We start from the raw sequence: 57,671 nt of genomic DNA on the forward strand, positions 1-57,671 counted from the left end.
TGGAAACCTTGAGAGAAGCAAGTTCGAGTGGTGTCGAGTTGTGTTTGCTGCAGGAAATATTTGAAGCCGTGGGTGTATTGCATCGCACCAAGCCTCGTGTGTTTGAAGGCTTGCGGTCGATACATTTACACAATTTATTGCGCTTGTGCGGGAAGCATGCCGCACCGAAGACTGATGCCGATTTGATCGAAGCTGTTTCTGTCATAGGCCCTGATGCTATTTTGGAGGCGATCGAAAATATTCTAACGTCACAGCGTAGTATATTCTCCATGCAAAAGCGCAAGCAGTTTTCGATTGCAGATAGCGCCCTGCGACGCGGTAGCGGCGATGGTGATGATGCAATTGATATCGATTGGTTTGAGTGGCGCTCTGAGCGGGGGGTAGTGCTAAGCTTGGAGCGTGAGTTTTTGGAGAAAATTTGGCAGAGCCTCGGTCATGCAAATTATTTGATTATTGGCGATGCTAGTAATCAGCAGTGTGTGATTGACTGCGCGTTGGTTCGTAGTTCGATGACCTCGGGCGAAGAAATTTTTGCGCGCTTGGTGGACGATTCTCTATCACATATTCATCCACCCTACTTTAAAAGCGCAGTTGTAGAAGCCTTGCTGGCATTTACTTTGTTTTGCGATGCCTACCCGAAGGTTATGTTTACGGCGGCGCTAAACTTAGGCGATATTGTAGAGCGAGCAGCCAAAGAGTTTTGCGCAAAGGAAAAGAACGAGACACCAGGGCTGCGTAATATTGATCAGTTTCTGGAGGAGGCTCCCGACGTGTTGGCGCAATTTTATGCCGAAGTTTACCGAGAGCTCGCCGAGGCTGAATTGCCAGCTGCATAGGTGTGCAAGCTGAAGCGCCAAAGCCGAGTCATTCTCCGTAGGAGAGCGTTATTGCCGCGATACTTGGTATGCGGCTAATAACTTTTTCCTGTTAGCGTTGGTTGATCTAGCGCGAACATTTGTTCGCGCAGTTCTTGAATGTGTTCAGACCAATAGCGTTCGCTGTTAAACCAAGGAAAGGCTAGAGGGAAGGCTGGGTCGTGCCAGCGTCGCGCCAGCCATGCGGCATAGTGCATCAAGCGTAGCGTGCGCAAGGTTTCTATTAATACCAATTCGCTGTAATTAAATTCGCAAAACTCTTCATAACCCTCAAGAATCGTCTCTAGCTGAATATTACGTTGGTTAGCTTCGCCGGAAATCAGCATCCAAATATCCTGTACAGCCGGACCATTGCGAGCATCATCTAGGTCAACGATATAAAGCGAGTCTGGTCGCTCCAAAATATTGCCTGGGTGACAGTCGCCATGCAAACGAATGCTTTCGTAGCTGGCGTTCGTCAGAATTTCTTGCATTTTTTCGATCAGATGTTCAGTTAGCGAGCTATAGGCCTCGATAAGATTTTTCGGAATGAATTCTTGCTTTAATAAATAGGTACGACTGTCGATTCCATAGCTTTGTAAATCTACCGCTGGGCGGTGTACAAAGGGGGTTATTTTTCCGACGTTATGAATTCGGCCAATACACTGGCCTAAGCGATATAGGGTGTCTAGGTCGCTTAGCTCTGGCGCTTGGCCGCCGCGTCTTGGGTAGAGCGAAAATCGGTGCTCGCCGTAGGTGAACAAGGTTTCGCCCTCGGCATTGCTGTTCGGAGGAATGACCGGAATCTCCAGTTCTGCCAAGGCTAACGAAAATGCGTGTTCTTCACGTATTTGCGCTTCGCTCCAACGGTTTGGGCGGTAAAACTTAGCGATTAGTGGGTCGCCGCCTTCTATGCCAAATTGATAGACGCGGTTCTCATAGCTATTGAGTGGGAAAACTCTTAAATCCGACAGGTAGCCGTGGCTCTCAATCGCATCGATCACAAAATCGGGCGTTAGATTTTCAAAGGGCGTGTCGGTCATTGAGTCATACTCGCGTTGGGCGTTGCAGTCTATCTGTCTTTAGGAGTGCGAGCTAGTGCGAACACCGTAACGCTTGCCGCACCAGCAGCGATAAGTTGTGAGCTAATCGCTTCTACAGTTGCTCCAGTGGTAATAACGTCGTCGACCAAGCCGACATGCACGCCGCTAAGTGTCTCCGTAGTGGTGAATACGCCGCGAATATCGCGTAAGCGTTGCGCTCGTGAAAGCTGTTGCTGATGGGCGCGTGGCCGCGGTTTACTAAGCGCATGAATAACCGGAATCTGCAATTTTTGCGACAGTTGTGCCGTTATAACCGCGGCCTGATTGTAGCCGCGGCGGCGCTGGTCACGCCAGTAGAGCGGCACGGGAACGAGTAGGTCGAGCGCGCCAATTTGGGCTATTTCTAGGCGGATTTTCTCGGCGAGGAAGTCTGCCAAAAAGTGGCCTACAGAGGGGGTGTTGCGGTGTTTAAGTCTATTTATTAGGTGGCTAATCGTGGCATTGTATTCGAAGGCGCAAATAGCGCGCTCAAAACTCGGTGACCGAGTTAAGCATTCTCCACATAGAACTCCATTCACCAGAGGTAGGTCGCAACGCTGACAGCTGTTAGTGTTTAGCGGGAGTTCTTCGATACAGGGGCTACACAAAAGCGCACTGGCCGAAGCGCCGCAGAGCAGGCAGTGGTTGTGTAGCAGCAGGTTGGCTAAGCTGGTTTTGAGTTGGCCTAGTTTGCGCGAGTGTCGCTCATGCGATGTCGCGCGGCTAAGTGCGTAGCTAAGTTCTCGATGCCAATCCATAGGCTTTGTGTCTCTTTTAGTCCTTAACATCCATTGTTAATCTTCCTTTGCCGCTAGTTTGTAGCTGAAATCGGCGAGGAAAATAAGTGTACCAGCGGTGCTTTCTAAGGGCGACTCATTCGAGACTTGGTAGCGTCATTGAGGAGGGAAGGCGCTCAGTTCGAAAATTGCGGCTTGTTGTCTAGAGTAGTAAACCTTAAAATCTCAACTTGGTTGACAACTTTACCCGATGCAGAGGATTTTCAATGATAGGTGCTCCAGCCACAACAGCTAACGCCGCTACTTCTACAGGCTCAATGTCAGGCGCAATCCGCAACGACTGGACTCGCGCAGAGGTAGAAGCGCTGTTTTCACAACCGTTCAACGATTTACTCTTTCAGGCGCAAACTCTGCATCGTCAGTACTTTAATCCCAATGAGGTACAAGTCAGTACCCTGTGCTCGATTAAAACCGGTGCCTGCCCAGAAGACTGCGCCTATTGCCCGCAGAGCGCTCGCTACGATACCGGTTTAGAGCGCGAAAAACTGATGGCTGTCGATAAGGTGATTGAAGAGGCTAAGGCGGCCAAAGCCAGCGGCGCTACCCGTTTTTGTATGGGAGCGGCTTGGCGTTCGCCAAAAGGCAAAGATATGCCTTATGTCACCCATATGGTGAAGGGCGTTAAAGCGCTTGGTATGGAGACCTGCATGACCTTGGGGATGCTCGATGTTGAGCAGGCTCAGGATCTAAAAGCGGCTGGGTTGGACTATTACAATCACAACCTCGACACCTCGCCAGAGTTCTATGGCGACATCATTACGACTCGCACCTACCAAGACCGACTCACGACCCTTGCTAATGTTCGCGCGGCGGGCATGAAGGTCTGTTGCGGCGGTATTGTTGGTATGGGGGAAGAAGAGAGTGATCGCGCTGGACTTTTATTGCAGCTGGCCAATATGGCTGAGCATCCTGAGTCAGTGCCCATCAATATGCTGGTACGTGTTGAAGGCACGCCGCTGGCCGATCAAGCGGAGCTGGATCCATTCGACTTTATTCGCACCGTTGCCGTCGCGCGTATTCTTATGCCGGCTTCCCACGTTCGGTTATCCGCAGGCCGTGAAGAGATGAATGATCAGATGCAAGCGCTGGCATTTTTGGCTGGCGCTAATTCGATTTTTTATGGCGAAAAGTTGTTGACCACACCCAACCCAGAAGCTAACAAAGATATGCAGCTTTTTCAGCGTTTAGGTATCAAGCCCGAGTCTCACGAAGTGCACGAAACTGAGCAGGAGCAAACCGAAGCGCTATTGGAAAAGGTGACTGAAGCGCAACTAGACTCGGTGTTCTATAACGCCGCTAGTTAAGCTTTCTTGCGACCGATTAGCTAACGTACTAAATTTGTTTGGATGCTATCGTCTATACCGCTTGAGTGTTGTTATTTTGCGTGGCAGGAATCGCGTTAAATACTGGCTCGACTCGTCGAGCCTGAAATCCCAGATAATAGCGAATCGTTTTTGGGGACGGTTAGCTTCTCAGGCAATGAATTGTTATTCGCGTAGCAAATACGCGATTGATTACACCCACCTTGGTGTTACTCCGCAAGAAGCCCGACTTTGAATTTAGATCAGATACTACAGGCGCGATTACAACAGCGACGGGAACTAAACCTATATCGCTCGCGTAAAACGGTGCAATCTCCGCAGGCAACCCACATTAAGGTTGATGGCAAAGCGCTACTCAATTTTTGCAGCAATGATTATTTAGGCTTGGCAAATCATCCTGATGTTACGGCGCGCTTAAAACAGGCGGCAGATAATTTTGGTGTTGGCAGTGGCGCGTCCCATCTGGTGAATGGTCATACAGCAGAGCATCATGCGCTTGAGCAGGAGCTTGCCGCATTTACTGGACGGGAACGAGCGTTGTTGTTTTCCACGGGCTATATGGCAAACATGGGGGTGATCAATGCGTTGGTTGGCAAAGGCGATTTCATTTTGCAGGATAAGCTCAATCACGCATCCCTTATTGATGGTGGTTTGTTATCGTCTGCCGCATCGGCACGCTTTAATCACGGCGATATGCAGCATCTGCAGCAGCGTCTCGCTAGTTCGCAAAGTGGTCAGCGTTTAATCGCCACCGACGGTGTATTTAGTATGGACGGCGATCTAGCCAAATTACCTGAGTTAGCGAGCATGTCTGAACGACACGATGCATGGCTGTTAGTCGACGACGCCCATGGGTTTGGCTGTATTGGCGAGCAGGGGCGTGGAAGTGTCAGTCATTTTGGTTTGGATCAAAATGCAGTGCCGGTATTGATTGGTACACTGGGGAAAGCATTTGGCACCTTCGGCGCTTTCGTTGCCGGCAGCGAGGCATTAATTGAAAGTTTAATCCAGTTTTCCCGAACCTATATCTATACCACTGCAATGCCCGCAGCGATTGCCGCGGCTACTCGCTGTAGTTTGGAATTATTAATAGCCGGCGATCAACGCCGCCAGCATTTAAATGACCTTATATCTCAGTTTCGACAAGGTTGTAGTCGGTTGGGTTTGACCTTAATGGATTCTGCCTCGCCTATTCAGCCCGTGTTGGTCGGTGATGCCCAGCAGGCGATTAATATGTCGCAGTTTCTTATGGATAAATCCTGTTGGGTAAGCGCGATTCGTCCACCTACGGTACCGAAAAACACGGCGCGCTTACGCGTTACCCTGACGGCATCTCACACGAGCGAACAGGTGGACCAGCTTTTGTCTGCATTTGCCTATGCGCTAGAGCGAATGTCGTCGACCCAAATAGTGGGTGCGGATAAACCGCAAAATTCCGACTAGCAACCTCAAGAAAACCGTTACCGGAACGAGAGCTGCATTATGAGTACAATTGTTTTACTACATGGCTGGGGAAGCGATAGCCGCTGCTGGGATTTGCTGTTGGGTTTGCTTCCTGCAGAGCACCAATACTTGCCAATTGACCTGCCTGGTTTCGGTAGTAACAGCCAAGTACAGTGCGCCGATATTGAAACTTTGCTGGCTTGGTTAATACACCAAATTCCACCCGACAGTACTTTGATTGGTTGGTCGCTTGGCGGCACCTTAGCTACCGCACTGGCAAGTCGTCATCCGGAAAAAGTTGGACGATTGATAACACTAGCGACTAACCCTAACTTCGTCGCCTTACCTGCTTCACTCGAAAATTCTGAAACCGATGCAGGAATCAATTCGGTGATTGATGAAAAATCTATTTCGTTGTCGGAATTGGATTCTAAGGTCTGGCCGCATGGAATGGCCGCGAACGTTTATCAACAGTTTTGTAGCGATTTTTTTCGACACGCCAGTGCAACTTTAAAAAAGTTTGTGGTATTGCAGGCGATGAACGATGCCGAATCGAAATGGGTTGCGCGGGAATTGCAGGCGGCATCAGTCGCCCCTGAGGGGTCGCAAAAGCAGCAGTGGGAATTTTCGTTATCGCTATTGAGTGATATCGACAATCGCCACAACCTCAGCTTAATGGCGCAACCAGCGCTGCATATATTGGGAGCCGGCGACACCTTGGTGCCGGCGTCCGTAGCCGAACACATTGCCCAACTGAATCCACAACACGAAGTTGTTATATTGGAAAACACCGCTCACGCAGCACATATTTCTCAGCCGCAGCAAGTGGCGAAATTAATCGAAAAATTCTTAACAACAGCTGAGCCCGTTTGCAGTAAGCGTAAACGCCGAATTGCCAACTCGTTTAGTGGTGCCGCGCGCAATTACGATCGGCTCGCACGCCTGCAAAAACGCGTGGCCGATTCATTGTTGAGCTTTACCCTTGGCGATCGCCTTGTTGAAAGTGGCAGCCTATTAGATATTGGTTGCGGCACCGGTTACTGCACCCAAAAATTACTTGAGTTGGAGCAGCTGAGCAGTGCGGAATTACACGGATTAGATTTAGCCGAAGGCATGTTAATTGAGGCGCAATCGAAGTTTTCGGAATTGGGGCTAGACGGACGTGTAGCTTGGCATTTGGGTGATATGGAAGCCTTACCCTTTGCAGCGGAAACTTTCAGCGGTATTGTGTCTAGCCTTTCAGTGCAGTGGGCTGAATCTCCAGAGCGATTGTTTTGCGAAGCCGCGCGGGTACTTAAATCTGGCGGTTGGTTTAGTTTCTCGACGCTTGGTCCAGAGACATTGTTTGAATTAAAGAGCGCTTGGCAAGCCGTTGATAGCCGCGCCCATGTAAATCAATTTTTACCTCTAGATCGCCTCAAAGACGAAGCAAAAGCCGCCGGTTTCGATATTGTTGCCCACAAGGTAGAACTACCGCTACTTTACTACCACAACCTCACCGAACTACTGCGTGAGCTAAAAGGCATTGGTGCACATACGATTAACTCCGGCCGCATGCCGGGTTTAATGGGGCGTAAGGCCTTTCTTGCGTTGCAGGCACAGTATCATTCAACCTGGATGAATCCAGATAAAGGATTGCCCGCACGCTACGAAGTGTATTATTTATTTTGTCGTAAACGCTAGCCGTTGAGCGGTGAGTGATTGCCGAATATTTAATTGTATTGGTTAGTTTAATTAATTGATTTTCCTTAGGTCGAAATATGACGAGTCGTTTTTTTGTAACCGGCACTGATACTGATGTTGGCAAAACTTTTATTTCTTGTGCGCTGTTAAAAAAAGCGAAACTTATGGGCCTGAACACGCTCGCATTAAAGCCGGTAGCGGCGGGTTGTGAGCTTACCGAGCATGGTTTACGCAACGACGACGCCGTGCGCTTACAAGCAGCTGCAACGATCAAGATTGGCTACGAACAGGTTAATCCTGTAGCGCTTAAAGCGGCTGTTGCTCCACACCTTGCTGCGCAGGCCGAGCAACGATCGTTGCAGTTGCAGCGGTTGGTTGGTTTTTGTCGAGGAGCTATGAGCCCGGCGCCTAAACAGCCGCGCTGCGATTTGTGCTTAATTGAAGGTGCTGGCGGGTGGAGGGTGCCATTGAATGCAACTCACACTATGGCGCATTTGGCTGTCGCTTTGCAGCTGCCGGTGATTGTTGTTGTCGCGGTGAAGTTGGGTTGTTTGAATCATGCCTTGCTCACTGTAGAAGCGATTCGCCGCGATGGGTTGCAGGTGGCGGGATGGGTAGCGAACCTAATTGATTCGGAAATGCCTGAACTAGAAGGGAATTTAACAACCCTTGAGCAGCAGTTAGGGGCTCCCTGTTTAGGGCGAGTGTTTGAGCTAACCGGCAGCGACGATGCTAATCTTGCGCAAGCGGCGAGCTGTTTAGATTTGACGTTATTAGGTTTGGCCGCAGCCGACAAGGCTAGCTAGTGCCAATGTTCACCTGTTGACGACTTGCCTGAGCTAGACTCAGATCCTAGCTCCCCACACAAATCAGGTCTGTCGTTTGACCTGCTCGGTAAGTTGGAGTGCTTAGAGGGTAAATATTGGGGTGAATATAAACAAAATCCTTAAATTACCTTTAGCTTACGACTAAATGGTCTTAGATTTGAGCCTTATTACCGTGAAATTGGGTGTTTTTTGGTCAGAATCCGCCTAGAATGTCAGTCATAAGTATGGGTTTTAGTGAGGAGTTGCCATGTTGAATTCGGTTATGAATGAAGGCGTGCGAGGCATGCAAAATGCTCAGCGCGAAATGCATCGTTCCGCGAGTGAAATAGCGCAGGCGAATACGTCCGAGAATCGCGTTGGCCAACAGCCTGTGTCTGAGACCGTCGACCGAGTAGCTGCCACAGACAGTCAGCCGCTGAAAGCTGTAGAGGCCTCGGTTCAATCCGATTCCGGTGGCAGTATCGTCGAACCATTAATTGAGTTGCGACGGCAGGAGCAGGTATTTGATGCTTCAGCTCAGTTAGTTTCAATCGCCGACAAAACGCTAGGGAGCCTAATTGATGTTAAATCCTGAACTGGTAAGACAATTTTTTCGTTGGCTATTCTCAATACCTGAAGAGCCACAATTGCGCTATATCCCCGTCGACAAGGATCCAAGTCCTAGCCGACAACGCAGGCGATAAGCGCCAATTATAACGCTCGTGCTTGCCGTTATTTAGTCGAGAGCGCGGGGGTTCCTACGGGTTAGTAATGTGATTGGTCAGACCATGAACGCTAATATAGCGGCTTACCAAAGCCTCGGCGGCCCAAGTGTTGGGCTTTCGCTAGCGGCTGTGGGTCGTTCCGCTCCCCTCTCTCATAAGCCGGTTGAGCCTCTTGGTTCCAACATTAGCGGCGAATCCACTTTTCAACGCTCCCAACATAACGCCTCGCCGGCCTATTCTCTGTCTAGTATTCGCCAGACCAACGCGGTTGGTGCAAGCTCATCGTACTCAGTCTCCGACGCAGAAGAGGGCGTTAGTTCATCTAACCCTAATCGCTCGACCGGTAGCGTTAACGAAACAACGAACAATGCGGCTGCAGCTAGCGAACAGTCTGCGCCTAAAGACGCCGATTCAAAACGACAGCAGCAGGAGCAGCAACTTGAAGTGGCGCAGCTAGCCGCTCGTGATCGCGAGGTCCGTGCGCATGAACAGGCTCACGCCGCTGTTGGTGGGCAGCATGCTGGAGCACCGAGTTATGATTATGAGCGTGGGCCCGATGGCGTGCGCTATGCTGTTGGCGGTGAAGTCTCCATTGATGTGAGTAAGGCGGCGACGCCAGAAGAAACCATACGTAAAGCCCAAGTGGTGAGACGCGCAGCTTTGGCACCGGCAGAGCCATCCCCGCAAGATCGCCGTGTGGCAGCACAAAGTGTGCAGATAGAAGCAGAAGCTCAGCGTGAGATACGAGTCGAGAGAAGTGACGCTCAAGAACAGTCAAACGCTACCCGTGAGGATTCCGCTACGTCTTCAGAAGAGGTGGCTTCGGCACCGACGGGTTTACCGGAACCTGAAGATTCAGCGCAAGCGAAGCAGCCGTTTGGCCTAGCGCAGAACAATGTCATATCAAGCTTTGGATCAACCCAAACGGAGCAGTTGGGTAGTAATCGGCTCGCTGATAGCGGTCATATAAACTCCTATCTAGACTATTCTGCTAGTGCTCCACGATCCAGTGTGGGCCAGTTGTTTCATCACACCGCCTAAACCTCTATTTCTAGTCTTACCTTATTTTTGCTGCGTATTTACTTTACCGTTGTTTGCGTCGCTTATATCTCGTCATTCCTAATAAAATCCAAACAACTAACGTTAAAATTGGACGTGGTGTATAGCCATTTTGAGTCAGGATTGACTATGGTTATTAAATACTAATAAATCGAACAAGGTGATAGACCATGGCTGACTACAAAGCTCCCCTAAACAATATGCAGTTTTTACTGGCGGATGTTTTTAAATTGCCAAATCTATGGAGCTCTATGTCGAGCCTGGCAGATGTCGATGTCGATACGGCTAAAGCGATTCTCGAGGAGGTTGCTCGACTTGCACAGGAGGAGCTTGCCCCCCTCAACCGCGAGGCCGATGAGGAGGGTAGCCATTGGCGCGACGGAGATGTTGTTGCCCCGCGAGGTTTTAAGGACGCCTACAAATTATTTTGTGACGGTGGCTGGGGTAGCTTGAGTGGCAATCCCGAATTTGATGGTATGGGCATGCCGAAAACTCTCGTAGCTATGGCGGATGAATGTGTTCAGGGCGCTTGTATGTCGTTTGGGCTAGCGCCAATGCTAACCGCCGGCGCCGCTCTGGCACTCGATACACACGCTTCAACAGAGCTGAAGTCGTCCTTTCTGCCAAAAATGTATAGCGGTCAATGGTCTGGCGCTATGGATTTAACTGAGCCTCATTGTGGTACGGACCTCGGTTTAATTCGCACGCGAGCTGAGCCTCTCGCAGGCGGCGCCTATACCATTACGGGTACGAAGATTTTTATTACCTGGGGCGAGCATGATATGGCGGAGAATATTGTCCACCTCGTATTGGCCAAATTACCCGATGCGCCGTCAGGATCGCGCGGTATTTCATTGTTTGTTGTGCCTAAATTCCTACCGGACGAGCAGGGCGAATGTGGCGAGCGCAATGCCGTTAGCTGTGGTTCTATCGAGAAAAAAATGGGAATTAAAGGCTCCGCGACCTGCGTTATGAATTTTGATGGCGCCAAAGGTTGGTTAGTTGGCGAGCCGCACCAAGGGTTGGCCTGTATGTTTACTATGATGAACTATGAGCGACTCGGCGTTGGTGTGCAGGCAATAGGTGCGGCGGAAATGTCCTACCAGAATGCAATTCTCTACGCACGCGAGCGTATCCAGGGGCGCAGCGCCGATGGTGCAAAGCAACCGCAAGAGGCGGCCGATCCGCTGTTGGTTCATGCGGACGTACGACGGATGCTGTTATCGATGCGGGCGACGACAGAAGCCGGGCGCGCTTTTTATCTGTATGTCGCGCAGTGGTTGGATATTGCGAAATTCAGCGACGACCTGCAGCGCCGTTCGCACGCCGAGAAGATGGTGAGTTTACTAACGCCGGTGGCGAAAGCTTTTTTGACTGACCGAGCGCTGATCGCGGCAATCGACGGCCAGCAGATATTCGGCGGGCATGGCTATATTCGTGAGTGGGGGCAGGAGCAGCTGGTACGCGACATTCGAATCACGCAGATCTATGAGGGCACCAATGGCATACAGGCGCTGGATCTAATAGGACGTAAAACGCTGGCGAATAACGGTGAGCTTCTCGGGATATTTATCGCCGATATAACGGCATTTACCGCATCGCTTGAGCCGAGTGTTTTAGCGGAAATGGTGAGTCAATTAAATACTGGTATCGCCAAACTCGAACACAGCACGCAGAAGTTTCTACAACAGGCCGCCACTGATAAGAATGCAGTAGGTGCTGCCGCCGTCGATTATTTAGCGATGTTGGGGTTGGTGGGCTATGGCTATATGTGGCTGCGCATGGCGGTTGCCGCTACTCAAACTAGCGACTACGGAGACGCGTTTGTCGCCGCTAAGCTTGCGACGGCTAAATTCTTTTTTGCGCGCATTTTCCCTGAGCTTGATCTGTTGGCAGCGCGGGTGGAATCTGGATCGACAACATTAATGGCGATGGATGACGATTGGTTTTAAACTGGCAGCCGCTGGGATATGCTAATCATTGAGTATCAACCCAATTCAAAAAACTGCCATCTAGTAGAAAAAAGAGATAAACCGCTATGCCGGAACTTTTTCCAGACGACCAGAAGAAGGTCGATGATTACCTGAAAAGCAATGTTAATTCCTACGAGCGTCCAGCGTTTCGGCCTTGGTTATTATTGGCGGTGATAGGCGGCGTGTTGTTAACGATTTCGGTTATTAGCTACGTGGTGGCTTTGAGCGTCGGCATGGTGTAGTAGCGTGGTGGCTTGGTCGATATTGCAGCGTTAAGACTCGGTCAAGCGGCGAATCAGCGAGTATTCGTTCTCGCTAACCGGTTGGATCGACAGTCGTCCCTGCTTTAATAACACCATCCCTTCCAAACGCTCATCACGTTTAACTGTTTCCAGCGCAAGTGGGCGAGCAAATATCTTGATAAGTTGTATATCGACGCAAAACCACCGGGGTTTATCGGGGGTTGACTTGATATCAAAGTATTTCGATTCTGGATCAAATTGAGCTGGATCATTATAGGGGGCAGCTACCACTCTGGCAGCGCCAACAATTGCGTTCGGCTTACTTTGACTGTGGTAAATCAGCACTTCATCACCTAGATGAATCTGATCGCGGATGAAGTTTCGTGCTTGATAGTTGCGGATACCGTCCCAGCGAGTCGTTTTGTTTTTAGCTGAGGCTAAGTCTTGAATGGAGAATTCTTGAGGCTCAGTTTTAAATAGCCAGTAATGCATAACATGTTAACCTTGCTGTGGGTTTAGAGCTCAGTACTACAGCGTGTCTTTACTACTCGTCCTTCCAAACCCAGCGCAGCGGCTCGCCAAAATCGTCGGTAATTAACTTCTTAGTCGGTTGGCGGTGACGTTTAGGTGGGTGTAACTTGCTGTTACGTTTTCGTTCATCCAGTTGCTGAATAACATCGTTTAACGGCGTGCGCTCGTGCTTTGGCTCAAAGCTGGTAGAGGCGCTGAAAAGATTACTGTTATTAATGTTGCCGCTCAAGCCTCGGGGGACATCCCTAACATCGCCACCATCTGCGATGTAGCTGGCAACCTGTTGAGCGATTTCGTCTCGAATTTGGGCTTTAGTTTTAAGTGGTTTCATTAGTCAGTTTAGATGGAGGTGCCACCCTCCGCATTAATAAATAAGGCCTATTCTAGTACAGATCCTTCCCTAACTGTGTGTTTCCTCGGTGACCAATTGCCGAAGAGTTGAGAAAAGGAGGTACGTTTGGCTCAAACAAAACCCCTCTTAGTTGTTTCAGTCAATGAAATGGCTTTGTTCTTAAGGCGACAAGGCGTCGATAATCCCGTCATTTTTCCTTTGTGAGCAAAAAAATGACAAAAAAGTGACGCGTATTACCTAAAAACGAGTTTGAACTACTCCACAAAAAATTAGTTGAGGTGTTACAATTTGCGCCACTCTCAGGACTAACTTCACACTGATGTGAGGGAGCTTAAACGGATTCATGCTCCTACCTTCTCCGATCGCAACTATAAAGATTATAAAGATGAGTGAGATACAACCAGAGCTTGAAGGAAGTTTGTCTCGTGTAGAGCAGGCTTACCGAAAACTTAGAGCTAGCATCCTTTCCAATGAATTCCCGCCAGGTTTTCAAGCATTGGAGCCCGAGATTGCGAAAAAGCTCGGTGTTAGTCGAACCCCTGTTCGTGAAGCCTTGATTCGACTTGAGGCTGAGCAACTCATCGAACTTATTCCTCGCCGAGGTATGCGCGTCTTACCTTTGGTGCCGGGAGATATGCTTGAAATCAATCAAGTGTTAACCGGTTTGGAATGTATGGCGGTTGAGCTGCTGTGCAATCAAAAGCCCAGTTCCGATATGTTGATCCCAATGGCAGATGCTGTGAAAGAAATGGCAGCTGCGCTGGAATGTGACAATTTAGATACTTGGGCTGTCGCCGAAGACAAATTTCACGGACTATTGTTGTCATTAGCGGGCAACAGACGCTTGGAATTGATGGTTCGCACTGTTCGAGCTCAGTGTGCGCGAGCGAGAATGATTACGCTTAAGTTGCGCCCGAAGCCAACAGATACCTGCGCTGCATACCGTGAGGTATTTGAGCATATTTCGGTGTGGGATTGGCAGCAGGCTAAAGAGCGCTACTACCAGCATTGTATCGATACGAGTCGAGTGTTGTCAGAAGTGCTGCAGCGTTATCAGTTACCGCACCTGTAAACGACGTGTCGGGAATAGCTAATATGGGGTATCAGCACGAGCTACAGCTCAAGGTTCGCGATTACGAGTGCGACATTCAGGGTGTGGTCAATAATAGTGTTTATCAGAACTATATTGAGCATGCGCGCCACGAATTTCTGCACCAAGTAGGTGTTGATTTTGCAGCTCTAGCATTACGCAAGATTAATCTCGTTGTTGTACGCGCAGAGTTGGACTATAAACGGCCGTTACAAAGTGGCGACGAATTTACTGTTGGTACTATTTTGCGTCAGTCTTCGCGGGTACGCTTTGAGTTTATGCAGGATATCCATCGAATAGCGGACGGCGCGCTGATGTTTCAGGCTAGAATTATCGGTACTTCTTTAAATGAACGCGGTAGGCCCTTCTTGCCGCCTGAGTTAGCCGAGCACTTCCACACAATCCCTTCTTCGCCACAAGTCTAAACTCCCTCTGATTCTAGCGATCACTATTGAGTTCGATAAGGGTCGTGGTATTTGCGTAGATGTCAGCTGTAGTCGCTTTTCGGTCTGTCTGGGTACATATCTAGAAACCAGTTGATCACGGCTTTAACGCGGTTTGGTTGCTGGACATTCTTGTGGGTCACAATGTAAATAGAGTTGAGCAAAGGCTCTAACCCCTCGCGTTGATACTCAAACAACTCCCCTGCATCGATGTATTTCTGTACTGTATGGCGTGGAAATACGGACATTCCAAGCTTTCCTCGAACCATTAATATTGCCCCATCTATGGTATTTACTTCACCGCCATGAGTTAAGGATCGCTCCGAGAGGTGCGGCTTTTCAGGGAAGCAATGTTGGAGCCACAGATTCATATAGCATTCCATTCCAGGGTAGGCGATATATTTCTGATGAAGTAACTTCTCCCCATCTAGATTCGCCATATGTTCCGAGTGTGCGGATACTAAAATGTATTCTTCTTGGCAGAAATGTCGATATCGCAACATTGGTGACTCCACCATTTCGGTGATAAAGCCGTAGTCGCAGTTGGCATTTAGCACGGCGCAGTAAACGTCGCGATTAGGCGCCAGTTCAACTTTTAGCTCTAGCAGGGGGTGTTCTAGACTTCGCTCCATCAAGATTGGGAAGTGAGATGAGAGAATACAACTGGGAGGCATACTGAATCGCACCAGCCCCTCTAAGGTGTCGTGATCGCTATTTATTGTCTCGAAAAGAGCGCTAACGTTCTCGGTAAGTGTATTGGCAAATTTGAATACGTGTTGGCCCGCATCGGTTAGAACTGCTTCTTTTCCCGTTCTCAAAAACAGTTGTTGGCCGATCTGATCCTCGAGTTTGGCGATATGCTGCGACACTACGCTTTGCGTCATAGCGGCTTTTTCAGCTGCAATCGTGAAATTTTTGAATTCTGCTACGGCCAAAAAAGCTTTGAAATACTTGATGTCAAGCCTTGAGAGCTTAGCTTGAGCGAAATTCATTGAGTGCTTCTCCAAAATTTTTCTTATCGGGCGATTATAGCTAGTCTGTCGTCAAAAGTCTCTTTGTAGCAGATGAAAGCCCATAACGCTCGGCAAATTCTAACAGACGTATTCAGTATTGCTGATACCTTTCTGGTACTGGGTTAGTAGTAAGAGAGCGGCGGTTGTTTGGATAAGCTACCACTAGTTAGGTGGGGCGTATAGTGCGCTGCTAGAGCTTAGTTAGAGTAGTTTGCCGCAGTTCAACTATTACTAATGATAATAGCTGATTTGTTGGGTAAAGGTTTTACTGTATGAGTGCGGCCAAAATGGGGGAGGGAAGCCACATCCTTGTGGCAAGCTATCCATGCTTTGGAATAACATCAACCCAGACTCCAGTCCCGGATTCGTTGTTGGTTTGCTTCGAAGACGCTGAGCCTTAATAGGTGAGGCATCCTAGCCTGATATCCCTATACTATGCAGAAAGTTGGATTCCCTAAGGTTCGTCCTGATGATGATCGATACTACAGTGCCCTGTTGTATGTCCCTGTGCACATCCTTGATCGTACTTTCTGATGACCTACACCCTGTGAAGTGTGGTCAGTGTCCATGTGTCCTATTGCGGCATTCCCTTTTATTGAAGCTATCCTTGTCTCTATAACTAATCAGCGTTTTGGAAGCCTGAGTATTGTAGGTGTCCGGGTTCTAGCTGTGCAATTGCGATTTCAGATACCCCTAATCGGATTTCGCTAACGGCTCGCTATGAGCCGAGGTATTTACGGCGCAGAACCCGCGCCAATGGCCGTTCTATAAGGTAGGTACTGGTGATTGCAATAATCACAATTCCGATACAGGAAACTATAAATAACTGACTGGCGAAGCTGGCGTGGGCTTGGGTTGCTATCCAGCAGAAGGTCATTACCAAGTTTTGCCAGATAAAAATGGCAAATGCCGTATTACCCAAATAGCCGGTGCCAGGCAGAGCGAACAGTCGAGCAGCGAGACCTTTACCGCGGGCTAGATCGAGGATCACGAGCATAAATAGCGGCAGCATTAAGCCATGTCTTAAAAAGTATTTAAACGGCTCTTGAATATCGGGATAGAGTGCTAGGGCGATGGCACCCAGTAAGGCGATGTCGCCAATTGCAAACCACGAGGGTTGTGCGGGTTTCCAGTTGGTGTTGTAACGAACAATGCCAAACACGCGTGAGAGCAGCATGCCAGCGACAAATTGCGGTACCCAAAATAATGGGTTTGAACCTAAGAAAATTTGCCAGTGTTGCACGGGTTCTGAGCCGCTCGGGAAAAACTGGGCATAGATAATGGTTGGGATTAATGAAATAAGGGGAAGCGAAAACAGCAGTATTTTTTGTTGTTTAAGGCTTAGTTTACTAAGGGAGCGCATTAACCAAGGCATGACGAGGTAGAGAAAGATTAATGCAGAAATTGTCCAGGTCGGCCAACTCCACATGGGCACCCAGCTAGGAACCCAGGCCTGTAGCAGTGCAACGGTGCCAAGTAGACTTGGCACCAGTGTCGATATTTTTGTGCCCATCTGTAGGTGGTAACCCATTAAGGGCACTACCGTTAATGCGAGTGTAATAAAGTGGATAGGATATAGCCGCGACAGGCGTAAAAACCAAAACCGTTTGCTGCTGCCGACAAGTTTTCCATCTTCACCCCAGTAGAGGTAGCTGAGGATAAAGCCGGACAAGATAAAAAAGAAGCTGGTCGACATCCAGCCGTTGGAAAAAAAAGCGATTAGGCTCGGTGGTAAGTCACCTATTTCCATCAACATATTGGTGAAGTCGCCCTCTTTCTCCATATTAAAAAGGGTCCATAGATGAAACAAAAAAATATGGAAGACGGCAAAGAAACGGATCCCCGTGAGGGCGGGAAGAAGATCGGATTGTGGTCGAGTGACAGCGTTGGGTTGCTGGTTAGCCATTACATTTATTCCCTTTTATGTAGTGTTTTCTTCTCAGGCTTGTTGGGTGTGTTATTTCGTGAATGAACTCTAGTTGAACATGAGTGAAGACTGTGTGACCAGCACGGGTTTTAAGTCCTGAGTGCAGTCATGTGTAATGTCGGGGCGTGCAAGCAGGAGCTGAGTTAGATAAAGCTGGGTTTTTTGGTGTTTGGATAGCCGTAAATAGCAGGTACTCCGAGTGTAAATTATTCCGATTGCAAATTACTCTGAGTACCTTTGATTACGCTAAGCTTCCCCACCTAGTGCGAGTAGCAGGTCAAGACTAAATTGTTTGAGCTCAGTCGCCATAATAGCGAAGTCGGCATCGAAGGTTTCTGCTACCGAGTCGGGCTGTCGTTCGCCGGCAATTTCCAGAAGCTTGTCGTCAAACTTCAGTCGCTTTACGGCGAGTTGATCGTCCAACACAAAATGAATCGCCTCTTTCCAGCTAAGTGCCAGCTTGTTTACAACCATGCCGGAATGCACATGGCTAAGCAGTTCATCGGCGGACAGATCCTGATTCTTGCAGCGAATTACCCGCCCATCTTTTGGGGCTTGTAGCTCGCATTCTTCCTGCAGTGTAAAGGGCGCGGGGGGTTGCGACTCTCTCACCCAGTGAGTCATGGCTGAAACCGGTGGGTTGACACCGACTAGCGGGCTGAGCGGAAGGCTACCAAGCGCTTCTCGCAGGCCGCTTAATAGCTCTTCTGCACGTTTCGCGGAAGACGCATTCACGTAGACAAGATTTTCCTTCGGGGCAATATAAGCAAAACAAACGGTCGATTTAGTGAGTGCGCGAGGTAGCAGTGAAAAAATGACTTCGTCTTTCAGGCCGTCGCGCTCGCTGCGCCCTACTGGTCGACCTTCTTCCTCTTGGATAGCAGCGATGCGGTCTTCTAGGTGTTCGCGGACCACCGCTGCGGGGAGAATTTTTTCCTGACGCTTCTGGCACACCATAATATTACCGTTGGTGGCGTGAACTAATTCTGTGCCGCTGCGACCGAGTGGCGCAACCCAACCTAAGCGGGCGCTATCGAGATTGCCGCAGGGTTGAAACGCAAAAGCCTCTAGGGCTTCTGCGAGCTGCTCTGGCGACTGGGTGAATGCCTGAGTAAGGCGATAGATTCGTAGGTTCTTAAACCACATTTAGTCAACTCCAGAACAGCTGTTATCAAGGCTAGGGTTAAACGATTGCAATCAGTTCTACGTCAAAAATCAACGCAGTGTATGGACCAATTGCACCACCGGCACCACGCTCGCCATAGGCCAGTTGATAGGGAACGTAGAGGCGCCACTTGGAACCGACGGGCATCATTTGCAAGGCTTCAGTCCAACCCGCAATTACGCCGCCTACTGGGAATTCGGCTGGTTCACCGCGGTCAACTGAGCTGTCGAAAACAGTGCCGTCGATCAAGGTTCCGTGATAGTGAGTTCGCACAGTTGATTCGGCGCTAGGCTTTTCGCCGGTTCCTTCTGTTAGCACTTCGTACTGCAAGCCGCTAGTAGTTACGGTAACGCCATCTTTTTTGGCGTTTTCAGTTAGAAAAGCTTCGCCTTCTGCGGCAAAAACTTTGGCATTCTCAGCTTCTTTTGCTTGCATCTTGTCACGGATAACGGCGAAAGCTGCTTCTAAATCTTCTTGGCTAACAGCACTTTCAGCGCCGGCTAGAATGTCGATCACACCGCGAGCAACGGCTTCAGGTACAACTCCGTCGAATGGGTTAGCAGCAAGTTGTTGGCCGAGTTGACGGCCGATGCCGTAGCTTACGCGTGCTTCGGTAGAGGTTAAAGGTGTTGAGTCGGTCATATGTAGGCCCCGGATATTTGGGTGAAAAGAAAAGGATTATCGCTGCTGAACGTTCGCTAAATCGTGCTAGACGACAAGCGATGCGTATCAATAAAACAGCTGAAGTGTTTGAAGGGGCGCGAGTTTAACACGCCACGGAGAATAATTTGCGGTGAATTTGGCCGTTGTGGGAATTGCGTGGAGTTCCCGTTTTTTAGGGTGAGCTTGCTATGGCCAGCAGTCGTTCCCAGCAGGGGTGGAGGTTTTGCTGCCGAGGCTATCGATGCTCATGGTTAAACAGTTCGAGTCTTCGGCTTGCCCCCCTTGAGCTGTGGCGGTAGCTTTAAAGCAGGCGGTCGTGCCGCAAGCACCGTTGGCAACGGAGATAAGATAGTAGCCGTTTTCGGTTGTTAGGGTAGCGGCGGTAGGAGAAAAGGGTTTGGCGTTTGTGGAGTAGGCATTGGTAGTTGAATACAACATTTCTTGATTTTGAGCGACGTCTAGAAGCGCCTCCATAGCCTCGGCCCGGTGGCTGCGCAACACGCCGTTACGGTAATTCGGCCAAGCGAAAGCCGTCAGTACGGCAATAATCGCTAGAACTATCATCAGTTCAACTAGGGTGAAACCCTGATCGGGTTTACACCTGCGGGATGAGGTTTGTTTCATGGTGATTGCTCGCAACTAATGGATTGGCTGATTAATGTTCTAGCATTGGTCGTTTTGCGTCTGCTGGCAACAGCAGTTCTACGACTTTCATATACTGCTCGCCGGCCACTTCTTTGAGTGAGTAGCGGATTTGTTGGCCGGGCTCGAGAGCATCGATACTGATTCGATAACCATCCAATAGGATTAATGCTTTATAGCTGATGCGATAGTCGCGGCCGCTTACGGTGATCTGCTCCCCCTCCTGGGAAACAGATTCAATGGTGCCGGTGTAACGTGACTCTTCTGCCAGCGCGGAATCAGAAATGAGTTGTGCAACCAAGAGCAATAAGCCGCTTAAAACCAAGGTTTGTAGCTGTTTCATGGGTAAGCCTCTCTATTCCAATTCGCGCCAAGATTGACGCCCAATGTTTTGTGAGCCGGTACTTTCCGAGAAGTCCGAAATTGTGCCGGTGGAACCGCTGAGATACTTCACCTCTTTGGAGCCGTCGCGGAGTATGCCGGGGGTGGTTACCACACCGTTGTCGGTTTGGATTCCCGATGCTGGCGAATCCAGAATACCCGATACGTTATAGTCGAAATCATCGGTACTGAAGGTGCCATCTTCGTTAAGATCGAAAGGTGTGTCGTTTAGGCGGCTGCCGTTAGCGGCGTCTAGCTCCATCAACCAGCTGGAACCGCCCGGCGAGCAAGGCGCTGAACTGGGTAACCGAGTAGGAAAAATAATGCGGCCATTGCGCAGTAGCGAGTCGGACACCTGACGTTCGCCCTCGTTGTCGATAGGTGTTTCATTGCGGTTGACGAGATCTAAGTACCAGCCTTCGTGGCTCTCCCAATTTGCCTCGTTATTGGTGGTGAGGCGAATTTTATAGGTGTAGCCCTCTAAAGTAGCGCTGAATTCGTGCTCGATTTCTTGCTGCAGTAAATCTGCTTTTTCAACCGGTAGGCCGTTGGCATTGCCTTCATGTTGATCCCAAATTCCATAAAAGCTCTGATCGGGTTGGCCTGCGGAGTCGTTGTCGTCCACTTCCATATATTGTCCAGTACCGAAGAAAACCATTAAACCGTCCTGATCAACGTGAGCTCCTATCGCGGGGCGGGTGGTTATGGGCTGGCCTGTATCAGTAGTAAATAACGGAATTTTTGTGGAGCCTTGTGTCCACGCCACTTCCCACTTGCTGGTGGCGCTGTCACTTACATCGAACTTCCACATATTACCCTGTAGGTCACCAGCGTAGATGTAGTCGACGATGTAATCGTTATTGATATCAACCAAAGCGGGTGATGCCAGGCCGTTTGGCGTTCCGGTTGTGCCCGCCAAGGTATCTATTTTTTTGATGATGGCGCCATTACTGATATCGACGATGTAAAGCACGGCGTGGCCGGTGGTACTGGCGTTACCGTCGGCTTCGGTATTGTTGTAGCCATTGCCAAATACCGCTGCCCACTTGCCGTTCGCCATTTTTGCAATAGATGGTTCGCTGTAGGTATAACCTAGATCTGCGTCGTCGCTATCATCAAACTCCCAGAGGAAGATGTTGTTGGCGTTAGCTTCATTGAAGTTTGCCGGGTTGGTGACATCCAGTGCGAAAACGCCTTGACCGCCGCGACCGAGTGCTCCGGCGAGTACCGTGTGCCAAGCGCCGCCATAAAAAGAGTCGACAACAGTGGGCGCCGCGTTTACATAAAACTTGTGATCGTATGCACTATCCGCCAACTCATCGAGGTTGTGATAAACACTGGACGGTACGTAGGCCAGTAGTTCTTCGCCATTACTTGCTTTAAAACCGTGCAGCATACCGTCATTGGCTCCTACGTACACCATAGGGGTGCGATTGCTGTAGGTGGTTCTGAACGCTGCATAGCTGGCGCTTTCTAGTGTATCGGGGTAGAAAAACGAAGGTTTGGGGACGTATTTAGGGTCTGACTCTACGATATCGCCCAACACCGAGCTGCGTGGTCGCAGGTAGCCGGTTGCCGTGCCTTCGTAGGTACGGTCGCCGCGTAGGTAATTGACAATTTTCTGCCCGTAGGTTTGGTTGGCGGCAATTTCTAGGACACTGGCGGTTCCTGTGGCGTAGGGAGAATTATCGAGTAGTTCTGCCACTTGGCTGCTATTCATCTCACTGCTGCCGAGGCTACCGTAGGTTGTTGGGAATCGGAATGGAATTCCACGGCTGCCGTTGTTGCTGATAATGGCGCGACCACTATTGTAATTTTGTGAGTCGAGTCGAGTGCTGGCTTCCCAGTTAGGGCTGCTAGTGTTGACACTGTTGTCCGCATTCAGTGAGTAAGAGAACAGACGCCCGGACCAGTCGCCACTGTTAAATTGCGCTTGGAATACTGCTGTACTCGAGGATATTTGACCGGTACTGGTAGCCACGGATGCGGCGGCAGCATCGCGCTCAGTAATTTCACTTAGAGCTGAGGTTAAACTGTTTAGCAGCTCCTCTGGTGTTTGCGCCGATACATACTCGCCTTTACTGTTGTATGCCGCGTGCCACATATCATCGATTTTGCCTTGATCCGTTAAATAGGGTGAGGATCCCCAAGTGCTGCTTTCCGTTAGCTCAGGATTGGGCCAGCCATCGTTATCTGTGTCGACTAGGTCGCCATTCACACCAAAGGCAACAGGGAAGGTCACTACGTGTTGGTAGGTGGCTGGGTCGGCGTCGTTAGGCACGACGTTGTTGTTTACGCTTGTGTCTAAATCATGGTCGTAGTAGTAGCGTGCAACATCTGCCAGTGTTTTATTTAAGCCGTCGCCATCGCGATCTTCGATTTCAGGATTGACGGGGTCTCCGCCGTTCCAATAGCCGTCGGTAAACAGCACGGTAAAGTTTTGCTGACAGCTCTGAATCACTGGGTTGCCTTTACCGTATAGCCTGCCGCTTAGATATTTACCGGCTGTCTCTAGACCGCGGCGCAGTGGGGTGCCACTGGCTGGCCAGTTATAGCTGTAGAGGTCGTTTAACAGGGCGGCATTATAGCCGGTGTATTTGGTAACGCCTGCGGGGGGAACTTCGTTGAATACCGTGTAACTATTATTGATAACGGATTGACCAAAACGGAAGCCTGGTGAGCCCGATACCACAGCACCTACCGCGCCTTTGGCGACAAAAGAGCGGCGGCGGGCGTAGGAGTACCAATTGGCGACGTTTTGACGAATTTCATCGGCCGTGCGAGCGGGGGTGACATTCGGATCAGTTGCGGTTCCCGCAATGGTACCGCTGGCGGCAACGACCTTGGTCATTGCACCTGTAGTCGCATCGATACTCCATTCAATTTTCTCCCAAGTTACGTCGCTGCTATTTACGGTGTATTGATAGAAATTATCCCAGAGATCGACAACACCATTGGCGACATTTGTGCGATTGATATTGGTGCCTCTGCGTGGGTAGCCATTAGCAGTGTCGAATCCGTGGGAGTCGATCCATACCGAGTAAGTAAACCCCGATAGATCGCGTGTGAGACTGTATCCAGTCGGCTCGGCGCGAGCACTCTGGGCTGGAATAGCATATTGGGTAGCGCTTTCTGATTGTGCGGCTATAGCGGCTATGGCTGGTTGCGGGTCGCTGCGCGCGGCGCTGAAATTAGCGTCGGCTAAGCCTGTTCCAGACCAAGCATTGTAGGTCGCGGTTGGATCGTAGTAGATGACGTTAAAATCCGACGATACTCCGCGCCAATCAGAGTCGAGAACTGTAGCGGTATCACAACTTTCAAGTTTGGGGTAAGAGCCGTTGCACTCTCCGCCATAGGCGTTGTCGTCGTTATCGAAGATGTAGGCTAGGGTACGGAAGCTGTAGTTGCCGTAAACCCGCCAGAGGCCGTCATCGCGAAGTGCAGTACTGCAATCGTTACTGCTGACGCTACCGATCGCATTGCTGTCGTACTGACAATAATGATAGTAGGGTACGGTGAGAATTTCCCAGTCCATCGAGCCGGAGTCGTCCAGCTCGAAAAACACATTGGGGTCGGTGCTGATACCCAAAAATAGAGGTTGATCGGCCAAGTTTAATTCTGCGCTGTGCACGCTTGGATGAATCGTGGCTAAACCAATGCTTGCGCTTAATACAAGTGTGGTCATATTTAATTTTGGGTAATTCATGGTTTACCTTCCCGCTACAACTTTAGCGTTTATCGATCAAATGGAGATGAGTGGCACAGCGTTTTTAGTCGAACCGTTTAATAAACGTAGTGCGCAAATGCACGCGAGTGTCGGCGCTGCCGCCCTGACCTCGTGCAGTTACTTGGTAGTAATATTTGCCTTGGGTAACTTCGCCAGTGCCTATAGTGAGGTTCTCACCTTTTTGAACGAAGGTGCGCTCCTCTAAGATATAAACAGGTGCGGCATGTTGTAGTGAGTTGCCGCTGGCGCTTTGGCCGTTCGTCGTCCACCAACCAAGGCTATTGGTATTCCACCACTTGTTTGCGCCCGGAGCACCTAACGTCCAAAAGCCGTTGGTGCCAGATGTGGTTGGCGTAGGATAGTCGTCGAGGGTCGCTAAGGCCGCTTCAGCAGAAACTAAAGCCGATTCAGCAGCCTCAAAAGCAATATGTTTATCGCGTAAATTACCGCTCATACGCTCTTCCACCAAGGATGTTTGCACGGAGGAAATACCGAGTACCGTGACAACTAACAGCAGAATTAAGGCCACCGCCAGGGTCGCTCCGGACTGGTGTTGATAGGGGTTGTGAAGTGAGTTCAATTGCATCATTGTCTAGCTCCCTAAGGTGCGGTTGCGCAGCGTAATGGTGCGAGTAAACACGCGGCGAAGTCGGCGATCTGAGGCACTTGGGTTGCCGGATTCTCCATTGTAATTAACGCCGTTAAAACGATAGGGCGCCGGGCCGTCGGCGAGATTATCTTCAATGCTTTGCAGTAAAACACTGAGACGTACACTGACAACTTTTGTCCAGTCGCTCACCTTGTCTGCGGTCACATAGGCGTCGGCGCTTTTCAAGTTGTCGTCGTTAATATTTTCGCCGAACAGCATCTGCATACTTTCCACTCCTTCTACCAGTTCTTCCATGGCGCCTATGACAGCGCCGTTAGGGTTCAGCTGCGCGCGAAAAAGTGACGGCGGGTTGGTGGTTAAACTGTTGTGCTTGCTGACTAAATAAATAGTGCCGGTTAACAGTGTCAACGACGGGTCTTGGCCTGGGTCCGTTTTTAGCTTCAGGCTGGTGTCATTGCCAGGGCTGCAACCGCTACTTAAGGTGAGTTTTTGTTTGGCACCATTATCTGCAACACCGCAGGCCTGAACTATGTCGGCGTTGGTGCAGTCGCTCACCATCAAAATGGCGTCTTCTTCAATATTGGCGGTCTTTGGAACTTCGATGACAGTGTTAGCACCGGAGGTAATAGATACGATATCGATATCCGAGTCACCGCCGCCCCAAATGCGAATAATGTCGGAGTTAGCGACAACATCGACAGCCTCTAGGCTGTTGCCGCCAGAGGTTATCCAGTTACCGTTATTGGACTTTACCAGTGCCGAAGTGGGTGAAACATTGCCAATCGTTTTACCGTCTTCAGTATCTTTCGCTTCCCACCCTTGTATGCCGCGGTCAGGCTGAAACGACGAGGGGAAGGTGGCATTCAGGGTGTTGTTGATAGTGGTGTTGGTACTGAAGCAACCGGTAAATCCGGCCATACGAATATCATGCTCTAAAATATCTAAGGCGACTCGACCCGACTCTTGCAGGTGGGAATAGGCTTGAAGACGACGTGAACTTTGGACTTGGTCGGCGTAAACGCGAAAACCTCCAGCCAATACAATTGCGCCTACTGTCATAGCCACTAACAGCTCGACGAGGGTAAGACCCATGTTGCCAGAGATTGGCGAAAATGGGCGTGGGGAAAGACGGGAATTGCGATTCATTACAGCTCCATACCAATAACGTAAAATTGATCTATCACTCCATCGCGGGGTTTGGCATCCCACCAAATTTTGATTGCCAGTTCGTTTCCGGAACCGTCACACGCTGGCGAGGTATCATCGTCGCCGTCATCTGGCGTTGAATCGATACAAACCACCCCAACCCCCGCGGGCAACACGCTCGCTAGCAACGCCTTCCATTCAAAGTAGTCGTGCTGTGCCAGCGCCGTAGCGGTGCATCCAGTTGTTAAACAGCTGCCGGTATATTTGGGTGTAGGGTCGTTGTAGTTGTTGGCTTCATAAGCTTCGGTATTGGCGCGGATACGGCCGGTAAAGTCCTGTGCCATGGAGATAGCTTGGCTACGCAAATACGCCGCTTGATTGCTTTCCACACCACGTTTTTGCATTGAGGCGACACCTAGCAGACCAACCGCCAATATCAAAAATGCAATGATCACCTCAACCATCGAAAATCCGGCCTGTGCTTTTAGTGAAGCCGAGGATGAGTGGCTAACGAAACCTGCCAATGGTTGATTTATGGGCATGATAAATTCGCACCTCCCTCACCGCTGTTAAAAATTCCATCCTGATCGGTGTCGCGCGCACCGCGTACCAAGCCGCCAACATTAACGACAACTGAGCGAGCGTAGGCGGCATCGGTATTACCTGCGCGACAAATTTTAAATTCGGAGACGTTGGCTTTCATGCCTCGGGAGTTAAAGGTAACGGTGTTATCCAAGGTTATATCGACACGGCTGCCAAGGGCGTCGTGAATACGGATTAATATTTCGCCAGCGTCGAGAGTGCCATCGCCATCGTCGTCGTAAAAGGTTAGCCAGCCCTCATTCCAATCGCCGTTGTCGCATGCTTGCGGTGTAATACTGACATCGCTCGGGCAGAGCGAAACCGAACTGGAACGGGTAACGGCGGCATTGCGTGCCATCGATAGCTCGGTTGCCAGCTCATTAACGCTGGTGCGAATCGCACTGCGAGCCGTCGTCTCGACAAACGATGGAATTGCCACCATCAATAAAATAGAAGCAATCGAAAGCACAATCATTAGCTCGATAACCGAGAAGCCGGTGTTCCGTCGAATGTTGTGTGGTGAGCACGTGTGTTTCAAGAGATGTAACCTTCATCAAAGAGATTGGATAACCTTGATGAAAGCCTAGCAACGGAACGGCATAGTCGCTAGCTGGGAGGAGATTAGCGGTACGAATAGGGTATAAAAGGAATAATTAAAAAGTTGTTTATAACAAAACATTGCTTCGAGTCAGTGATTTGTAACAAGCTGACATAAACTATGCGCAGGGATAAAAATCTCATCCAAATCCTGAAAATATTGATCTAAACAAATTGTGACTTAGGTCCTTTTTTTGTCGCTGCTAGTGCCCTAGTCATGTGTGTTTTTCGTTGCTTCAGTGCTTATTAATTTTCACTTCGCATTGTTTGTTATTTTATATTTCGTGACGTGAATAGCATTTAGCTTAGAGGGTTTTGTTTTTGCTGTGAGTAAATAATAGCCCGCTTCCGTAAATGGCAATGAGTAACGATGCGCCACACAATAATATCAATACCAAGGCTAGATCGCCGCCGTTCCCCGTAACTTGATTTTTTATCGCACCACCAAACCCGGAGGCCAAACCCACGCCCATATTCGCGGAAAGTGTCATTGCCGTAGCAACGAAGCCCTCTTGGTTTTTTGGGGTATTTTCCATCGCGGCAGTTCGCGCGGCGTTAAAAATAAACCCGAGCCCCAAACCGGCAAAGGCCCAAGCTAGATAGCCACCGTAAAGCGGAGAGAGGTAGGTTGTTAAATTGACTGGAATGAACGGAGCTATCGCCGAAACCTGTGGGGCGGTTGAAATTGCGATAATCACAATGCCTAAAATTAATAACACGGAACCTAGTTGCATCGATTGCAGGCGCGACAATGTGGGATAAAGTCGCGATGAAAGGTAAGACCCTGCCATCCATGTAATGCAGGCTGCTGTGAGTAGTAAGCCTACGTCGGTAGTGCGAAAGTGCAGTTGGTCGACCAGGAACAGCGGTTGGTAGGTTTGCAAACCGTAGAACGCTGTAAAACTAATAATGGCCGTGGCGATGGGGAGAGATAAGGACGTAGCGCCGCGCCACCATTGCGCCGGCATCATGCGATTAAAGGCGGGTAGTGCAATTAGGATCGCGGGAACAGTTAACAGCCACAACCATGACGGCGGCTGGCTAACTAAGTAGAGCAGCGCGGCGGTGCCGAGGCTAATACGCAACGCCTGCCAAACCATACTAGGATCGCTGCGCTCGTTGGTGAATTTCGTTAGGTGGGCAATGCGCGGAAAAACCAGCAGGGCAACCAGAATAACCGGCACTAGCTGTACCACAAAAATCCAGCGCCAACTCATATAGTCTACAAAATAACCGCCAATGGGTGGCGCCAATAGCGAGGGTACGACCCAGGCAATATCTAATGTTGAAATGGTCCGCGCGCGCTCATTGCCAACAAAAACTAAATTGACCAAGGCGAAGGTCGTCGTCCAGCCGATGCCGCCACCTATGCCTTGTAAAATACGCGCAACAATAAAGCTTGTGGGGCTCCAGCTCACAATAGCCAAAACAATGCCAAGCGTGAATAGAGTGAGACCGAGACGCAGCACATAGGCGGGACCTTTCTGATCAATGCGTTTACCCGCCCAGCACATGCCGACAAGCGATGCGAGAATATAACTGGCAATACTCAGCCCATATAAATCACCACCGCCCAACTGAGACGCAATCGCAGGCATAGCAATGACTAATACTAATTCGTCGAAGGCGTGCAATGCTGTAATAAGCATCAGGCCGATTAACAGTGGGTGTGGCATAATTTTACTAACCTTGCGGTGCGAGGCGCTAAGCGCTAAAAACGCCGTAATCAACTTGGCAGATAAAAGTGTGGCAGTATAGCCACATTCAAGCCGCTTAGCTGGCTTTGTGTTTCGCTGCTTTGTGCTTCACTTTAATGCCCACGAGAAAATAATGATCGCTGATTGGCTCCCTCTTATTCTGTTGCTCTTAGTGAGTGGTGCCTGTGCTGGATTTTTAGCGGGCTTGCTAGGTGTTGGTGGCGGCATAGTGACCGTACCCGTGCTGTATTTAATATTTCCCTTGAGTGGTGTGAGCGCTAGTAGCGCCATGTTAATTGCAACGGGTACCTCGCTATTGGTGATTGTGCCCACCAGTATTAGCTCAATAATAATGCATCATCGTCAGGGTAATATTGATCCTGCCATTGTTAAATTGTGGTGGCCGTTTGTGCTGTTGGGCGTTAGTCTCGGCGTCGTCTTATCCAATTATTTAGGTGGTGATCTCGTCAGCTTGGTGTTTGCTTTACTCGCACTTTGGGCGGCATTTAATCTTAGCTTTTCGCCAGCGACACCAAAACCTAGTTCCGCTTTGCCCACAAAAAGTTGGCAGGCATTGGCAGCTGCTGTTATTGGCGCCTTCTCAGCGGCAATGGGTATCGGTGGCGGAACCTTATCGGTACCGCTATTAAGAATGTGGAATATTCCAACTCACCGTGCAATTGGCAGTGCCGCTGCCGTAGGGCTTTTAATCGCCTTGCCGGGTGCGTTGATGATGCTACTCTACAGCCCTACTCCCCTAGACGCGCCGCCCGCAACCATAGGGTTTGTGTGTTTGCCCGCTTTTTTGGTGATTGCGCCCATGTCGATTCTGTGTGCGCCGCTGGGTGTAAAGCTGGGGAGTTATTTAAATGGCGTCACGCTGCAACGTTTTTTTGCGGGGTTCCTGTGTGTGGTGGCGTTACGCATGCTGTATCAAAGCTTAATTTTTTAGCTTGCTGAGAATAAGATTAAGCTGTTCACAATAATAAAATTTAATAGTCGTTAATTATGATTACTTCCGTTTTTACTAGAACTCTTTTACTCATTCTTTTGTGTTGCCACTGTCTTGGCTGTGGAGAAAATATGGAACCCCCTAATCCCGAGTCTGTGTTGAATATCGCCACGCCGCCTGGGGCAGACGCTTATAGTGCAGAACTAACCGACAGGCTGCAGCAGGCTCTGATCGCCAAGGGCGACGATTATCAGCCGCGTACGCAATACCTGTTGGCGAAAAATCGGCCTAAATACACCAATCGGTTATTGTTCGAGTCGAGCACTTATTTACAGCAGCACGCGCACAACCCGGTTAACTGGTATCCCTGGGGTGAAGAAGCTTTTGCCGCAGCTAAGGCCCTGGGCCGTCCGGTATTGCTGAGCATTGGTTACTCCACTTGCCATTGGTGTCACGTGATGGAGGAAGAGTCCTACGATAATGAAGAAACGGCGAAGATTATCAACCAAGGTTTTATCGCCATTAAAGTCGACCGCGAAGTGCGACCTGATGTTGATGAAATTTATATGACGGCGTTGCACGCAATGGGCAAACAAGGTGGATGGCCATTGAATGTGTGGTTAACCGCCGATAAACAGCCGTTTTTTGGTGGAACCTATTTTCCGCCAGAGGACGGTAATGGCAGGCTCGGCTTTAAACAGTTGTTATTGACGATTCAACAGCAATATCGCGACAACCATGCAGACATTCAAGCCTTTGCAGAAAAACTTTCGACTACGGTTAAAACTTATATCGAAGGTAACAACATTGCCGCCGCCGAAAGTGTTGCCACAATTGATGTGCTCGAAAAGTTGGTAACTGAATACGCGACCCATTTCGATATGCAGTGGGGCGGCTTTAAGCGTGCGCCTAAGTTTCCCTCGTCGCTTTCGTTAAATGCCTTAATGCACGCCCAGTTGCGTTGGCCGGAAGCCGCGACGGAAGAAATGATTAACACCACCCTTACAAAAATGGCGCAGGGCGGAATGCATGATCAAATAGGCGGCGGCTTCCACCGCTATTCCACGGATGCGAAATGGTTAGTGCCGCACTTTGAAAAAATGCTTTACGACAACGCGCTGCTTGCACAGCGCTACACTCAGGGCTGGTTACTGACTAAAAAACCCTATTACCAAGCCACGGCGAAACGTACTTTGGATTATGTGCTTAAAGAAATGACCAGCGCAGAGGGTGGATTCTATTCCGCTACAGATGCCGATAGCCTTGGCCCCCACGGTGAAATGGAGGAGGGTTATTATTTTAGTTGGACGCCCGACGAACTGGCATCCATGCTCAGTACCCAAGAGATGGCCTTGGCGAGTCTATTATGGGGGATTAACGCTCAGGGGAATTTTGAAGGGCGTAGTATTCCCACTGGCTGGACGAGCTTAGATCAAACAACAGCAGAACAGCTGTTAGCTAAAACGGGTTTAATCCCAGAGCAAGCGCGCGAGATGGAAAGTGCGATGCGCGCTAAATTGTATGATGCTCGGCAACAGCGTGCCGCGCCTTTGCGAGATGAAAAACAAATTGTTGAATGGAATGGTTTAATGATTTCCGCATTTGCGAAAGCCGGATTTCATTTTTCGGAGCCGCGCTATTTAGCTGCGGCAGAAGGCGCCGCGATTTTTATTTTAACTAAATTGGTAAAAGAACAGCGTCTGCAGCGGGTGTTCCACCACGGCAGTATTAGCGCTGAAGCATTTTTAGAAGACTACGCGTTTTTTATTGCCGCGCTACTCGATTTATATGAAACCACGCATTCACCGCAATGGCTCGAAGCGGCAGTAGAATTACAAGCCAGCCAAGACAGCCTCTACCAAGACACCGTAAACGGAGGCTATTTTCGTACCTCCGACGATCATGAAGAGTTGTTAGCGCGTGAGAAAAATCAAAGTGATGGTGCCGTTCCCTCCGGTAATTCTTACGCTGTACTGAATCTTCTACGGTTATTTGAGTTCACCCAAAATCCCAGTTACAAAACGTTTGCTGAACTTACTTTAAAAAGTGTAACGCCAATACTCAATCAACAGCCGACCCAACTAGCGGAAATGATGCCGGCGCTGGATTTTTACCACAGCGAAATTAAAGAGGTTGTTTTGATTGGCAACGGGGACGCGGCAGCACTTGAACCCTTACTGACGGTTGTTAAACAGTATTGGTTGCCGAATAAGGTTTTGATTGTGACAGACGAGAGCGATATTGCTGAGCAGGAAAAGTTGTTGCCACTGTTAGGCTATAAAAAAGCATTGCAAGGAAAGCCTACCGCGTACGTGTGTTACAACAAAATATGCGAGCTGCCAACGCAGAGCGTGAGTGTGCTAACGGATCAGTTACTTGGCGGCGAGTAGTTTATGAGCCAGTAACTGTTTTGACGAGGCCTTTTTGATAGTGGTTTTTGAAAGAAACTTGCGAGGAAATAGCTTAGAAGGAGACAAGCTAAAAGTAGCCATTTACAGAGCAGAAAAAGACAGAGGCGCGTCTCCCTCAAGCCTACATTTTTGAATGTTATGCATGAGGGAGAGCAACGTTTAGATATTTACATTATCGTGATATTTGTTCACTGCGTTTTTTCGCGGCTACCAATTTAAAATTAAATCCTTTACTAACGTGCCGGATGTTGTTAGATCGCTAGCTGACCAGTTGCCGGTAGTACTGGCGCCAGACTTCAGTGCCGATGCTCCTTCAGCCTTGTCGTTTAAGGCCCAGTTGGCATGGCTTAAATTATTGGTGCGCATAAAATCGACCCAAGTGTTAGTCGATGCAGTGTCTACCGCGCCGTCGCCACTAGCGTCTACCGCTCCCCATTCCGTTACGAACAATGCGATCCCCTTGCTAAGTGCCGTGGTGGCTTTGGCACGCAGTGATGCTTTGTGAGTGCCGGCATAAAAGTGCAGAGTGTAAGCAATATTAATATGACCGGTAATGGGGTTGTCTGCGGCAACGTCGACGTCTTGTGACCATGTAGGTGTGCCGACAATAATAAGGTTGTCGGGGTCTTCGGCGCGAATGGCCGCAATTACATCTTCCGCGTAGGGTTTGATGTCGTTTGCCCAAGAGGTGGTGTTCAACGGTTCGTTATAAATTTCATAAATAACGTTTGGATAGCTACCGTAGGTTTGAGCCATTTCCGTAAAAAAGGTTTCGGCTTCCGCTTGGTAATCTTCCGCGTGGTGGCTGTGCCAATCAATGATCACGTACATGTCGTTGGCAATGGCGGCGTCTACTACGGTTGTAACTCGGGCCTTGTTGCCGGTTGGGTCACCAATATAGCCACCGTTATCATCTACACCCATAGAGGCGCGCACCAGTTTCGCATTCCAGTCCTGTTTCAGCCAAGACACCACCTCGGCGGTATAGAATTTTTCACCGCCCCAGCCAGTGTTACTCCAAAACAAGCTAGGCCCTGCGATGCTATCGACATTACCGCCAAACAGTATTTGATTGCCGCTTACGGTAATCGGCGTAACCGACCACTCTCCGCCAGAGCTTGAACTTGTCGAGCTGCTAGATGAGCTGCTAGAAGAGCTACTTGAGGTCGAACTGCTGGACGAACTAGACGAGCTGCTAGAACCACCAGAGGAGCTAGATGAACCGCCTCCACAGGCCACAAGGGCAGTGGCGGCAAGGCCTAGAATGAAAGCCTTGACGATAGACGCAGTGCTGAACCGCGGCGCGGCTGATGTGCACAGATATGAGTGGAGCATAATAAAACCTCATTATTATATGAATGCCGAGCGTGCGCTTTCGTACAGCTAATATCGCGCATTGGGTGTTGTGAGCGCTGATAGAGCCTTGTGTCGACGTCTATCCGATAGACCGCCAGCGTGGCAGGAGTTAGATTGATCCGCAAGTATGGCGCGCGCCATCTCAATGTAGGGTGAAATATACTCAGTGTTAACCGCTAGATTTAACGTGGTTATTACATCCGCCGCGCTATAGTTAGCCAAACTTAGCCACTAAATTGTTTGTTGGCTGCCAACTTCACAATAATCGAGTCGATACTATGGATAGGGTAAAACTTTCTCGCCTTGCAGTTGCAGGGTTAATCGTTACCGTTTTAAGCCTTGTGAATACGGGTGCTAGCGCGGGTGATAGCTGGAACCATAAACGCGCTGCGGTCAGCCTGACCTATGATGATTCACTAAACGTGCACATAGACCGGGTGGCGCCAGCTTTGGAAGCTCGTGACCTACTGGGTACTTTTTACATCACCTCTTTTTTTGAGCCGTTTCGCGCCCGCGTCAACGATTGGCGCCGCTTGGCTCACAACGGCCACGAACTGGGTAATCACACCCTGTTTCACCCCTGCGAGGGCAGTGGCCCTGGGCGTGGCTGGGTGAGCCCTCACTTAGATTTAAGCAAATGGACGGCGCAGCGTGTGGCGGACAATATTTTAATGAACAACACGCTACTCGAAGCGGTTGATGGCCGAAAAGAGCGCACCTTGGCCTTCCCCTGTGGGGATACGCTCGCGGGGGGTGCCTCTTACCTCGATAGGGTTGAAAGCGAGTTTGTCGCTTTGCGCTCGGTCGGTGGTACAGCGCCTAAATTCACAGAGGTGGATCTAGCGGCGATTCCATCCTACATGGTGAACGGCAACAGCTTTGCCGACTTAAAAGCCCAAGTGGACAATGCGATAGCAGAAGAGCGTTGGCTGGTATTTTTATTTCATGGCGTGGGTGGCGAGCACAGTTTGGATGTTGCCGCAGAAGTGCACGATCAGTTGCTGGATTATTTGCAGCTTAAGCGTGAGCAGGTTTGGGTTGCACCCACGGTTACTGTTGCCAAGTACATAGCGGCGGAAAAGGGACCGGCGGAAGGCCGAAAGACGCCGTAACCCAACGATTCGGAGCGATCCATCCTAAGGTTTTAGACGTTCCATATGTAGCCATGCGCACTACGCTTCGTGGAGTCGTTATAGCCAATTTGGAGCGCAAACTAATGTTGATCAATTCAGTGGTCAAGCTCTGCTGTCAATCGCTGCGCGTTGGGCACAAATGGCTGGAACGTCGCGCAACGTGATTAGCGTGTCTATACTCTAATTGTCGGTCGCGATGAGCAGCTTATTTCGATCGCAAAAAACGTCAAACAATACCCAATAACATCTAAGTATCTACCTATGGATAATCGTCGCAAGCATCCCCGTATCCCCGTTACTGTAGAGGTTAAAGTATCCCATCCCAGCATTGGGGAAAAGATTGTGAAAACCCGAAATATTTCCGATAACGGATTATTTATATTGGTTGACCCGTCAAATATGCCGCCAATTGGCACCGTGGTAAAGGGTCAGGTACAGGGCCTGCAAGTGGATGCGCCGATGCTGGATATGCAAATTGTTCGGGTTGAAACTGTTGGTCTTGGGCTGCAGTTTGTCGATGCTCAGTAGCCAGACAGGCGGCGTTATATAAATTTGTTTGTTTAAGTGTCAATCACTTAAGGCTCGGCAAATTGGCGATTGGTAACGGAAGCTTCTCGATCTATATGTTTCTGCAAGTCTATTTAAAACAGAACAATTCAATTCTCCCCTATCTACCATGAGACCTAGGTGTAAACCATAAAAAGGTGTGCTCTATGAGGGCTCTTGCCGTTGTGTTTTGCCTTTGTAAAACCCTGTAAAACCTATGGGCTGGTGTCTTGTGCAGAACCGGTTGAATGCCTCACTATAGATCCAACAAAAACGCATCGTCTCAACGTTACGGGCAGTGTGCAAATCGGTTTTGATTGGAAGGGTGTCGCATCATGAGTCTTCATAAGGTAAAAAACGCTCTAGCCATCTTTGGCGTATTTGTGCTGTTTGTAATGGCGCGGAATATCGAAATTTACTACCAAGGGCAAGGCTCCAATACGCGTTCTTCGTCTATAGTTTTGATAGAGCCAATGCTCGGTTCCATGGCGCAAACTGAACAGGAATGGGAGAAGTAAAAATGATAAGTACCACGGCCTCACAGAACAGTTCGGCATACTTAATAAACCCCCTTAAGAGCGATCAATATAAACGGATGTCTACTATGCATGAACTTCGATTTAAGCCTAGATTTGCAATGACGATGGACGTAAAAATATCAACGCCACTTGAGGGTGATCGCGTGCTTGTAACTAAGAACATATCGGATAGCGGAATGTTTCTAGTTGGTGATAGTCATTTGCTTCCAGAGCTTGGCGCTATTGTTGATGGCGAAATTCAAGAATTAATTGAAACTGTACCCATTCCGAAAATGAAAGTGGTAAGAGTGGAACCGCAGGGCGTAGCCGTAGAGTTTATTGCGAGCAGCTGATTACGCTGCTAAGCGTTATGCCCGTAGGTGCCGATGAGCGCCAATTTCAAACTGAGTAACAAATATTTAATCGCTGACGTATAACTCTGCGTATAATCACGCCATCTTTTTAATTTGTTTATCCGAGAGAGTACTGATGAGATTTAAATTTGCAGTTAAATGTATAGTTGGCGTGACGTTGGCTTTAGGTGCCTGTTCTAGTTTGGCTGGTTTTAGTGTTAATGGTACTCAATTGCTAGACGCGAATGGCCAGCCTTTTGTAATGCGCGGTATCAATTACGCTCACACTTGGTTTAAAACCAGCTACGCGAGCGCTCTTCCCGATATAGCCGCTACCGGCGCCAATAGTGTCCGTGTCGTGCTTTCTGATGGCCAGCGCTGGGAAAAAGATCCAGCCGCGACCGTTGCTGAAATCATTCGCATTTGTAAAGAAAATAACTTAATTGCCATGTTGGAAGTGCACGACATAACTGGCTCGGGTGATGAAGGTGCCGCTGGCGATTTGGTGGCTGTACGAGACTATTGGATAGAGCTAGCTGATATCTTAATCGGCGAAGAAGATTACGTTCTCATTAATATTGCCAATGAACCGTTGGGCAATAGTCCGTCGGCGAGCGAATGGATCAATGATCATAAAATTGTAATTCAAAGCCTGCGTAGTGCTGGGCTAACTCATACAATAGTAGTAGATGCTCCAAGTTGGGGGCAGGATTGGCGTAACTACATGCTGGATAATGCATCGGCTGTTGCGGCGGCAGATAGTTTGTCTAACACCATGTTCAGTGTTCATATGTATGAGGTTTATAACAGCCAATCTAAAGTAGAAAACTATATTAGCGAATTTTTGGCCGAGAATAACTTGCCCTTAATTGTTGGCGAATTTGGCGGCGATCACCAAGGTGCAAATGTCGATGAAGATAGCATTATGGCGTTTAGTGAAGCCATGGATGTAGGTTATCTAGGCTGGTCTTGGACGGGTAATGGCGATTGCTGTACAAGCCTGGATATTGTTAATAATTTTGATGCTAGCGACCTTACCCCTTGGGGCGAGCGCTTTATCAATGGCGCCAACGGTATTAGAGCTACTAGTGTTTTGGCGACAGTATATGACGGCGGCGCAAGCTCAAGTTCGTCCAGCTCTAGCACGTCCAGTTCATCTAGCTCATCCAGTTCGTCTAGCTCTAGCACGTCTAGTTCATCAAGCTCGTCAGGCAGTAGCCCCGAGAGTGAAAATAATACCTCTACATCTAGTGGTGGCGGTGTATTTGGTTTGTTTTTTGTATTACTACTGGGTTTTTTCGGGGTACTCCGCAGTACTCGCTATAACGGCTTGTAAAATGCTGTAAAACCTACTTTGATTTACTTGAAGTCAAGTCCACCTCGACGGCATTATGTGAGTCTGTAGTTGGAGTTAAGAAGTTAGAGTTAAGAAGTTAGAGTTAAGAAGTTAGAGTTAAGAAGTTGGCGCTCGTAAGCTGGTGTTAATGACCAAGTAGCGCAAAGCAGAAATAAGCACGCAACGATATAATTTAATAAATTAATACAGGACTATAACTATGAAGAAGTTAACTGATATTGAATCTATTGGCCCAGTATATGCTGAGAAACTGAAGGCGGCAGGTGTAATGGGTGTGGCGACTTTGTTGTCTAAGGGCGCAGAAAAGAAGGGTCGTGCCGAAATTGCTGAGAAAACACAAATCAGTGAGAAAATGATTTTGAATTGGGTGAACCGCGCTGATCTAGGCCGTATTAGTGGTGTTGGCACCCAGTATGCTGATTTACTCGAGGTTGCAGGCGTAGATACGGTTCCCGAGTTAGCACAGCGTAACGCCGAAAACCTGTTTGAGAAAATGTCAGAAATTAACAGCGAAAAGAAATTGGTTCGCGTGCTGCCATCTCAAAAGGCTGTTGCCGACTGGGTTGCCCAGGCCAAATCTTTGCCACGCGTTGTTAATTACTAATAATTGTTAACTACCGATCACTATTAACCATAGTTAAGGGTAATATTTGTTAGCGAACATTGACTATTTTAAGGTTGTTCTAATCTAGCTTTAGACAAACGCGGCAAATTATTACGGATGGTTTTATCTAAATATCCCCAAGTGGAAAGTGATTCGCTTGGGGATATTGGTTTAATAACCTCGATTATTTGTAAGACACCAAGTATCTACCCGCAAAACCGTTTATTTTGCCCCCATCGCCCCAAGTTACTGTTAATTCGAATACAATCTGCCGTTATATCTTAAATAACATAGTGAATAACCCTGTGGTTAATGGCTTATCAGTTTTTGTGCCCAAGTTAATGGTTGTCGCTGCCGTTCGTCTCAATTCTTTTTGGGGTAAGTCTTCATGGCAAAAATGTCTGGGTTTAGTATGTTGGTGTCCGACATTATGTTTAAGCTTGGTTGCTTGCACGTCTATCTACCCTAGCGAAAATTTTCTTAAATCGGCCCGGCTTGAGCAGAGCTGGGTGGACGGTATTGAATTTAATCACCGCTTGTACCGCAATAACCTGTCATCTCCAGTAGTGACTACTATCCCCCTTAAGAATCGCTTGCACCTCTATATCGGCGGCGATGGCACACCTTGGCAGGCGGGTCGCTATGTTAACGCTGATCCAACACCGCGCAATCCAATCACGCTTAAGTTAATGGCGCAGGAATATAATCCTGCTGTATTTCTCGGCCGGCCCTGTTACTACGGTGACCTAGCAAACACCGCGTGTAGTAGCGATATTTGGACGTTTGGTCGATATTCCGACGATGTAGTTGCGAGTATGGCGAAGGCTATCTCTGCAGAACTGAGTGAAATGCAAAACCCCGAGTTGGTATTGATTGGCTATAGTGGCGGCGGAACCTTGGCGGTATTGTTGGCATCGCGGTTACAGAATGTGGTTGCTCTAGTAACGATTGCGGCAAATTTAGATACGAAAAAATGGACGGATATTCACGGCTATCTACCCTTAGCAACCTCGTTAAATCCCACCTTTGATAACGCCTCGCTTGTGGATGTAAAACAAATACATCTAATTGGCGACAGAGACCGCAACGTTCCTTACGCGGTGACCGAAAGTTATGTAAGCCGCCACGGAGGTCTGGTTTGGAACTATCCGACCTTTGATCACAGCTGTTGCTGGGTTGCACAATGGCCGACTATATTACAGCGCGTAAATGCTGAAATTAATCGGCCCCCAGCTACAACAACGACAGATGATTACTCGTCGAAGTTAAACGTTCGTAACCGCTAAGGCGTGATACTATTTTCGTTCTCCCAGCGCAGAAAATAGTCGTGTAGTAACGGTGTAATTGTTTTGCTGCCCATAATTGCGCAATTAATTGTAGTGTTATTCGGAAGTGAACAATTCGCTTCGCTACTCGATTCGAACGGCGCGTTGTCGCTGTGGCAGCCAGCGCCGCCGCAGCCGAGCGACGGCACAACAAGATTGTTTAAATCCCCAAGTGATACATAGCGGCGAACATTGTTGATGTCGCGACTAACCGAGAACTGGTTGTCTAGGCCGCGCGCGCGAATTTGTAAGTTCATGGCATCTGGGCAACTGGGTGACACACTGAGGTTGCTAGCTCCGGTACTGGAGGTGAGTGTTGAGTTTAAACAGGTGCCGCCAGCGACACGAAAGACCTGATAACTTACCCCTACTGTATTGTTGTCGTTATGGCTCCAGCTCAAATTGATCTGAGTATCGCTGACGTTAACGTTAATATTATTAGGCGCGCTTGGGTAGCTGACACCTACTTGGGTGTTAGAAAGCGTGTTGGCGCTGGTAGAGATAGCCTCAACGCTATAGCCGTAGCGATTGTTCGGTGTCAGACCGCTATCGACGATTGACCAGTTTTCTGGCGACGCCCCATCACAGTCGGCGCTTTGCTCACAACTTGCGGAAACAACTATCTCAGTCGGTACGCAACTGAAGTCTGCACTGCGATCGCAGCGGCGTAAAATATAATTCGCTTGCTCTAACCCTGCCGGTTGTTGCCATTCTATGGTGAGTTGCGTGGGTGTTGTAGCGGCGGAACTTATTTGTAGAACCGGCTTGCTTACCACGGTTTCGGTTAGTGTGTTTGATAAAAGGCGAACATTGTTGTCGGCTATGTCGCCATCAAAAAATATTGCTTCAATTAAATAGCTATAATTATTTCCGGTAGTGACATCCGTATCGCTATAGCTGAGTGCCGATAAATCACCGTCGCAGGTGTTTTCTGCGAAGGATTCATTGTGGCAGTTTTCAAGTGACACCTCGGGTAAAACCATTTCGTTTAGCACGGCCTCGAATAGCTCACCATTATCGCTACCTAGTGACTTATAAATATTAATACTGCTCGGTTTAATGCCGAGCGGGTTGGATGCCCACTGCATCGCAATTGACGCGTCGGTAAGTTGTTGCGTGCTTAACCTTAACTCGATCGCCGAAAATTCGAGATCAACACGACCGGCGACTTCGGAAATAGATGCATCATCGATAGCTGACGCATCTTGTAACTGGTAGTCAAATGAAAGTGTCGAAGTCGCACTCGGCAAACGCTCAGGCAGGGCGATAAGAAGTTTATTGTCCTCGCTTTTGCTAACCCAATTCGTCTCGGTTAAATTGTAGGGGGCTTCGGGTTGGTTCACTACAAGCTCAATAGTCGATAATTCACTATCACCAAAATCGTCAGCGATAAATTGACTATGACGTAAAATATCCAAAGTGATATAGGCATCACCGGGGGTGTAGGACGCGATTGGATCGAAATTCTCCTCTGGCATTGTTGCAGTGCTATAGGCGATTAGTTTCGCGCGCGGTTTTTTATCGACGACTAGAATTTGGGTTTGAATATCATCATTACTGTGTAAGCTGATCGCATAGCGGCAAGGCGATATATCGCTAATCAGTGTTGCGATACTGCTAGTTTTTGCGTGTAAAAATGCTGCGCTTTCGCAATTGTTTTCTATTGTCCAGCTCGGGCTCTGTAAGAAGTTAAATAGCTGCGATGCGTCAAAGCTAATGGTTTGGCCTTCGCCATTTATCGAACCATCGGCATTAACTTCACTGCCAATGTCATTGCGGTTGCTCTCTTTCACTCGTATATCGAAGGGCGAAAGGCTTTGCATGGGGCCGGTTTCGTCAGAAATTTCTGGTACGAAGTCAGCAATGTAGTTGGTAAGAGTTGTTCCTGCTGATTGTGATTCGCCGTTAAAGTCCGTCCAAAATCTATCATAAGTCAGGCGGGCGATAGGCATTTGTCCTCGGGTTAAAATTTTGTCCGCTAAATTAATAATATTATTCGGCGTGCCATCGTCACCGACAGCGCCAATAAATTCATCTAGATGCGAAAAGTTTAGTGGCAGTTCCGCCAGTTGAATATGACAGGCACGACAGTACTTGGCGAATACTTGATGATACAGGTCTGGGGCGTCCTCCCAGCCGGGCAATAGATTGTTGCCGTTAAAACTTTGATTGTCGACGTCGCTCTGGTACCAGCTATTGATCAGTGCGATGGGGGCATCCCAGCGAGTGGCTTCATCTAGGCGAGTATCGTCAACTGTGGGTTCACTGGTATCTGGCTGGTTCGCTAAATAGCGAGCACGCGCATCGATGAAGGTGAACAGCGTGTGCTGGTTAAAGCGTCGAAACTGCTCGGCTTGTTGTTCACGCGAATAATCCGCTGGATCGACGCCTACTAAAAGGCTTTCGTTTAGAGATGGGTCTACAAAACGTTGGTCTTCGGCGCGGGTGTAAAGATAGGCGTCCATATCGAATGGCATAAATGTGGAGTTGATATCGGCGAGAGCAAGACGGTCTGCATCGCTTAAGTTATTGATTGTTGTGTCCCGCTCATCCAATGACGTGAAGCGGCCCGAAAATTCGACCAAATTGGTTCCGGTCGACTCCGTACCCAGCTGCACTTCAGTGTAAGGCGAACCCGCGTGACATGCCGTACAAACACCCGGTACAAATTTTTCGCCGCGACCGTCAAAATTCATGCTGCCAACACGCTGTTGTTCACCGGTATTTTGGTCGGGCACATAGGCATAAAACTTAACAATTTTGTCGCTTTGCTCGGCACAACTTTTTGTCGTGTCGAGCGCGCTGTATTCCATCACTACGGTGGCGAAGTTGTTGCGCCCCTGTATAGCAAGCTCCAAACTTGGGAAATTCTCCACATAGGAATACACGTTGCCGCAGTCGTCGCGGCGCATAAACATATCGCGACCAAAACCCAAGTCGTAGTTGTTTATGTAGGTGGCGTGAGCGAAGCTCGGGTCGCTCGTATCGGTCGCACTAGAATTAAAACCGCGTAAGCTTAGCCAGCGTGAAAGTGTGGTGGCGTTATTGTCTGGGTCAATTAATCGGTAATAGGTGTTAGCTGTGCTCAGGCTCTCGATGACTTTTGAGCGCCGAATGGCTTCTGCATTTACGTCCTGAGCTGCAATTTCATCGTGGGTGTTTAACCAGAGTAAACCCGAGTCCCAGTGATCGTCATTGGTTTGATCGTCGCTGCCGCTCTCGCGAATAATGAGCCGTGCATTGTTGTTCGTGCTAACAAATGAAAAGCGCTGAAAGGTTCTGGCGCTATCAATGCGTTGAAGCTCGAAACGTTTGCAGCGCAACTCGGTGGCAACACAGTTTGGACCTGTTTCAAACTCGCTGTTAATCGCATCAATATCGATTGCGGGGATGGCTATCAAGTGCGTTGGATTGAAATAAGCGGTAGCGGCGGTGGTTAAATCGGTGTCGGCGCGTGTTAAGCCCGCTTGCCAGCTACCGGATAATGTCTGGCTTTTAAGCTGAAGTTGGCAAAGGTTCTGATTACTGCCGAAGTTGCAGCTGGGGTGTGGTGCTGCAGGTTCCCACTCTACAAAATCATCAATCTGCACTGTGTAGTCATCCTCGACGGAAACTTCGTCTTCGTCTAAATCGAGCGCGACAACGAGGGTGTAGTTATTAAAGTTGGGTGATTGCACGGCTTTTTGACTGAGAAAAACATTAGCGTCTTTGATCGGTTGAATATTAACGGTAAGCGTATCTTGCGCACTTATATTGTCGGCATCGGTGACGGTTAATTCAAATTCGATCTGAGTCGGCGTGCTGACCTTGGGGATTTTAAATAGCTTGGTATTGCGCGTGCGTTCGATTAAAGCGTTATTTATAGTTTCAAGACTCAAATCTTCACCATTTATGGAAACAGCAACAAACGCGTAATCGAGAATTGGATCATCTAACCCGTCACTATCCTTACCGGTTATAAGAATGTCAGATCCGGAACGTAAACTGTATTCACCGTTAATAGCAGGCGCACCGATAATTGAGATTTTTGCGACCGGTGCAGCGTCGTCATTACTGGTAGATGGGCCACAGCCAAATAAAAGGGTTGTACAAATACTAGAAACGATTATTCGCAATGTACGTTGGTAGTATAAATTGGAACAACACGATAATGAGGTATAGATGTTCATTGGCATATCCTTGTGCAGCTGCGCGGGCAATAAATGATATTGCTGTGGCTAAAATTCATAACGTAAGCCAGCAGCAAGCTGACTTTGCTTGTAATGTTCTAAACCTAAAAGTGTTCTGAATTGAACGAAAACCTGTATGCCGCCAGCCGCGGACGAATTCATTGCGGTTTGACGTGCGCCGCGTAAAACGCTTGATACACCAAGCGAGATAACGCCGTAGGCGCTGTCTGGCGTGTCTGTAGGTAGGGCGAAGGTAGCATCGCTGTCGATATTGTCTTGGTTTAGTAAGTCGGCACTGTTGAGGTAGACGGCTTTTATTTCTCGAGATTGTGCATCCAGCTGGTTGCGAAGCTCGGCGCTAAAATAGGGCAGAATAACGCCGATACTTGGGGTGAAGATGTAGTTTAATTTCACCCCAATGGCAGACTCTAGTGAATCAAACTTTTGTGCGGCAACTAAAAAGGCAAAACCGTCGTCGCGAAGATCTGTTTCGCTATAGCCGTCTATTGAAGTGTTGGTGTAGCTGAAACCGATGTAGGGTTCTAAGCTAAAGCGCGAGCGTGGAAATAACGTATAGCCGAGGTCGAGATTACCGCTTATTGCATTTGCGTTTGTATTGCTAACGGCCGTGGTATCGGTGCTATCGACACCTGGGTTAAGGGAGGGGTAGCGAATACTGCGCTCGGTGTCGAATGACATGTGTTGATAGCCCAAGGCGAGACTAAAATAAAACTGGTCTGACTGGTAGAGCGCAAAGGGTTGAAGTGAAACGCCAGACATATCAACCGTACCATCGACAATACTTTGAGTTGAATCGAAATCGAGCGTTTCGGCTTGGTAGCCAAGCATAATCCCGGCAACCCAATTGTTGTTGTAGCGATAATCAATGCCGCCATTTAGGGACGCGCCATCAAAATCAAATGCATCTTCGCGCTGCGTCGCAGCTCGGTCGCCATAGCTGTAATCCGCATTCAAGAAGAACCCCCAGGGGGACCAAGCGGGAATTGTGTCGCCAGCCCCCCCTCCTTTTATACCGCCTGTTCGGGCGACTACAGCGCTGGAACTACCATTCACATTCATCGAGAACTGGCTGCCGCCGCCGCGTAGCGCGGTGATACGCGTGGCCAGCCCAGCCATTTGACCGCTAACAAAGCTGTCGGACATATCCCCCTGCGCGGCAAACTCTTCGCCGGCCGTCCAACGAAGCGAGAAACCCAATCCTTCTAAATCCAACCCCAAACTAAACAACGTGGGGCCGCTGCCATTTAATTCGTTGGCGGTGTGTACCAGCTCACGCACGGTGGCCCAGGTTTTGAACGTTTCTGCAGTGCACTCTTCGGTTGCACTGCGTTGGGTATCGGTGCAGCCGCTTTCCTGCAGTCGATCATAAGCGGCTTGGTTTGCAATCGCGGCACGCCGTTCTAGTTCGGAGGCATATTCACTTTGAAAATCATTGAGGTTGGCGTTGACCTCTGGGGTTAAAAAGACACTGGAGATGATAAAAGCGACGAGCGTGTGAGCAAATAATGGTGAAGTAATGCGGTTGCCAAATATGGCAGCTATTAATAATCCGTTAGTAACCATCGTGGATAGCACTCCGTGTTTTGGCTATTGTGTTAGCGCGAAAAAATAATTAAGTGGTTGCGAATTTTTAAAATGGTTTTGGATCTTGTCAGCGTACACTTTCACTTCTCTGGTGAAAAAGTAGGCTCGATTAAAGTTAAGGCTAATGCTTACGACTTAGTTGGCGGAGGTTTACTACCGTTACCGGACAGCTGTTTTTCTCCGCGAGCGATTTAGTCGCTATGCTCGCAGTGATAGCTGTCGTGATAACAGTTATCTTAATCCTGACGGTAAGATTCTTGACGACAATCTACTGGAATACAGGGTTTAGCGACTAGGAGTCGTAACAAGTTTGAAGTAGTCACTAGATTTACATAGGTTTAGTAGTATTGTCTATGAGGTTTTTCACTGGCAGCCGGTGCGATTTGTTTTAACCGGTGTTGTTCCATCTCTTCGATGTTTCGCTGTTTTAGATGTTGGCGGCAGCTGTTGTTGAGTCTTTGCTGTTGATTCGCTGTCGTTGAATAGGTGTCGTTGAATAGGTGTCGTTGAATAGGTGTCGTTGAATAGGTGTCGTTGAATAGGTGCGGCTGGGTAAGTGTAGTTCGACAGATGTAGCTGTATAGGTTTAGTTGTGTCGGTATAGCCGAGTACAATTTAGGCTCGGTTGAATTTTGCGATTGATAGGTGGTTATATGTGCGCGACACGTTTTACGGTTTTGGTATTTCTTAGTTTGTTCTTGGCGGCCTGCGGCGGTGGAAGTGGGAGTGATTCTACGCTTCTGCCAAGTGACTCGGCTTTTCCAGAGGCGACGCCGACAATAACTGCTGAGCCTGAGTTGATGCCAACCCCGAAAGCCACAGCGACGCCTAGTGATGTTCCTACCAGCGTGCCAACAACTCTACCAACAAGCGTTCCTACAAACGAGCCCACCGTCGAACCAACGCCATTACCGACACAAGTATCGAGCCAAGTTCCTGCGCCAACACCAACACCAACGCCAACGCCAACGCCAACGCCAACGCCAACGCCAACAGAGCCGACCGTTGTACCGTCTGAACAACCCTCTAGTGAGCCATCGTTGGAACCGTCTACACAGCCGACGCTTGAGCCAACGCCTGAACCAACACTCGAACCAAGCCCAACACCAGAAGCTTCTCAAGCGCGAAAGGTGAACTCGATGGGGATGGGGCTAAGTGCCATTTCCTATTATTCCACTGAAAATCCCTTTATCGACTACATGAAACAGGCACAAGCTTGGCGGGATCGGGATACTGAGATGAATGATTTTGATCTGGATGACCAAGGTTGGGTTCGTTCTTTACAGCCGGGGCAGGCGGCGGGCACTGTATTTTTGAGTACCAGCAACGAAAGTCTTATGTATCGCAAGTTTGTGGTTCTTTATGACGGCGAAGGCACGATTGAATACGACTGGTCGGCAGCCAAAATCACTGCCGAGTCGTCACCCGGCCGCGATGTAATTTCGACGGGTACGGGCTCGCATCTGCTGAAAATCACTGCGGTGAATCCCGATAATTACCTGCGTAATATTCGTATCATTCCAGAGCTGTATTTGTCGGCCTATCAAGCCGGTGCAATCTTTAACCCAGACTGGATCAATTTAGTTTCGCCATTTCGAGCAGTGCGCTTTATGGACTGGATGCAAACCAATCACTCTAGTCAGAGCACGTGGCAAAATCGGCCGAAGTTAGCCGATCGCAGTTGGGCGATTAAGGGCGTTCCTTTAGAGGCTATGCTCGCACTGGCTAACCAAATAAATGCCGACCCTTGGTTTAATATTCCACACTTAGCAGATGAAAATTACATAACCGCTTTTGCTACTTTGATTAAACAGCAGTTGAATACGCAGCTTTATGTTTATGTCGAGCACAGCAATGAAGTATGGAACCGTGGTTTTGAACAGTGGCAGGCGGCGGAGAATCAAGCGCAGGCCTTGTGGGGCGACGTCGACTACGGCTACATGCAATGGCATGGAATGCGCACCGCACAGATATGCGATATTTTTAAAACATCTGTGTTTAGCGGTGATTCGAATCGGGTTAAGTGTGTGCTTGGAGTGCAAACCGCGTGGCGAGATACGGCGAGCGCCGCACTTGATTGCCCTGCGTGGGTTGCTCAGGATAATAAACCCTGCTTCCAACACCAGTTCGATTACATCGGTATTACCAGTTATTTTGATGGTGGTTTAAATGGACCGAGGTTGGAGACCGATACCGCACATATCAATATCATAAAATCTTTTTTGAGTGAGCCGGATGGCGGCCTAAATAAAGCATTTGAACAATTAGAGACTGGCCAGCATATTAAATCTATTAGTAAGTTTTCCGATTTTAATGGTGTGGCGAATGATACACGGAGTCGTTTGGCTAATTGGCTGGAGCTTGCAAACGAACGTGGACTAGCCGGTGTTGTTGCCTACGAGGGTGGCCAACATATTACCTCGAACGGACTCGCGTTACAGAACGATGACGCAACTATCCAATTTCACACCGGCATTAATCGCGACCCGCGCATTGGCGAAGTGTATGCGGATTTATTAGAAAGCTGGAAGCTAGGTGGTGGGTTGCTGCATATGCATTACACCGATGTTGCAAGCTATTCCAAATACGGCAGTTGGGGCGCATTGGAAAACCTTAATCAAACCGATTCTTATAAGTGGCAGGTGCTAACAGACTTTAATTTAAATACCCCCTGTTGGTGGAGTAACTGCTCGCAATAAGCGTTACTCCTCCATTAGGGGGAGTGGATCTCGGCTTTTAAGCCCTTATTTACGGTTTAGTGTTGTATGGCACCGAAACCGATTCACCTGAATAGCGAATCGTTACACTAATATTTTCATCGAAATTGGCAGCTGCAGATGTCTCGCCAGTGATCCAACGCAGATTAATCGTTCGCGTTTTTTCCATTTCGGGGAATGAGCCCACGCGCGCGCCGATATGAAGTGTTTTATCGGCTTCGCTATAGCTAAATGGAATTCTCGACCACTCGCCGTGCTCGTAGTCATAGCTGCGGCCGTCATCTTCATAGAGTTCAAATTTCCCGTCGGCACCGGTATAGATGGTAAGTGTAAGTGCGGCGTTTTGAATCTGGTCCGTGTATTGCACTTCTGGCGCGGTTGGAATAATGGCTCCAGCCGGAACGAACAGGGGCATTTTTGTCAGTGGCGCTTGTGCGTTAATGTCTTGCCCGCCGCTATATTTTTTGCCGGTGTAAAAATCGTACCAAGCGGTGTTGCTAGGTAGATATACGGTTCGACTTGTCGCACCCATTTCGCTGATTGGGCTAACGAGAAATGATGGCCCAAACATATATTGGTCGTTAATCGTACCGGCGGTTTTGTCGTTCGGAAAATCCAATGCTAAGCCACGCATAAGCGTACCGTCTTTGTGGTACATATCACCTGCCTGAGAATAGATATAGGGCAGTAGCCGGTAGCGCAGTTTGGTGTACCACACTAAACTCTTGTATACCGCTGAGTCTTCGGCGGCAATATTGTATATTTCACGGTAGGGGTTTTGGCCGTGAGAGCGGTATAGCGGAGCAAAAGCACCGAACTGATACCAGCGTAAATTTAGTTCCTGCCACTCGGCGAGTTCCGCAGGGTTAAGCTCATCGTAACTGCCAACAACCTTGCCGTTGTAATAACGATACCTATCTTCGGGAGTAAAGCCACCGATATCGAATGTCCAGTTGGGCATACCGGCAAGGCCAGTACCAATACCGGCTGCGATTTGTTCTTTTAAATCACTCCAACGGCTTACCGTGTCGCCGCTCCAAATGGCTGATGCAGTACGTTGAATGCCTCCAAAACCAGAACGAGTCAGAATAAATACACGAGTATCTGGTGCAGACTTTCTATCACCTTGGTATACGGCTTCCGCATGTGGAAGCGCATAGGCATTAAATACATCGGCTCCGTTGCCTAGGTAGTTAGGAGTCATAAGTTGTTTGCGCTTTTTCCAGCTAAGGTTGGAATGAATATCGGGTTCTACCGCATCCAGCCACCAAGCATCAAAGCCAAATTTGTTAATTTTGGTGTCCAGTTGTTGCCAAAACATCTCTCTCGCCGCTGGGTTAAAGGCGTCGTAGAAAGCGTTCAAATAGCCGCTACCTATCCAGTCGAGATTGTTCTCTTCGATGTTTTTGTTAAACATAAAGCCGTTTGCGTTTAAAGCTTTATAGTTGTCGGTGGTGGGGTAGAACTTCGGCCAGACCGAAATCATTATTTGTGCATTTAAATCGTGTACTTCATCCACCATGGCTTGTGGGTCGGGGAAATAGTCCGCATCAAAATCATGGCTGCCCCAAGCATCCTGTGGCCAGTAGGACCAGTCTAGGACGATATTGTCTATGGGGATTTTACGTTTGCGATATTCTTTTAAGGCCGATAATAGCTCGTCTTGTGATTTGTAGCGCTCACGACTTTGCCAAAATCCATAAGCCCAGCGTGGCAGTAAAACCGCTTTTCCAGTGAGTTTACGATAGCCGCTGATAACCTCGTCTTTATTATTGCCGGCGACAAAAAAGTAATCGATATTTTTGGCCGTGTCGGATGCGAAAGAGGTTAAGTCCTGTTCCGCTCCAGGGCTGATCTGGTTGTATTCAAAGGGCTCTTGATGCAGCAGTCGAAAATAGCCGCCCTGTGGCTGCCAAGAAATTTTGATCGATTTTTTCTCACCCTTGTTCAGAGCTACTTTGGTTTTGTGATACCACGGGTTCCAATTCATACGCCAGCGATCTTGCTTTAACTCGCCGTCAACAAAAAGTTTCGCGTAACCGCTGGAGTACATTAGAAGTTCGTGTTCGCCCGCTTTATCGGTTTCAATTTGCCCTTCCCATTCAATGCGAAGATCTTGTGCGTTTGCCACTTCGGCTGGGAACTCTACCTCGCGGTTCGAGCCCTGCTTTAAAAATTGATAGTTCAGCTGTTGCTCTGTTCGGCTTAATAGCAGCTTGTTGCCATCGTAGTAGCGCGCGGTGATGCCGCCAGCATTACCGCTTGTATCGTAAAGCTTTAGGTTCTTGTTTATGTCAGCGGGTGTTGCTGGGTTGCCAAAGCGGGTGTCGGAATTGTTATTCCATAAAACGCCATAATTTTTTGACGAGACTAAGTAGGGAATAGTGATAATTAAATTGTAGGTGGTCATATAGACATTTTCATTGGCCAGATTAACTTGACCATTTTGATGTTGTCCTAAACCGTATAACGCCTCATCGCTATCGCGGGTAAATGTTTGTTGAATGGCGACTGAGTCGGCCGCTACAGGATCGGGGTCGGCGGTTACCGGCGAGTATGTCCGCGTCGCTTCCGTTAACAGTGGTTTACCATCGGTATCGAGGAAGCTGATTTGACCGGATTGCAGTGAAACATTGGCACTGATTTTGGCTGTAGATAAGGTCAGCGTGTCGCCTTGTTGTTTTAGTTTGAAGTCGGTTAGTGTTGGCTCCGCTACTACCATCATTTGTGCCGCATCGTTAATTTCGTTAGTGTGAGACGCGGTAACACGAACGATATTGTCGGACATGACGGTTAAGCGTAGGGCTTTAGTTTCACCGGCCGCTGGAGCGATTAATACGCCGTTTTCGAGTGGCGTGAAGCTGCCGCTGGCCGATTGCTCTATTGGGCTGTGTTTGGGCGAGCAAGCGCTAAGCACCGCTGCGAGGGAAAGCCCGCAGACGAATATTTTAGCTAAAGATTTAACAAGCATAATCAAGCCTCGGTTAGATAATTATTGTGGTTATTAGTGGCTAGTGTTTTTCGATAGAGCAATCATATAGTGTTCCTGCCGATTCCCAAAGTCGTTAGGATTTTTCGTAACGCAGGAAAATCTACAATCGTCGAGTAATCTTAGCTGCTGGCCGTTAGCCGCGCGTAATTTCTATGTGGTGTTTTTATATAAAGGGACGAAAACCGGCAATGATTGAACCCTGTGCACGCCGCCAGTTATCATATGCTTAGGATAGCAATATGCCCTAACATCCTTGGGCATCGCAGACTGCTCTTCAGAGCGGATTGTCAGAGCGGATTGCCATGATTAGGCAATCCATATATTCAGATTAAAGATAGGCCCACTATGACAGAGCTGTACGGTGCGATAGAAGCTGGCGGAACAAAATTTGTGTGCGCTGTTGGCAGTAACCCGGAAGATCTAACCGAGGTTAGATTTTCCACCACGTCGCCAAGCGAAGCGCTCGCGAGGGCGATTGCATTCTTTGATAGCTATCGAGGCCGGTTAGCGGGTCTGGGTGTGGGTTCCTTTGGCCCCATCGACCTTGATCGCGCTTCGCCTCGCTATGGTTATATAACCTCTACACCTAAGCCTGGTTGGTCCAATACCGATGTTGTCGGTACACTGGCTAATGCCCTGGATATCCCCGTGGCATTTGATACCGATGTTAATGCCGCCGCGCTAGCCGAGGGGCGCTGGGGGGCAGGAGTGGGACTAACCGATTTTATTTATCTCACCATTGGCACGGGGATCGGTGGCGGAGTGATTTGCAATGGCAGGGTGGTACACGGAATGATGCACCCAGAGCTTGGTCACAGCTTTTTGGCGAAACATCCAGAAGATACCTATCGAGGTCGCTGTCCTTTTCATGGTGACGCATGTTTTGAAGGCTTAGCGGCAGGGCCTGCCATCGAAGAACGCTGGCAGAAAGCGGGCATTGATCTTGTTGAGGATCATCCTGCGTGGGCGTTGCAAGCGCACTATGTAGCGCAGGCTTTAGTGAATTTCATTTGCACCTTGTCACCTCAAAAAATCATTTTAGGTGGCGGGGTAATGGAGCAGCAGCATTTGCTTTCTAGGGTAAAAGCTAAAACGCACCAGTTGCTTAATGGCTATATTCAAGCTGAGCCACTATTAAGTGATATAGATTCCTACATCGTTGTACCAGACTTGGGGAATCAGGCTGGGGTTTTAGGTGGCTTTGTTTTAGCTGAAGCCCTGCTGGGTATTGACGAGCGTTAAGCGTTCGCTAATTTTAGTCAGTCGCATACCCTAATCAAAAGTGAGTATAAAGTTATGACCGCAGTAAATTCAGATGTTACCAATAGTACTAGTCAAAAAGTTTTTATAGATCACTATTCAGATATTTTGTGTGTGTGGGCCTATGCGTCGCAAATTCGTATAGATGAGTTGCAAGCCTCTTTTGCGGGTAACCTTAAAGTAACGTTTCATTTCTTTTCGGTATTTGGGGATGTTCCTGGGAAAATGGAAAAGTCTTGGGCGCATCGCGGGGGAGTTGCAGCATACGGCGCTCATGTACAGTCTGTGGCCGAAAAGTTTGAGCATATTAATATCAATGCCGATTGCTGGGTGCGTAATGCGCCGAGTTCATCTTTACCTGCTCATCTTTTTTTAAAGGCAGCACAGTTTGGGGTTGAATCTGGCGCGATAGCAGCGGGCGACTTCTCCCCATTTATGCAGGCTATTCGCCATGCTTTTTTCGTCGATAATCACGATATTTCCCAGCGAAAAATTCTGTGTGACATAGCCGAAAACTCTGGCTTGCCCGTGCAGTTGCTGTGCGAGTTGGTCGATAAGGGCATAGCCCACAGTGGTATCTGTGCTGATGCTGCCCGCGCAACGGAGCAGAATATTAACTCTAGCCCAACCCTTATGTTTAACGAAGGACGCCAGAAGCTCGCAGGGAATGTTGGCTATCGCATTATTGAAGCGAATGTACGCGAGCTACTGGAAAATCCACCGGGCCAATTATCCTGGTGTTAGTCTCCTTGTCTAATAACCACGGGTATGGATGTCCGGTTAACCGTTGGTCGTAAACGCGTCACTAATATCCCATATTGGCGCGATAGTTTTTGAATAGCCTTTCTTGTCACAATAGCGTCATATAAATCTCATATATCTGTCATTGAGAGAGAATAACGTGTTGTGTAAATGGAGGGTATAACATGCGTTTATTACAAGGCATTCACAACTTTGATCTGATTACCTTTGACTGGTGTTTGCGTCGCAAGCATCGTGAGCTCGCGGTAAAGGTAAGTCGATATGTATCCTTCACCGCCGACGGCCCACTTTACCTCTTGATAGGTCTCGCCTTTATCGTCGCTCAAAATTGGCCATTCGCTAAGTTGATTGCGCTTGGGTTTGCTGTGGAGCGGTGTTTCTACTTTGTTTTTAAAACGATGTTCAAACGTAATCGTCCGCCAGCGGCGATTCCGGGTTACCAAAGCGAAATAAAACCGTCTGATCAATTTAGTTTCCCTTCTGGTCATACTTCCGCAGCATTTTTCATGACCAGCATTTTAGTATTTGCTTTCCCTGTTCTTGGCTGGCTACTTTACCCATGGGCCTGTTGTGTTGGCGCCGCGCGTGTAACTTTGGGGGTGCACTTCCCTACCGATATTATTGCCGGCGGCCTTATGGGACACACTATAGGCTTGGTTCTAATTAATCATTTGATGCTGGTTTAACGAGATCAGTATAGAGCCTGCGTTTATAGGTTTTTTAGAAGATTTTTAACTGTGTTCTTCATCTCAAAATTGTTTAAATCATACAGGCTGTAAATTAATGAAAGTACTCTATGGTGTTCAAGGAACAGGGAATGGTCATATTAGCCGCGCGCGAGCTATGAGTAAGCAATTGCGTGAATGCGGTATAGAAGTCGATTACCTATTTTCTGGTCGTGAGCGCGAAAAATTCTTTGATATGACTGAGTTTGGCGATTGGCAGTGCTACAAAGGCTTGACCTTTATTCATCAAGCCGGCGACTTGAAAATCTGGCGTACCATGCAAGAAGCGAGTATCACCCAGTTGTACCGTGATATACGTGATTTGGATTTAGAGCCCTACGATTTAGTTATTACAGATTTCGAACCCATTAGTGCTTGGGCCGCAAAGTTAAAAAACAAACCCTGCATCGGCGTTGGCCATCAGTATGCCTTTGAGCACAATGTGCCGCGTAGAGGTGCAGACTTCGTTAGCCGTAAAATCATGGATCTGTTCGCGCCCGTTAAGCTTGGGCTAGGTTTGCACTGGCACCATTTCGATCAGCCAATTTTGCCTCCCATTGTCGATTTGGACCACGAAGATGTGGAGCAGGATGAAAACAAAATTCTGGTATACCTTGGCTTTGAAGAAAGCGAAGAGGTTATTCAGCTGCTTGAAGGCTTTGATGACTACACCTTTACCTACTACGGCCCGTTTGCACAATACGAAAGTCGTGGTCACATACAGTTAAAACCACTTTCGCGAGACGGCTTTAAATACGATTTAGCGACATGTTCTGGGGTTATCTGTAATGCCGGTTTTGAACTGGCCAGCGAGGCCATTCAGCTAGGTAAAAAAATATTGGTAAAGCCCTTAAAGGGGCAGATGGAACAGTTATCTAACGCGCGTGCCTTAGAGGAATTGCAGCTGGGTATGACCATGCCGAAGCTCGATAAAGCTATTACGCGTAGATGGTTGGATGACTTTACGGGTGAACGTATAAATTATCCGAACGTTGCTCAAGCGATCTCTCAATGGATACTTGAGGAGCGCTGGCAGCAGCCCAATGGCCGCGAGGAGCTGGTCGCGCGTTTATGGAGTGGTGTTGATGCCGCAGCGGTTGTTAAGGGTACTCATGTGACTAATCACGAGGCCCGAGAGGGGCAATGGCCAGCCGCGGGCTACGCAGCTAAATAAATACAATTTTTTGTTCGCTACAATGTTGGCGTTGCACCAAATAGCGTGTGCAGAATTAACGATAGCCCCACTAATACCGTGATTGCCTCAAAGACTCGCTTAATAAAGGGGTTGCCATATTTCACTGCAATATGCGCCCCCCAATAGCCGCCGACAATCGAACCTAGTAGCAGCATCGGTAGCCAGTCCCACTGCACTTCGGCCAGCATGGCAAGGGTTAGCGCCCCGGTTCCATTCCAAAACAAACCTACCAAAATCATGGTATAGGCGGTTGCGCGTTTATAGTCGAAACCAAACCAGGCAATCAGCCACATGGTGACAAAAAGTCCTGTGCCGGATGTAAGTGAACCATTAAAAAACCCCAATAAAAATAAGCCGAGGCCACCGCCAATATAGCCCCTAATATTTCGCTGTTGCGGCCTATAGTTTTGTCCAAGTTGTTTTTTTAGGTAAGAGTAAATGCCTAGCCCTATGGTGAGAATGCCGAGTGAAATTTTGGCGGTGTATTCGGGAATATCTAAAATTACACGCGCACCCAGTATTACCCCCGGCAAACCGCAGCCTAGCATCAGTAGCGCAAAATTTAACTGCAAGTGTCGCTCTCTACTGTGTTTTAGCGTCGCGCCAGCGCCTAACGCTACAGTTGCAATCTTGTGGGTTGCGAGGGCAATGGAAAAGGGTAACCCCAAAAAAATGAGTGCTGGCAACTGCAGCAACCCAGCGCCGCCACCGGCCATAGCCGAAAGTGCGTTAGCAAAAAGGGCAACGGATAGAAGAATTAGTTGTTCGGCTGTATCAATCATAGATAAAACTAGCGATTAGAATGTGACTCAAGGCGTTGACCCGTTAAGTGTATGTGAACAGATATACTCGTGTAACAGTTGCTCCGCTTGCGGTAAAGGTATTGGTGTGAACTTGGATTCAAGCCCGCGAATAAACTTCAGCGTTAAAAACCCATCAAACCATTGGTGAAACTGTTCCCTAAACGCCGGTTGCGAACGGCATTGACGACTAGCATGCTGTAGAAATTTACTGAGGTCTAAATTTGCCGCTATCTCGGCTAAGGCTACCGGCAAGCTTCCCAGTAAGTCTGCATACAAATCGTTAAACTTTTTTTGCTCAGTTTTAGCTTTGCACGAGTCTATTTGAATAAACTGCCAAAATTGTGGAATTAAACTGAGCCACTGTTTTAACAATATAAACAACTGGGGATGATAATAGCAGTAGTCCAGCTCTGGATTCGTCAGTTGCATAATACTTGCGATGGCGGGGCCGGTACCGAACGGTACCCTTTGCGATTGGCGCGCGGCAATATTGACTTGAATATTGCGATTAAAATAGACCGGTGCAATTTTGGCTAATTTGTTGAGAAGATAGAAATCTTCTGCTCCCGCTCGTTTTGGAAAGCCTCGTACCTTTGCGTAACTAGAAATGTTCACGGCGAGCGTGCTACCTAGCGTATAAAAACCATAGGGTGAGCCAGCCCAAGCCAGCCCGTCGCGATAATACTTAATTGCGCGCTGATAGAGTTGTGTAGCCTGCAGGCAGCCGAGTGTCGTTTCGCTAACAGCTATATGCTCGAATTCAAAAACTTGTGCACTGTATTGTTGTGTGCGGTCACTCTTGGCGAGTATTTTTTCGTTTGAGCTAGTCGATGTCGTAGGCGCGATGTTTGTTGGTAACGCAAAATAGTTGTCCGGTAGAAAAGCATCAGCGTCGCTAGAGTAGATCCACGAGCTGGCAAGTTGTCGAGTTTGATTTAGCTTGCAGGCGAGATCACAACCGATTTTTCGCGCTAGGCCTACGCCCTGCTTTGGCGGAATAGGGTGTTGTGAAAATCGATCGACACGTAAAACGGATAGTTGCTGTTGCTGGAATAGCGCTAAGTTGCCGTTGCTCCACTGGGCAGCGCCGAATACATCTGCAATTGTATTGGCGAGCTGTAGATTTTGGTCGCTTGAGTCTACTTCGTGCTGGTCGAGTGCTGGCTGGTTTGTTTCGAACGGCGATAGTGGTTGGTTGATAACAACAATCGCTAGAATAGTGTGTTCTATTTGGCTGCTGATTTTCATTAAGCGCTGTATAAAGTCGAAGCTTTCGTCGCGGGCGGGGATAACTACGCAGTGTTGAAATTGGAAGGCGCTTGGCAGCCCGCCTAACAGTTGCACTTCAGGTTCGGCATATCGCGCGAGATATTGTTCTAGTGGCGCGCACATTGGTTTGAATATATTCCTAGTGCAGGGCTGCAATAATGGGCAGTTCGGCGACGAGTGCAGCCTCGGCGTCTAGTAGTTCATTGAGGCGCTCATCGACAATTGCTGTGGCAAAGTGGTTGCGGGCGAGATCGAAAAATAAATTCTCATGATTGGCTTCAGATTCGGTAATAGCGACGTAGAATTTTTTTAGTTCGCCCTCGGGCAGAGCCGCTGCGATTAGCCCGAAGCGCTCACAGCCACGCGCCTCAATAATGCCACCGATTAATAATCGGTCGAGCATATACAGCTCGCTACCATTGCGCATAAGTTTGCGCAGTTTATTGACATACTCGTCGCGGGTATCGGCACCTAGCTGTATGTTGCGCGCGGTCATAATTTTAACCACTTCGCGAAAATGAATCATTTCCTCGATACTCAAATCAATCATTGCCTTGACGATATCAGGCTTATCTGGGTAGTGAGATACCATCGAAAGCGCCATGCCAGAGGCTTTTTTTTCGGCGGCCGCATGGTCGATAAGAAAGGCATCAAAGTTACTTAAAACGGTTTCAACCCAAGCTGGGTCTGTGGAATAGCGCAGTTTAAACATAAGTAAGAGGTGAATTCGTTACACGGGGGCGGCAAGTTTGTATAATGCGCCGCTAGAAAGTGGCCAGTATACCAGTGTCAGCCCGATATCTGGGTTTGTATGGCTGAATAACCGTAATTGCAGGAAGATAGCATGATAATCAAACCGAAAGTTCGTGGCTTTATTTGTACCAATGCCCATCCCGCAGGCTGTGCAGCCAATGTACGCGAGCAGATTGACTATGTTAAGTCTCAGCCCGCCATTGTGGGTGGCCCCAAAAATGTGTTGGTAATAGGCGCTTCTACCGGCTACGGCTTGGCCTCACGCATAACGGCAGCCTTTGGTTGTGGCGCTAAAACTTTAGGCTTGTTTTTCG

General features: G+C 48.6%; 49 protein-coding genes (2 of these 49 running past the window's edge). 26 read left to right on the forward strand and 23 right to left on the reverse strand.

What is annotated here, in order from left to right:
- A protein-coding gene (locus IDZ20_RS03950) for a phosphorylase b kinase regulatory subunit alpha/beta (protein WP_188150117.1) crosses the window boundary here: on the forward strand, positions 1-836 show its end. Its footprint begins 2,239 nt before the window's first position; only the last 836 of its 3,075 coding nucleotides appear in the window; its start codon lies beyond the left edge, outside the window; the stop codon is at positions 834-836.
- A 74-nt stretch (positions 837-910) separates the two neighbouring features.
- Here IDZ20_RS03950 and IDZ20_RS03955 read toward each other — a convergent pair whose 3' ends face one another.
- Both IDZ20_RS03955 and IDZ20_RS03960 read right to left on the reverse strand, forming a co-directional pair.
- Positions 911-1,897 carry a serine/threonine protein kinase gene (locus IDZ20_RS03955; protein ID WP_188150118.1) on the reverse strand — a complete coding sequence of 329 codons (987 nt, stop codon included), beginning with the start codon at positions 1,895-1,897 and terminating at the stop codon, positions 911-913.
- Positions 1,898-1,926: 29 nt separating this feature from the next.
- Positions 1,927-2,694, reverse strand: a complete 768-nt coding sequence (locus IDZ20_RS03960) for a ComFC family protein (protein WP_188150119.1) — start codon at positions 2,692-2,694, stop codon at positions 1,927-1,929.
- 296 nt (positions 2,695-2,990) lie between these two features.
- On the opposite strand from IDZ20_RS03960, the gene bioB reads away from it, so the two are divergent.
- The 8 genes from bioB to IDZ20_RS04000 all read left to right on the forward strand — a co-directional run bounded on the left by bioB (position 2,991) and on the right by IDZ20_RS04000 (position 11,986).
- Positions 2,991-4,037 (forward strand): biotin synthase BioB, encoded by a 1,047-nt coding sequence (gene bioB, locus IDZ20_RS03965; protein WP_188150257.1) that lies wholly within the window; start codon positions 2,991-2,993, stop codon positions 4,035-4,037.
- 249 nt (positions 4,038-4,286) lie between these two features.
- Positions 4,287-5,498: an 8-amino-7-oxononanoate synthase gene (gene bioF, locus IDZ20_RS03970; RefSeq protein ID WP_188150120.1), complete on the forward strand. Its 1,212-nt coding sequence runs from the start codon at positions 4,287-4,289 to the stop codon at positions 5,496-5,498.
- 39 nt (positions 5,499-5,537) lie between these two features.
- A complete protein-coding gene (bioC, locus tag IDZ20_RS03975) occupies positions 5,538-7,181 on the forward strand; it encodes a malonyl-ACP O-methyltransferase BioC (RefSeq protein WP_188150121.1) in 1,644 nt (547 codons plus the stop codon).
- 77 nt (positions 7,182-7,258) lie between these two features.
- Positions 7,259-7,987, forward strand: a complete 729-nt coding sequence (bioD, locus tag IDZ20_RS03980; RefSeq protein ID WP_188150122.1) for a dethiobiotin synthase — start codon at positions 7,259-7,261, stop codon at positions 7,985-7,987.
- 268 nt (positions 7,988-8,255) lie between these two features.
- Entirely contained in the window at positions 8,256-8,582 is a 327-nt protein-coding gene (locus IDZ20_RS03985) for a hypothetical protein (RefSeq protein ID WP_188150123.1), read from the forward strand.
- 193 nt (positions 8,583-8,775) lie between these two features.
- A complete protein-coding gene (locus IDZ20_RS03990; RefSeq protein ID WP_188150124.1) occupies positions 8,776-9,753 on the forward strand; it encodes a putative metalloprotease CJM1_0395 family protein in 978 nt (325 codons plus the stop codon).
- Between the two features lie 188 nt (positions 9,754-9,941).
- Complete coding sequence (locus IDZ20_RS03995) at positions 9,942-11,723, forward strand: acyl-CoA dehydrogenase C-terminal domain-containing protein (RefSeq protein ID WP_188150125.1); 1,782 nt, start codon at positions 9,942-9,944, stop codon at positions 11,721-11,723.
- Positions 11,724-11,809: 86 nt separating this feature from the next.
- A complete protein-coding gene (locus tag IDZ20_RS04000; RefSeq protein WP_188150126.1) occupies positions 11,810-11,986 on the forward strand; it encodes a DUF3094 family protein in 177 nt (58 codons plus the stop codon).
- A 30-nt stretch (positions 11,987-12,016) separates the two neighbouring features.
- Here the strand turns inward: IDZ20_RS04000 and IDZ20_RS04005 are convergent, their stop codons facing one another.
- Together IDZ20_RS04005 and IDZ20_RS04010 are read right to left on the reverse strand one after the other, a co-directional pair.
- Positions 12,017-12,478, reverse strand: coding sequence for an EVE domain-containing protein (locus tag IDZ20_RS04005; RefSeq protein ID WP_188150127.1), 462 nt, complete (start codon positions 12,476-12,478; stop codon positions 12,017-12,019).
- Between the two features lie 52 nt (positions 12,479-12,530).
- Entirely contained in the window at positions 12,531-12,848 is a 318-nt protein-coding gene (locus IDZ20_RS04010; protein WP_188150128.1) for a hypothetical protein, read from the reverse strand.
- A gap of 406 nt (positions 12,849-13,254) precedes the next feature.
- Between IDZ20_RS04010 and IDZ20_RS04015 the strand changes: the two genes are divergently transcribed.
- Complete coding sequence (locus IDZ20_RS04015) at positions 13,255-13,941, forward strand: GntR family transcriptional regulator (protein ID WP_188150129.1); 687 nt, start codon at positions 13,255-13,257, stop codon at positions 13,939-13,941.
- Between the two features lie 23 nt (positions 13,942-13,964).
- Complete coding sequence (locus tag IDZ20_RS04020) at positions 13,965-14,384, forward strand: acyl-CoA thioesterase (protein ID WP_188150130.1); 420 nt, start codon at positions 13,965-13,967, stop codon at positions 14,382-14,384.
- 62 nt (positions 14,385-14,446) lie between these two features.
- On the opposite strand, the gene IDZ20_RS04025 is transcribed toward IDZ20_RS04020, so the two are convergent.
- From IDZ20_RS04025 to IDZ20_RS04080, 12 genes are all read right to left on the reverse strand, one after another.
- Positions 14,447-15,394 carry a LysR family transcriptional regulator gene (locus IDZ20_RS04025; RefSeq protein ID WP_188150131.1) on the reverse strand — a complete coding sequence of 316 codons (948 nt, stop codon included), beginning with the start codon at positions 15,392-15,394 and terminating at the stop codon, positions 14,447-14,449.
- Between the two features lie 739 nt (positions 15,395-16,133).
- On the reverse strand, positions 16,134-17,321 hold the full coding sequence (locus tag IDZ20_RS04030) for an acyltransferase family protein (protein ID WP_188150132.1): 1,188 nt from the start codon (positions 17,319-17,321) through the stop codon (positions 16,134-16,136).
- A gap of 267 nt (positions 17,322-17,588) precedes the next feature.
- On the reverse strand, positions 17,589-18,488 hold the full coding sequence (gene rdgC / locus IDZ20_RS04035) for a recombination-associated protein RdgC (RefSeq protein WP_188150133.1): 900 nt from the start codon (positions 18,486-18,488) through the stop codon (positions 17,589-17,591).
- Positions 18,489-18,525: 37 nt separating this feature from the next.
- Complete coding sequence (bamJ, locus tag IDZ20_RS04040) at positions 18,526-19,149, reverse strand: BamJ family beta-barrel-assembly machinery protein (RefSeq protein WP_188150134.1); 624 nt, start codon at positions 19,147-19,149, stop codon at positions 18,526-18,528.
- A gap of 207 nt (positions 19,150-19,356) precedes the next feature.
- Entirely contained in the window at positions 19,357-19,794 is a 438-nt protein-coding gene (locus IDZ20_RS04045) for a type IV pilin protein (RefSeq protein ID WP_188150135.1), read from the reverse strand.
- Positions 19,795-19,825: 31 nt separating this feature from the next.
- Entirely contained in the window at positions 19,826-20,155 is a 330-nt protein-coding gene (locus tag IDZ20_RS04050; protein WP_188150136.1) for a hypothetical protein, read from the reverse strand.
- A gap of 12 nt (positions 20,156-20,167) precedes the next feature.
- Entirely contained in the window at positions 20,168-23,899 is a 3,732-nt protein-coding gene (locus IDZ20_RS04055; RefSeq protein WP_188150137.1) for a pilus assembly protein, read from the reverse strand.
- A 64-nt stretch (positions 23,900-23,963) separates the two neighbouring features.
- Positions 23,964-24,509, reverse strand: coding sequence for a pilus assembly PilX family protein (locus IDZ20_RS04060; protein ID WP_245792093.1), 546 nt, complete (start codon positions 24,507-24,509; stop codon positions 23,964-23,966).
- Positions 24,510-24,512: 3 nt separating this feature from the next.
- A complete protein-coding gene (locus tag IDZ20_RS04065) occupies positions 24,513-25,676 on the reverse strand; it encodes a PilW family protein (protein WP_188150138.1) in 1,164 nt (387 codons plus the stop codon).
- Complete coding sequence (gene pilV / locus IDZ20_RS04070) at positions 25,676-26,218, reverse strand: type IV pilus modification protein PilV (RefSeq protein ID WP_188150139.1); 543 nt, start codon at positions 26,216-26,218, stop codon at positions 25,676-25,678. Before pilV ends, IDZ20_RS04065 begins: the two co-directional genes overlap by 1 nt.
- Positions 26,209-26,796 carry a GspH/FimT family pseudopilin gene (locus IDZ20_RS04075; protein WP_188150140.1) on the reverse strand — a complete coding sequence of 196 codons (588 nt, stop codon included), beginning with the start codon at positions 26,794-26,796 and terminating at the stop codon, positions 26,209-26,211. The genes pilV and IDZ20_RS04075 overlap by 10 nt, the downstream gene beginning before the upstream one ends.
- 364 nt (positions 26,797-27,160) lie before the next feature.
- A complete protein-coding gene (locus tag IDZ20_RS04080; protein WP_188150141.1) occupies positions 27,161-28,531 on the reverse strand; it encodes an MFS transporter in 1,371 nt (456 codons plus the stop codon).
- 154 nt (positions 28,532-28,685) lie between these two features.
- Here IDZ20_RS04080 and IDZ20_RS04085 point away from each other — a divergent pair, with 154 nt between their 5' ends.
- Together IDZ20_RS04085 and IDZ20_RS04090 are read left to right on the forward strand one after the other, a co-directional pair.
- Positions 28,686-29,504: a sulfite exporter TauE/SafE family protein gene (locus tag IDZ20_RS04085; protein WP_245792094.1), complete on the forward strand. Its 819-nt coding sequence runs from the start codon at positions 28,686-28,688 to the stop codon at positions 29,502-29,504.
- A gap of 131 nt (positions 29,505-29,635) precedes the next feature.
- Positions 29,636-31,894, forward strand: coding sequence for a thioredoxin domain-containing protein (locus IDZ20_RS04090; protein ID WP_188150142.1), 2,259 nt, complete (start codon positions 29,636-29,638; stop codon positions 31,892-31,894).
- Between the two features lie 228 nt (positions 31,895-32,122).
- Here the strand turns inward: IDZ20_RS04090 and IDZ20_RS04095 are convergent, their stop codons facing one another.
- The gene (locus IDZ20_RS04095) at positions 32,123-33,250 is read right to left on the reverse strand and encodes a glycoside hydrolase family 5 protein (protein WP_188150143.1); all 1,128 of its coding nucleotides are present in this window, start codon (positions 33,248-33,250) and stop codon (positions 32,123-32,125) included.
- 299 nt (positions 33,251-33,549) lie between these two features.
- On the opposite strand from IDZ20_RS04095, the gene IDZ20_RS04100 reads away from it, so the two are divergent.
- The 7 genes from IDZ20_RS04100 to IDZ20_RS04130 all read left to right on the forward strand — a co-directional run bounded on the left by IDZ20_RS04100 (position 33,550) and on the right by IDZ20_RS04130 (position 39,068).
- Entirely contained in the window at positions 33,550-34,383 is an 834-nt protein-coding gene (locus IDZ20_RS04100; RefSeq protein WP_188150144.1) for a polysaccharide deacetylase family protein, read from the forward strand.
- A gap of 282 nt (positions 34,384-34,665) precedes the next feature.
- Positions 34,666-34,932 (forward strand): PilZ domain-containing protein, encoded by a 267-nt coding sequence (locus IDZ20_RS04105; RefSeq protein WP_188150145.1) that lies wholly within the window; start codon positions 34,666-34,668, stop codon positions 34,930-34,932.
- Between the two features lie 353 nt (positions 34,933-35,285).
- A complete protein-coding gene (locus tag IDZ20_RS04110) occupies positions 35,286-35,468 on the forward strand; it encodes a hypothetical protein (protein ID WP_188150146.1) in 183 nt (60 codons plus the stop codon).
- A gap of 86 nt (positions 35,469-35,554) precedes the next feature.
- Complete coding sequence (locus IDZ20_RS04115) at positions 35,555-35,821, forward strand: PilZ domain-containing protein (RefSeq protein ID WP_188150147.1); 267 nt, start codon at positions 35,555-35,557, stop codon at positions 35,819-35,821.
- 136 nt (positions 35,822-35,957) lie between these two features.
- Positions 35,958-37,157 (forward strand): glycoside hydrolase family 5 protein, encoded by a 1,200-nt coding sequence (locus tag IDZ20_RS04120; protein ID WP_188150148.1) that lies wholly within the window; start codon positions 35,958-35,960, stop codon positions 37,155-37,157.
- A gap of 220 nt (positions 37,158-37,377) precedes the next feature.
- The gene (locus IDZ20_RS04125; protein WP_188150149.1) at positions 37,378-37,782 is read left to right on the forward strand and encodes a DUF4332 domain-containing protein; all 405 of its coding nucleotides are present in this window, start codon (positions 37,378-37,380) and stop codon (positions 37,780-37,782) included.
- Between the two features lie 509 nt (positions 37,783-38,291).
- Entirely contained in the window at positions 38,292-39,068 is a 777-nt protein-coding gene (locus tag IDZ20_RS04130) for an alpha/beta fold hydrolase (RefSeq protein WP_188150150.1), read from the forward strand.
- Here the strand turns inward: IDZ20_RS04130 and IDZ20_RS04135 are convergent.
- Positions 39,065-43,276 carry a fibronectin type III domain-containing protein gene (locus IDZ20_RS04135; protein WP_188150151.1) on the reverse strand — a complete coding sequence of 1,404 codons (4,212 nt, stop codon included), beginning with the start codon at positions 43,274-43,276 and terminating at the stop codon, positions 39,065-39,067. The genes IDZ20_RS04130 and IDZ20_RS04135 overlap by 4 nt on opposite strands.
- A gap of 48 nt (positions 43,277-43,324) precedes the next feature.
- A complete protein-coding gene (locus tag IDZ20_RS04140; protein ID WP_188150152.1) occupies positions 43,325-44,860 on the reverse strand; it encodes an autotransporter outer membrane beta-barrel domain-containing protein in 1,536 nt (511 codons plus the stop codon).
- 674 nt (positions 44,861-45,534) lie between these two features.
- On the opposite strand from IDZ20_RS04140, the gene IDZ20_RS04145 reads away from it, so the two are divergent.
- Complete coding sequence (locus IDZ20_RS04145; protein WP_188150153.1) at positions 45,535-47,580, forward strand: cellulose-binding protein; 2,046 nt, start codon at positions 45,535-45,537, stop codon at positions 47,578-47,580.
- Between the two features lie 49 nt (positions 47,581-47,629).
- On the opposite strand, the gene IDZ20_RS04150 is transcribed toward IDZ20_RS04145, so the two are convergent.
- Entirely contained in the window at positions 47,630-50,569 is a 2,940-nt protein-coding gene (locus tag IDZ20_RS04150; RefSeq protein ID WP_188150154.1) for a TIM-barrel domain-containing protein, read from the reverse strand.
- Positions 50,570-50,935: 366 nt separating this feature from the next.
- Here IDZ20_RS04150 and IDZ20_RS04155 point away from each other — a divergent pair, with 366 nt between their 5' ends.
- From IDZ20_RS04155 to IDZ20_RS04170, 4 genes are all read left to right on the forward strand, one after another.
- Positions 50,936-51,832: an ROK family protein gene (locus IDZ20_RS04155; protein ID WP_188150155.1), complete on the forward strand. Its 897-nt coding sequence runs from the start codon at positions 50,936-50,938 to the stop codon at positions 51,830-51,832.
- A gap of 54 nt (positions 51,833-51,886) precedes the next feature.
- Entirely contained in the window at positions 51,887-52,594 is a 708-nt protein-coding gene (locus IDZ20_RS04160) for a DsbA family oxidoreductase (protein WP_188150156.1), read from the forward strand.
- Between the two features lie 182 nt (positions 52,595-52,776).
- Positions 52,777-53,298 carry a phosphatase PAP2 family protein gene (locus tag IDZ20_RS04165; protein ID WP_188150157.1) on the forward strand — a complete coding sequence of 174 codons (522 nt, stop codon included), beginning with the start codon at positions 52,777-52,779 and terminating at the stop codon, positions 53,296-53,298.
- A gap of 97 nt (positions 53,299-53,395) precedes the next feature.
- Positions 53,396-54,511, forward strand: a complete 1,116-nt coding sequence (locus tag IDZ20_RS04170; RefSeq protein WP_188150158.1) for an MJ1255/VC2487 family glycosyltransferase — start codon at positions 53,396-53,398, stop codon at positions 54,509-54,511.
- A gap of 17 nt (positions 54,512-54,528) precedes the next feature.
- On the opposite strand, the gene IDZ20_RS04175 is transcribed toward IDZ20_RS04170, so the two are convergent.
- The 3 genes from IDZ20_RS04175 to IDZ20_RS04185 are packed head-to-tail and all read right to left on the reverse strand — an operon-like array spanning position 54,529 to position 57,316.
- On the reverse strand, positions 54,529-55,314 hold the full coding sequence (locus IDZ20_RS04175; RefSeq protein ID WP_188150159.1) for a sulfite exporter TauE/SafE family protein: 786 nt from the start codon (positions 55,312-55,314) through the stop codon (positions 54,529-54,531).
- Between the two features lie 27 nt (positions 55,315-55,341).
- Entirely contained in the window at positions 55,342-56,727 is a 1,386-nt protein-coding gene (locus IDZ20_RS04180) for a hypothetical protein (protein WP_188150160.1), read from the reverse strand.
- A gap of 16 nt (positions 56,728-56,743) precedes the next feature.
- The gene (locus IDZ20_RS04185) at positions 56,744-57,316 is read right to left on the reverse strand and encodes a MiaE family protein (protein WP_188150161.1); all 573 of its coding nucleotides are present in this window, start codon (positions 57,314-57,316) and stop codon (positions 56,744-56,746) included.
- Between the two features lie 132 nt (positions 57,317-57,448).
- On the opposite strand from IDZ20_RS04185, the gene fabV reads away from it, so the two are divergent.
- Positions 57,449-57,671, forward strand: partial view of an enoyl-ACP reductase FabV gene (gene fabV / locus IDZ20_RS04190; protein WP_188150162.1) — the 5' end (the start) only. 965 nt of this gene lie beyond the right edge of the window; 223 of the gene's 1,188 nt are visible here — the first part of the coding sequence; the start codon lies at positions 57,449-57,451; its stop codon lies off the right edge, out of view.

Source organism: Teredinibacter waterburyi (assembly GCF_001922985.1).
Taxonomy (GTDB): Bacteria; Pseudomonadota; Gammaproteobacteria; order Pseudomonadales; family Cellvibrionaceae; genus Teredinibacter; species Teredinibacter waterburyi.

What these genes read in the sequence shown, in the direction of transcription:
- IDZ20_RS04175 (WP_188150159.1), bottom strand. Translation starts at nt 55,314, where the DNA reads ATGATTGATACAGCCGAACAACTAATTCTTCTATCCGTTGCCCTTTTT.
- IDZ20_RS04165 (WP_188150157.1), top strand. Translation starts at nt 52,777, where the DNA reads ATGCGTTTATTACAAGGCATTCACAACTTTGATCTGATTACCTTTGAC.
- IDZ20_RS03955 (WP_188150118.1), bottom strand. Translation starts at nt 1,897, where the DNA reads ATGACCGACACGCCCTTTGAAAATCTAACGCCCGATTTTGTGATCGAT.
- IDZ20_RS04060 (WP_245792093.1), bottom strand. Translation starts at nt 24,509, where the DNA reads ATGATGCAATTGAACTCACTTCACAACCCCTATCAACACCAGTCCGGA.
- IDZ20_RS04170 (WP_188150158.1), top strand. Translation starts at nt 53,396, where the DNA reads ATGAAAGTACTCTATGGTGTTCAAGGAACAGGGAATGGTCATATTAGC.
- IDZ20_RS04185 (WP_188150161.1), bottom strand. Translation starts at nt 57,316, where the DNA reads ATGTTTAAACTGCGCTATTCCACAGACCCAGCTTGGGTTGAAACCGTT.
- IDZ20_RS04155 (WP_188150155.1), top strand. Translation starts at nt 50,936, where the DNA reads ATGACAGAGCTGTACGGTGCGATAGAAGCTGGCGGAACAAAATTTGTG.
- IDZ20_RS04030 (WP_188150132.1), bottom strand. Translation starts at nt 17,321, where the DNA reads ATGGCTAACCAGCAACCCAACGCTGTCACTCGACCACAATCCGATCTT.
- IDZ20_RS04080 (WP_188150141.1), bottom strand. Translation starts at nt 28,531, where the DNA reads ATGCCACACCCACTGTTAATCGGCCTGATGCTTATTACAGCATTGCAC.
- IDZ20_RS03985 (WP_188150123.1), top strand. Translation starts at nt 8,256, where the DNA reads ATGTTGAATTCGGTTATGAATGAAGGCGTGCGAGGCATGCAAAATGCT.
- IDZ20_RS04020 (WP_188150130.1), top strand. Translation starts at nt 13,965, where the DNA reads ATGGGGTATCAGCACGAGCTACAGCTCAAGGTTCGCGATTACGAGTGC.
- IDZ20_RS04090 (WP_188150142.1), top strand. Translation starts at nt 29,636, where the DNA reads ATGGAACCCCCTAATCCCGAGTCTGTGTTGAATATCGCCACGCCGCCT.
- IDZ20_RS04150 (WP_188150154.1), bottom strand. Translation starts at nt 50,569, where the DNA reads ATGCTTGTTAAATCTTTAGCTAAAATATTCGTCTGCGGGCTTTCCCTC.
- IDZ20_RS04085 (WP_245792094.1), top strand. Translation starts at nt 28,686, where the DNA reads ATGATCGCTGATTGGCTCCCTCTTATTCTGTTGCTCTTAGTGAGTGGT.
- IDZ20_RS04025 (WP_188150131.1), bottom strand. Translation starts at nt 15,394, where the DNA reads ATGAATTTCGCTCAAGCTAAGCTCTCAAGGCTTGACATCAAGTATTTC.
- IDZ20_RS04105 (WP_188150145.1), top strand. Translation starts at nt 34,666, where the DNA reads ATGGATAATCGTCGCAAGCATCCCCGTATCCCCGTTACTGTAGAGGTT.
- IDZ20_RS04140 (WP_188150152.1), bottom strand. Translation starts at nt 44,860, where the DNA reads ATGGTTACTAACGGATTATTAATAGCTGCCATATTTGGCAACCGCATT.
- IDZ20_RS03960 (WP_188150119.1), bottom strand. Translation starts at nt 2,694, where the DNA reads ATGGATTGGCATCGAGAACTTAGCTACGCACTTAGCCGCGCGACATCG.
- IDZ20_RS04010 (WP_188150128.1), bottom strand. Translation starts at nt 12,848, where the DNA reads ATGAAACCACTTAAAACTAAAGCCCAAATTCGAGACGAAATCGCTCAA.
- pilV (WP_188150139.1), bottom strand. Translation starts at nt 26,218, where the DNA reads ATGCCCATAAATCAACCATTGGCAGGTTTCGTTAGCCACTCATCCTCG.
- IDZ20_RS04050 (WP_188150136.1), bottom strand. Translation starts at nt 20,155, where the DNA reads ATGAAACAGCTACAAACCTTGGTTTTAAGCGGCTTATTGCTCTTGGTT.
- IDZ20_RS04000 (WP_188150126.1), top strand. Translation starts at nt 11,810, where the DNA reads ATGCCGGAACTTTTTCCAGACGACCAGAAGAAGGTCGATGATTACCTG.
- IDZ20_RS04055 (WP_188150137.1), bottom strand. Translation starts at nt 23,899, where the DNA reads ATGAATTACCCAAAATTAAATATGACCACACTTGTATTAAGCGCAAGC.
- IDZ20_RS04115 (WP_188150147.1), top strand. Translation starts at nt 35,555, where the DNA reads ATGCATGAACTTCGATTTAAGCCTAGATTTGCAATGACGATGGACGTA.
- IDZ20_RS04110 (WP_188150146.1), top strand. Translation starts at nt 35,286, where the DNA reads ATGAGTCTTCATAAGGTAAAAAACGCTCTAGCCATCTTTGGCGTATTT.
- bioB (WP_188150257.1), top strand. Translation starts at nt 2,991, where the DNA reads ATGTCAGGCGCAATCCGCAACGACTGGACTCGCGCAGAGGTAGAAGCG.
- IDZ20_RS04145 (WP_188150153.1), top strand. Translation starts at nt 45,535, where the DNA reads ATGTGCGCGACACGTTTTACGGTTTTGGTATTTCTTAGTTTGTTCTTG.
- IDZ20_RS04135 (WP_188150151.1), bottom strand. Translation starts at nt 43,276, where the DNA reads ATGAACATCTATACCTCATTATCGTGTTGTTCCAATTTATACTACCAA.
- IDZ20_RS04120 (WP_188150148.1), top strand. Translation starts at nt 35,958, where the DNA reads ATGAGATTTAAATTTGCAGTTAAATGTATAGTTGGCGTGACGTTGGCT.
- IDZ20_RS03995 (WP_188150125.1), top strand. Translation starts at nt 9,942, where the DNA reads ATGGCTGACTACAAAGCTCCCCTAAACAATATGCAGTTTTTACTGGCG.
- bamJ (WP_188150134.1), bottom strand. Translation starts at nt 19,149, where the DNA reads ATGACCGACTCAACACCTTTAACCTCTACCGAAGCACGCGTAAGCTAC.
- rdgC (WP_188150133.1), bottom strand. Translation starts at nt 18,488, where the DNA reads ATGTGGTTTAAGAACCTACGAATCTATCGCCTTACTCAGGCATTCACC.
- IDZ20_RS04015 (WP_188150129.1), top strand. Translation starts at nt 13,255, where the DNA reads ATGAGTGAGATACAACCAGAGCTTGAAGGAAGTTTGTCTCGTGTAGAG.
- IDZ20_RS04095 (WP_188150143.1), bottom strand. Translation starts at nt 33,250, where the DNA reads ATGCTCCACTCATATCTGTGCACATCAGCCGCGCCGCGGTTCAGCACT.
- IDZ20_RS04180 (WP_188150160.1), bottom strand. Translation starts at nt 56,727, where the DNA reads ATGTGCGCGCCACTAGAACAATATCTCGCGCGATATGCCGAACCTGAA.
- IDZ20_RS04045 (WP_188150135.1), bottom strand. Translation starts at nt 19,794, where the DNA reads ATGAAACAAACCTCATCCCGCAGGTGTAAACCCGATCAGGGTTTCACC.
- bioD (WP_188150122.1), top strand. Translation starts at nt 7,259, where the DNA reads ATGACGAGTCGTTTTTTTGTAACCGGCACTGATACTGATGTTGGCAAA.
- IDZ20_RS03990 (WP_188150124.1), top strand. Translation starts at nt 8,776, where the DNA reads ATGAACGCTAATATAGCGGCTTACCAAAGCCTCGGCGGCCCAAGTGTT.
- IDZ20_RS04160 (WP_188150156.1), top strand. Translation starts at nt 51,887, where the DNA reads ATGACCGCAGTAAATTCAGATGTTACCAATAGTACTAGTCAAAAAGTT.
- IDZ20_RS04005 (WP_188150127.1), bottom strand. Translation starts at nt 12,478, where the DNA reads ATGCATTACTGGCTATTTAAAACTGAGCCTCAAGAATTCTCCATTCAA.
- IDZ20_RS04125 (WP_188150149.1), top strand. Translation starts at nt 37,378, where the DNA reads ATGAAGAAGTTAACTGATATTGAATCTATTGGCCCAGTATATGCTGAG.
- IDZ20_RS04065 (WP_188150138.1), bottom strand. Translation starts at nt 25,676, where the DNA reads ATGAATCGCAATTCCCGTCTTTCCCCACGCCCATTTTCGCCAATCTCT.
- IDZ20_RS04100 (WP_188150144.1), top strand. Translation starts at nt 33,550, where the DNA reads ATGGATAGGGTAAAACTTTCTCGCCTTGCAGTTGCAGGGTTAATCGTT.
- bioC (WP_188150121.1), top strand. Translation starts at nt 5,538, where the DNA reads ATGAGTACAATTGTTTTACTACATGGCTGGGGAAGCGATAGCCGCTGC.